The following is a 57,671-nucleotide window of genomic DNA, read 5'->3' as shown; positions in this document are numbered from 1 at the left end:
CACCACACAGCAGTGAAACGATGTGGCCCCATTGGGTAACACTGTGGCGCAAACGAAACATCAGCGAAGGAGAAGTGGCATCGCATTTCCCGCAAAGATGCACATTTCACGTCGATGCTTCCGCAACCACTTTCTATTGCCACCGACTATTGCCTACAATCTTGCGTCACCTCCCAACCAACAGTTCACGCGCATTCCGATGCTCAAAAAATTGCTATTCACAGTCACTGCGTTGACTGCGTTTCACGCATTCGCGCAAAACGCGCTGGCCACTTCGGCTGCAATACCCGCAAGCAGTGCCGAAAATGCGGATCAAATCCAACTCCATCCAGTAGTGGCCGGTATTCCCAAGAGCAGAGTTGCAATCCAATCAAACGATCAGGTCGACGTGCTCGATTTCGGTGCCGATCCACACGGAGCCCGAGACAGCTCCGCCGCGTTCGCCAATGCGATGGCCGCGCTCGGTCCAAGAGGGGGAATTGTTAATTTTCGCGGCTGGTTCCTCATTGACCGCACACTGAACATTCCGGATAACGTCGTGCTGCGCGGTGCTGGCATCTCCGCGGGGCAGCACCATGACGGTAAATATCGCCCCGAAACCGTTCCTTCGGCACTCGTTCTCAACCCAGCGCACACAATTGTCCTCAATAGTCGTGACGGCGTAATGGACACCCTCGTGATAAACGCTATGCTCGCACCTAACGGTGAGTATCCACTCCCCTTTGCCAACGCCGGTATCGCGGGAAAGGCCATCGCGGCGTTTTCCGGCACTGCGTTCACACCGACAGCGCAAAACTTCGACCAACGCCTCGAAAACCTCCTGGTTCTGGGATTCGATTATCTCTATGATGGCCGCCGTGAAACAGAATCCAACCGGCCGCTTTTCCGCCGCGTCTACGGCGACAATAAGAACGGCATTTTCGTCACCAACGTCGGCGACGTCGGACGCGGCGAAGATCTGCATATGTGGCCGTTTACAACGGCAAACCAGCCCTTCAGCGAAAGCTCGCTCTATTTGCGGCCAGGTACGGCGTTCTCGACGGGCCGCGGTTCTACTTGGATGACGTGGAAAGACGCTTTTGAGTACGGCTATCAAATCGGTCACAGCGTCGACGGTTCGCAGGATGTTCGCCAGATCGCGTGTGGAGCGGATTCACCGCCAGACCTACGTCAAGCCAATATCGGCTTCATCTGGCAAGGCTCACTCGCAAACGCAGCATGCATCGCCTGCACCGCGACGGCGCAGGGAAATACGGGTTTCCTGCTCGACACCATCGCGCAGAACCGCGTCAACGACGTCAGGCTTATCGGCCCGATTGCGCACGGCAACAATTCGGCGAACGGCTACGTCGATGTCCGTAGCGGAACATGGTCCATCTCCAGCGGCTTTTTCGACGATAACGGGCGAATCGGCCAGATCCATGTCGGCCCGGGCGCCGGCGCAGGCACCATCTCCGATACGACATTCGGCAACCTGACAAACGCCAAGCCGCTTTTCGGCGATGCCACGGCAATCAATCGCGTTCAGACTCTCAACGTGATTCTCACCGGCGTAGTGTCTCCGACTACGCCACAAAATACTCTCTCGAACCTAACTGTCAACGGAACGACCTATCTCGGTGGCACGCCGGGAAAGCCCGGCCTCAGTGTGCCTGCGATCGACGACGCGGCGAATGCGCTCGAAGTGATTGCGTCGGCGGCGAATCAGCCGCCGACGATCGCCGCAACCGGCGCCGACGCCAGCATCCCAATCAATCTCGCGCCCAAAGGCTCCGCAGCCGTGCTTGTAAACGGCGTGCCACTGCGCGCCACGCTCGCTGCAAGTAGCGGGCTCATCGGCGGCGCGCAACTCGGCGCTGGAGCATGCACGACTGAATCGGTTACAGTGCGTGGCGCAACCGCAGCGATGGTCGTGGCAGTATCGCCGACGACCTATCCCGGCGATGGCTTTTACTGGCAAGGCTATGTCGCTGCGCCCAGCACCGTCGCTATCAAGCTCTGTGCCGTGAGAGCCGGAACACCAAGGCTATCGGCCTATAACATACGCATTATCCAATAGCCAATTGCGCAGGAAACGCCGCATTCGCGAGCGGCGCGGGTGACTTATCACGCATCAGCCATCCAGCCCCGAATTGGAATCCGCGGCGTCCCGCGTCAGCCTCGCAACTGCTCCGCGGACGGCCATAGCGATACCACTGCGGGTATAGAAGTCACCGTTGATCTGAGTCTCCTGGGTCACGTAGCTCAGAAACGCGTTGTAAAGCTCCATATCCGGCGCTGTGGCATTTAGCCAGAAATCGTCAAGCGAACCGCACCAGGTTAAACCTTCCATCTTGTATATGGCATCGCCCAGCGCGATCAGCGGCCGCTTATGATGGATCGCCGATAAACCTACCGTGCTGTTGACCACCACGACACCTCGCGCCCGATCGAGCAGGGTTGGTAAGTGCCCAGCATCGATGAAGCGGATTCGCCTTCCGATATTTAGCGCCTCCGCAAGTCTCTGGGCGTATTGCCGATATTCAATTAGCCCCGTATCGAGGGGATGATTTTTGATGACCAATAGCGCATTGTCCGGTGCAGAGCACGCGAAAGAGCAAATGACTTCGCGAATCGCATTGCGAATGCCATCGAATCGCGAATGCACGATTATCTGAGCGTCGGAATTAAGCTGAAGCGGAAACAGATACCAGGGCACTTCGCCCTCAAGAAGTTCTCGCGTAACGGCCTCGGCTTCACGCGTATATATTTTTTGCCGAAATGCCCTTGATGCAAGACCCGCATATTCCAGCAAGCCGTTGCGTGGGCGATGGCTTCGATAGGAGCGAAAGATTGGTTTCAGCAACGCGTTGGCCGCACGATACGCGATATCGTGGAAAACCCTCTCATGGAGATTGTAACCGGTGGGTTGCCCCTCCTGAGCCGGCGGGATCGCATGGCGATGCGCACGATACCAACGAGCATCCTTCGGTAATCGAGATCGCCCATTGACACCATGTCTCTCAAGCGTGATCCAATTGGGTCGAACATAACCTTCCTCGAAAACGTGGACGCGCAGACCATTCGTTTGCGCGACACCATGAATCGCAAGATGGACTTCGCGGCAATCGCCGAACATAACAATATCGGAAATGGATTCGCGACGCACCAGTTCCGAATACCACTTGGCCAGGTCCGTCAGTTCACCACAATAACTCAGCTTGCGCCCCCCTCGAGCGTAGGCCCAATCGCCACCGCAAAAGTTGACGCGAAGTACGTTGTGCCCACCGGCCATCAATGCCCGTGTTAGCCGACTAAAAAACAAGGAAGCAGTGCCCTGCAAAAGGAGAAACGAGCGTGACATTGATGACTCTGGTGGCTCCAACAAGCGCAGGCGCCCCTCCAAGAAGCTGAATTCTTATAGAAAAACGTACAACGCCCCAACCTCGCGTTCGCGAAGCGTGAATATAACACTATTGCCAGCAATACACACATGCTCCCGCTACCGCCAATCAACTCTTACCCGAATACCCCCACCTGAAAAAAGTCGAGATGCATCAACACCAAACGTTTGCCCCTCGCGAAACAAAAATCCAAACGTATACATCACACAAAACGCCATCAATCACCATATCGACGCTCCTCAGACCGCCTCGGCACGCACCAAACGGCCTTCCAAACAAAATTTAGTTTCACTGTCAATCAGAAAAATCACAAAACAACAGTGGTATGGCCCAATCCTTCCATAGCTCGTGCAGAGGTTTTTGTATCGACACGACAGAGTCATAATTCATGACCCCGCGAGGAAACATACGAGTATAATGCGACCACCCTCGCACTCGTTACGTGAAGCTACATTTCTCATTCCATCATGCTGCCTCTGTAGCAAGCACTATTCAGAACAGGAAGCATCGAGGCAAGACTCTGCTGGACCGAGGGCAGTTGGTGAATTTCTGGCAAAATGAGAGGCTGAATTTGAATTGACACGAATTCGGCGCATCTAGCGAACCGCTGCATGAGCACGGTATTTCGGTTTCGATTATACGGCTGCGGCCACTATGACCGGCTACAATGTTTGAACTAGCATCAGCACAACGAATAGCCGCAACTCTTCGGGGAAATGCACGCAAGAAGATCGGCGACGTCCAGCGCTTCGGATCTTTAAATAAGCTCTTCGTAGCGACAGTACTCGTACCCACCGTGATTTCGACAACCTATTACGGCTTTGTCGCGTCCGACGTTTACGTTTCTCAGGCCAGTTTCGTTATACGCAAACCCAGCAAGGATTCCGATGCCAGCATTCCGCTGAGCAGCTTGCTGCAAAGCGCGGGTTTGAGCACCTCACAGGACGACGCATATGTCGTCAATGCCTATATCACCTCGCGCGACGCACTGGAATCCCTGAATCGCAACAATAATTTCCGCAGCGCCTATTCAGGGCAGCGCGGCGATCTGTTCAGCCGTTTCAATCCTTCAGGTTTCTTCGCCAGCAATGAGCGGCTGCTGGATTACTATCAAGACCACGTGAGTGTCTATTACGACACGACCTCGTCCATCAGTACTCTCGAAGTGCACGCCTTTACTGCGCGAGACGCGGAGCGCTTTAATGAACGGCTTCTTGAGTTGAGCGAAGAGCTCGTTAATCGCATGAATGAGCGGGCTCGCGGCGATCTAATCAAATATGCGCAGAGCGAAGTTGCGCGCGCCGAGGCACGAGTGAGAAACGCCGCAGCAGCCATGTCGTCGTTCCGCAATCGCCAAGCAGTCTTCGACCCAGACAAACAATCCGCACTGCAATTGCAGCAGGTCGCGCAAATGAAGGGCGATCTCGTCACAGCGAAGGCGAAGCTCGCGCAGGTACAGCAGGTTTCGCCACTCAATCCGCAAGTGCAATCGTTGAAAACATCGATCGCGACTATCCAGGCTGAAATCGATAGCGCGTCACGTGAAATCGCGGGCGGCACCGGTTCACTTGCGAACAAGGACTCGGCATTCCAACAGGTCGCGCTCGAACGCGAATTCGCCAACGAGCAGTTAACGACCGCACTCGCGTCGCTTGAAAGCGCACGCAATCAGGCGCAACGGCAGCAACTCTATCTCGAACGCGTCTCACAGCCCAATCTCGCGGATGAAGCCATCCTGCCCCATCGCGGCCGTAACATCCTTATCACGCTCTTACTCGGGCTCGTGAGCTGGGGCACGCTCAGCCTGCTCATCTCCAGCGTCCGCGAGCATCGCGACTAGACATCGTCATGATTGCTCCCTCTTATTCGCTCCACCGATCGTTACGTATTCAGTTGCGCGTGCTTCACGCGCTGCTGATGCGGGAGATCATTACGCGCTATGGCCGGCACAATCTCGGTTTCGCATGGCTATTCGGCGAGCCGATGCTGTTCACGCTCGGCGTGACTATTCTGTGGTCGCTCTTCCACGATATTGGCGGCGCTCATCATATGAACGCGGTCGCCTATACAGTGACCGGCTACACGACCGTACTCGCCTGGCGCAATACGATCGGCCGTTGCACGCTTGCCATCCAGCCGAATTCAGCGCTGCTATTTCACCGCAACGTTCGTGTAATCGATTTATTTCTGTCACGCATCCTTCTGGAAACGAGCGGCGCCACGCTTTCGATGATCGCGCTAATGCTTGTCTTCATGATTGTCGGGCTGATTCCTGCGCCGAACAATACGCTCATCATGATCGGCGGCTGGGCGCTCCTGCTCTGGTACTCGGCTGCGGCCGCGCTGCTGGTGGGGGCGCTCACGGAGTACAGCGAACTTGTTGAACGGCTCTGGCACCCAATTTCCTATTTCCAGTTGCCAGTATCAGGCGCCCTCGTGATGGCCAGTTGGCTGCCGCCGGGCGTAAGAAAACTCGTCCTACTGTTCCCAGCCGCAAATTGCGTCGAGATTTTTCGTCTCGGCTATTTCGGCCAATCAATAACAACCTATTTCAGCGTCACTTATACTGCCATCGTGTGCGTGGTACTCACATGGCTTGGGCTGTGGGTCGTGCGAGACGTATCGAGCAAGGTTGAGCCTCAATGATCGAGCTCAGCGACGTTTCGAAGCACTACCGAACACGTGACGGCACGCGCACAATTCTGGACCGTGTCAACCTATCCGTCCACGCTGGCGAGCGCATCGGCATTCTCGGCAAGAACGGTTCTGGAAAATCTACGCTCATCCGTCTCATTAGCGGATCCGAGTTCGCGAATGAAGGTAGCGTCACTCGAAGCATGTCGGTTTCATGGCCGCTCGCTTTCTCAGGTGGAATGCAAGGAAGCCTGACGGGGCTCGACAATCTGCGTTTCGTGTGTCGGGTATATGGCATCTCGCACGAAGGCATCATTCCGTTTGTCGAGGAATTTTCTGAATTGGGTGCCTATTTGCGCGAACCCGTAAAGAACTATTCCAACGGTATGCGCGCACGCCTCTCCTTCGCCATTTCAATGGCGATCGAGTTCGATTGTTTTTTGATCGATGAAGTAATCGCGGTCGGCGATGCCCGGTTTCACTCAAAATGCAGTTTCGAGCTTTTTGAGAAGCGTCGCGACCGGGCAATGATTCTGGTATCGCATGATGCACGGGTCGTACGTGAGCGCTGTCATCGCGCCTGCGTACTGCAGAATGGGCGGCTGCTCAACTTTGGAAGCATCAACGAAGCATTTCACTACTACGACAAGTATTGCTGAGAATACGTAAGTTACAGGAAACAACAATGGCCACACACGGGGAAAGGCTGATGCGCGCGTCGATTGCCTCGCTGATCGCGCTTCCGGGTAAAGAGTTTGTCAACCGGTGCTACGTCACGCTGCTAGGGCGTGAGATCGACACCGAGGGTTTGCTGCACTACAACGCCTTGATTGAAAAAGGCCGCGACAAGCGATCAATTCTGCGCGATATTCTGGCCTCGAGCGAATTTCGCACGCGGCACGGTAATCCGCGTTTCGCTGTCATCTACCGCCAACTCTTCGCTCTGTCAAAACTGCCGTTGCTCGGGCCGTTCGCGTCTGCGATCCGCGTCCGACAATTCGAACTCGCAGCTAGCGGCGAAAGCGCATTCTCGACATTGCATGCGGAATTGCTGGCCTCGCGCGAAATGACGAAGCAGACGTTGACTGCAATGGCTAAGCTGGAGAAAGAACTAGCCGCCCACCGCACAAGCGGCAAACTCGCCGCACCCATGTCCGCCGATGTGATCACCGCCGGGATCCGCGACGAATTGCGGGCGACGCACTCGCAGACGTCGAGCGTACGCGATGCCATCGCGAAGCTGGAAAAGGAGTTCGCTACGATTCGGACTTTGGGCCAGGGCGCGACGCATGCCATCCCTGCGCCCACTCCTTCGGGGCTGCCCATGCCGCGCGACAACCGCGTGGCGGCCGAAAGACTGCTCGCACTCATCGAGCAACAAATTCAGCGACATTAACCGGATTCCGTCGTGAACATTCAACACTATTCGCTGCGACGCGTCGCCGCCGCATTGCTCAAGCTGCTCGAACGAAATTCGAAGTCGCCGTTTTTCACGACATCGTGGTCGCCGATCGCGCGCGATCTGCTGTGCAAGATCTGGTGCGGTGAATTCACTGACAGCGATTTCAACGCCGCTGAAGCCATCAGCTCGGCCGAACTCATCGAAATCGCATATATCTGGCTGCTTAACCGCCATACCGATGCACGCACGTTCCAGCGTTTTATCGTGAATCCCGCGTCGAACGTCCAGAAAATCGAAGAAATTCGACGTGCCATTTCCGGCTCGCAGGAAGTCAAAGTTAACGGCCGCTCCACGCCCAAACTGTCATTCGGCGCACCCGCCACACACCCGACAATCTTTGTCGACGTGTCTAACACAGTGCGTACGGGGGCACGTACGGGTATTCAGCGAGTGGTCAGAGAGCTCGCATGTCGATTCGACGCGGAGAGCGTCAAACTGGTTACGTATGACAAGGGCCATCGGCATTTCGTCCCTGTTGACCTTGTCGATGACGAATTCCAGAACCCGGGGTCTCAACCCGTCGCATTTCGCAAGGGCGATGTTTATTTTGACATTGACGCCTCGTGGGGTCTTAGCATCTCGAAGTGGGATCTGTATCGCACGATGAAGACGAACGGCGTGCGCATCGTCAATATGCATTACGATGCGGTGCCGGTCCTCTACCCCGAGAGTTCCCACGAAGATACCGTGATCCGATATCTGGAGCACTTTTTCGCAGCAGTCAGCTTTTCTGATCTTTTCGTCTGTATCTCCGACGCTGTGCGTGACGATGCGATGAAGATCGTGCGGGAGATCGGTTCGCGCTGCCCGCCCATGGTCACCATTCCCCTCGGTGGAGATCTTCCAGTTCCAACGACAGTCGAACCAACGCTCGACGTAGAAACCCTAGACTACCTTTCGTCGGCGCCCTATGTCCTGTGCGTCGGAACAGTCGAACCGCGCAAGAACTACGCATTCTTTGTCGACAATCTCGAACGCATTCGTGAACTCGGCGTCAACATCGTCATCGTCGGTAAGAAGGGATGGGAACGCAATGACTTCGTTGACAGGTTGACAACGATTTCCGAGGCGGGCGACGGCATCAAATGGCTTAGCGGCATCGACGATGGAACCCTACAGTATTTGTACGAGCATTGCTTTGCCTACGCGACCTCGTCGTGGTACGAGGGATTCGGCTTGCCCGTGCTCGAAGCGCTCGCAAAAGGCTGTGCGGTGCTGTCGAGCGACCGCGGTGCACTGGTCGAAGCCGGTCAGGGCCTTAGCGTGCTTTTCAATCCGGACGATTTCGACTCCTTCGCGATCGCGCTCGAGCACCTGCTCCGCGACCGGTCGTGGTATGACGAAGTGCGAAGCCGCGCCACCTCCGTGAATCTCCCCGCCTGGGACGACGCCGCTCGCGTGCTGGACACGCACCTCTCACGCTTCCGCCAGGAGGCAACGCGCGTATCCACGGAAGGGCTGCAACTCGTCTACATCTCGACGAATCTGCACAATGTCGAGAAGTCGCTCGATAGCTTCCTCACCCACTCGTCGATCAAAGATGTCGTGCTGATGACGCGGGAAGCGCAGCGCGACGAATTCATCTCCGCCCTTTCGGATCGCAAACTTCGATACACGGTGTTGTGTGACGAGGAAGTTTTGGAGGACGCCCAGGTCGGCGTGGTCGATCACGTCGAACGTAACTTTCTCCTGCGTGAGTGTTTGTTCGCACGCCCCGAAGTCGACGAGGCATTCATTGCACTTGACGACGACTGCATCTTGCTGCGCCCGCTTCCGGACACCCACTTCATCAAGAATGGCAAATACGTGGGCAAGTATTTCTACAGCGATATGACGAGCTGGAAATCGAGCCCTTTCGGCGAGTCCAGTTATGATCGCGGCCAGTGGCATACGGGCACGGTACTGCGCGAGCATGGCTATCCGCGTCTTGCATATTCGAGTCACCAAGCGCAGTTGGTTCATAAAGCAGCGTTTGCTGAAGCAGCGCAGGAATTCCGCTACGTGCAACCACGATGTTTCGATGAATGGGGCTTCTATTTCAATATCGTTGCGCATCGCTATTCGAACATGCAGGACAGCGCACGCTGCACGACGCTGTTTTGGCCGATGAGCTATTCGTCTTGGGTGCCCGAGTGGTTTGACGATCAGATCTATTTCGAGAACTACTACGACATCAATTACCAGTCGGGCGGCGTCGCGCATGAAGCTGGCGTCGGCTTCGATGCCAGCTTCAAGCTCAAGCAGCTGGTTTGCGAAGAGGCTTACGGCAAGTACGGCGCGCAACGTATGGCAGCCGAGATGGTCAAAGCGAAAGTAGCGCTGCCTACGAGCGATAACAGCTTCGGAATCGTCGAATCCGCAGCCATTGGCGTTCCCGGGCTATGGTGCCGGCTCACTTCGTCAATGTCCTTCGCGCTTCACGACGTCGTATACGAGGTGGCCGATCGCGCCGGCCAGATCGTGATTGACGGTACCCGCAACGGCCAGTTGCTAAGCGCACGCTCGGGTCTGATGGTGCGCGTGCCGCTACGCAGCGGCTCGTATATCGTGACAATCCGGCAACGATCGGGGCTCGCGAATGCACCGGTCCATCATATGCCGCTCGTAGCCGTAGCGATCTAATTCAGGTGTGGGAATCATCGAGAAACAATGAAAAAAGCAATTATTACCGGCATCACCGGGCAGGATGGGGCTTATCTCGCGGCACTGCTGCTAGGCAAAGGCTATCAAGTGTTTGGCACCTATCGACGCACCAGTTCGACCAACTTCTGGCGTATCGAGGAACTCGGGATTGCGAATGACCCGAATCTTAATCTCGTCGAATACGATCTGACCGACCTCAGCGCGAGCATCCGACTGATTTCCAAAACGGAAGCCACGGAAATCTATAATCTGGCGGCACAGAGCTTCGTCGGCGTCTCGTTTGATCAGCCAGTCACGACGGCGGAAATCACGGGTATCGGCGTTACTAACCTGCTCGAGGCGATTCGAATCGTCAATCCAAAAATCCGCTTTTATCAGGCCAGCACGTCCGAGATGTTCGGTAAAGTGCAGGCAATTCCGCAATCGGAAGCGACACCCTTTTATCCCCGTAGCCCCTATGGCGTCGCCAAGCTCTACGGTCACTGGATCACTGTGAACTACCGCGAGAGTTACGACATCTTCGGCAGCAGCGGGATTCTGTTCAATCACGAATCACCGCTGCGCGGTCGCGAATTCGTCACGCGAAAGATCACCGACAGCATCGCAAAGATCAAGCTTGGCAAGCTCGACGTGCTTGAGCTCGGCAATCTTGACGCCAAGCGCGATTGGGGGTTTGCAAAAGATTATGTCGAAGGCATGTACCTCATGCTCCAGGCGGAAAGGCCCGACACCTATGTGCTCGCAACGAATCGAACCGAAACCGTGCGTGACTTCGTCACGATGAGCGCCGTGTCGGCAGGCTTGCAGATTGCGTGGGAAGGCGCTGGAGAGCGCGAGCAGGCCTTCGACGTCGCAACGGGCAAAGCCCTGGTTCGCATCAATCCAGCGTTCTATCGCCCGGCGGAAGTCGACCTGCTCATCGGTGATCCGGCCAAGGCGGCGCGTGAACTCGGCTGGAAGCCGCAGACCACGCTCGAACAACTGTGCGACATGATGGTTCAGGCGGATCTGCGCCGTAACATGGCTGGCGCGTCGTTCTGACATGGCAAAAGTGCTGATTACCGGTGCCGACGGGTTCACCGGTCATTATCTCTGCGCCCATCTCGAAGAGGCGGGCCATGAGGTGATCGGCGTGTCGAGGCAGCCGAAAAATTCGCGCTGGATCGCGGCCGATCTGCTGGATCGGCAGACGATCGCTCGCGTCGTCGCCGCTCACCGCCCTTCGGCAGTAGTGCATCTCGCTGCGATCCCCCACGTCGCGCACGGCGACATCGGTGAGTTGTATGCGGTCAACGTCGTGGGTACCCGTAATCTGCTAGCGGCGCTAGCGCAAGGCGATTATCGTCCTGACGCAGTGCTGCTCGCAAGCAGCGCCAACGTCTATGGCAACGCAGCGCAAGGAACGATCGACGAAAGCGTTGAACCGTTGCCCGTCAACGACTACGCAATCAGCAAACTCGCGGCTGAGCACGTCGCGCGCGTCTGGCAGGCGCATTTGCCCATTACAATCGTTCGCCCATTTAACTACACGGGCGTCGGTCAGCGCACGAGCTTTCTGCTGCCGAAGATCGTCGACCATTTCCGGCAGCGTGCGAATGAAATCGAACTCGGCAATCTGAATGTCGTTCGCGATTTTTCCGATGTGCGCGATATAACGCGGACCTATGCACACCTGCTCAAATCGGCGGTACCGGGGAAGACCTACAACGTGTGCTCCGGGACCGGACATTCGCTGCTCGATGTCATTCATCTCGTCCAGGATTTGAGTGGACACAAGCTGGAAATCAAGGTGAATCCAGCTTTCGTACGCAGCAACGAAGTCGCCAAGCTCGTAGGCTCGGCTCGTCTGCTACGTGACGATATTGGCGTAAATGGGCACACGCCGCTCAAGGAAACACTGCGTTGGATGCTCGAGAGCGAGCTATGAAGGTAGCGCTTGCAATAGATGCACTGGCACCGCCACTCACGGGGATCGGGCGCTATACGTGGGAACTTGCACAGCGTATGTACTGCTCCACGCAGTTCGACGATGTGTGTTTTTACGCTAATGGTATTTCCTACAAGGATCCTTCGAGCAAGTTGAACGAGGGAAAGCACAGTGCGCGTCTGCTGCCCGGCCGCGCCATTTCGAACTGGTGGGGTCGAAAGCAGGCGCGAGCCTGCATGCGCTCACACTTGTTTCACTCGCCCAATTACCTCCTGCCCAAGGGGGTAGAAAGCGGCGTCATCACCGTGCACGATCTCTCCGTATTCCGCTTTGCGCAATCACATCCGAAGGCGCGCGTCGAACAGTTCGAGCAGCAATTCAACTCGACGCTCGCACGCAGCCGTCACATCATCACCGATTCAGAAGCAATCCGTAGCGAGGTCGCGTCGTATTTCAACTGGCCAATTGAGCGTATCACTTCTGTGCCGCTCGGCGTTTCGCCTACCTTTCGCCAGCACGACGCAGCAGAGCTTTTGCCTGCGCTTGCCTCGCTGAGCCTGCGTGCCGGTCACTACGCTCTCTGCATTTCGACGCTTGAACCGCGCAAGCGTATCGACCGACTCATCGACGCCTACGCCGCTCTGCCGGCTCCGCTACGCTATCAATTCCCGCTGGTGATCGCGGGCGCAAGTGGTTGGCTGAGCGAAGGCATCATGGCGCGGATCCATGCGCTGAGCCCGCAAGGCTGGATCCGGTATATCGGTTTTGTTGACGAGGCGAGATTGCCAGCACTTTATGCCGGTGCGCGCGCATTCTTTTTTCCGTCGATCTATGAGGGCTTTGGCTTACCCGCAATCGAGGCGATGGCGAGCGGCGTACCAACGCTCACGACCGGCAACTCAGTTATGTCGGAAGTATGCGATGACGCCGCTTGGCTGACCAATCCCGACGATCACGATGCCCTGCGCAACGACATCGAACGGGTGCTGACCGACGATGAGTGGCGGGCGCGAGCCGTCAAGAAAGGTTTTGCGCGCGCCGCCCTTTATCACTGGGATACGTGCTTCGCTCGTACGCTCGATGTGTATCGCAGCATTCAGGACAACCCCACTACGCCCGGATACGGAAGTCTAGCGCTAAACACTGCCACGCACGACATAGTGCAGCGCTGAAACAGAGATGATGAGACGCTCCAAGCGCCCCTCCCAAGCCACCCGTACGCCGCCGCAAACAAGATCGCTCGCCGTGACACAGATTCTGCTCGATGTAACCCGATTGGCACGACGTCTTCACGAAGGACTACTGCCGACTGGCGTCGATCGTGTCGGGCTCGCTTATGTTGAGCAATACGCAGCCCGCGCACGAGCGGTATTCAGTTACGGTGGTTTTGCGGCGGTGCTCTCAGACGAAGATTCCCTGCGGATTTTCGACTTTTTGCTTACGCAACAGCGCAAGCGCTCATTCGTCGCCGCCAGCGTACTTCGTGGCTATGGAACGTCGGTTCTGCGCGAACGATTCGAGAATGCGTGTTTGTTGCATACAAGTCACAACGGCATGGAATACAGCCGTTTTTATGCGGCAATGGGCGCACGGGGTGTGCGCTCGGTATTCATGATTCACGACCTGATTCCGCTAACGCATGCGGAATACTGCCGCCCCGACGTTGACAAAGCACATCGTATCCGGATCGATACCGCCCTTGCGAATGCAGACGGGCTGATCGCCAATTCGTACGACACAGAACGCATGCTCGTGCAATACGCAGCCGAGAGAAAACTGCCGCTGCCGCCAGTCGCAGTCGCACCGCTTGCATCGGGGGTCGGCGGTCAAGCGTCGTATCCTCGTCTTTGCGACGCCCCCTATTTCGTGATGCTCGGGACAATCGAGCCTCGCAAGAATCACTGGTTCATGCTGCATATCTGGCGGCGGCTCGTCGAAGCGCACGGCAGTGCGGCGCCACGCCTCGTCATCATTGGCCGGCGCGGCTGGGAATGCGAAAACGCGATCGATATGCTCGAGCGTTGCGAAGCGTTACGTCAGCACGTCATCGAAGAAACTCATTGCGACGACGCCCGGCTACGCGCATGGCTGACACACGCCCGTGCGCTACTGTTTCCCAGTTTCGTAGAAGGTTACGGCATGCCGCTCGTGGAAGCACTAGAGATGCGGCTACCGGTCATAGCCAGCGAACTTGCAGTTTTTCGCGAGATCGCCGGTGATATTCCTGACTATCTAGATCCGTTGGATGGGCCTGGCTGGACAAGGCGTGTCCTAGACTACACGCTCGACGATTCGCCAGCCCGCGACCGGCAGATCGCGCGCATAGGTAATTTTCGTGCTCCTACCTGGTCCGAGCATTTCCTGCGCATCGATACCTTTTTGGCGACAATCGGCTGACATGCAGCAGAGGCAACAAGCCCTTCGCCCTTTCTCCACGCGTGTGACGTACGCGAATCGAGTCGGTTCGAATGCCACGGCACCCAGCCCGTTCCCTCCGCGTGGCGCGGGTCGCCCTCCACTCGCATGGTTTCGCGCATCGCTCAGGAGCAATGATGCAAGCATGATCGCTTCGACACTGCGAACAACGCTTGAGACATCGGTAAAGAAAATTGACGACGCGGAGATCGCGCGACTCATGCGCAGGACGCACGACCTCCACGCCCTTGATCCGCGCCACTGCGTGCCAAAGATCCCTCCGCAATTGCGTGCTTCGAACGGCGGTTTGCATGTACTCGTCATCGACGAACGTATAGTGCCCGGCAGATCGCGACGCGCAGGCAGAGCCTGTCGCAGTGCGTTCCGCGCCATGCTCAACACGGTCAGGCACACGCATCCCGGAGCAACGGTCTGGCTCGGCCGCTCCAATGGTGCAGTACGCGGAAGCTGGCTTTCCGAACAAGAAGCCAAATGGCTGCCAACCGGAATCGAACGTCTTGATGCCACGCATTCGCTGTGTGCGACGATCACTGCGGTCGATCACGTATATACGGTGGCGGCCCTCGAAGGTCTGCACGCACTGCTTGCCGGCGTGCCGCTCCATGTATTCGGCGGCCCTTACTATGCGGGGTGGGGACTCACGCACGACTCAAGCTCATTCCCTGATCGAACGGTGCGGCCCACCCTTGCGCAATTCTTCGCAGCCGTGTTCATGCATTGCACGGACTATATCGATCCGTTGACGCATACGCATGGCACGCTCAACTCACTGCTCGACAGCATCGCCTTGCAGCGCGATGTCGCCCACCGCTACCAGACCATCACGGAGCCGATCGGCGTGCAATTCCAGCGGTGGAAGCGGCCTTTCGCAACACCTTTTCTCGAGTCGGGGGGCGGCGCCGTGCGCTGGGATAACAGCAGTATGTCGATTGCGCCTCACGAGCAAGCAGTGTTCTGGGGCGCACGCAGCGCGCAAGGTCTAATGGGCGGCGTAACGCAGGTGCGTATCGAGGACGGCTTTCTGCATTCGTGGGGACTAGGCTCGGACATGCATGCGCCGCGGAGTCAGATCGTGGATCTGCGAGGACTGTACTTCGATCCGATGCAACCAAGCGATCTCACCGTCATTCTGAACGAGACCGATTTTGGCGACGCCGAGTTGCGCAGGGCCGCAGCATTGCGCGCGCAGATCGTCGAACTAGGACTCACGAAATACAACCTTGGCCGACGCGCACCGAATTGGCGCGCACCGGCGCACCGACGCATAGTCTTGGTGCCGGGTCAGGTCGCCGACGACGCCTCGATCCGCCTCGGCACACGCGGTATAACCACAGCGGAGGCGTTACTGCAAGCCGTGCGCGTCGCAAGACCAGATGCCTGGATCGTCTACAAGCCACACCCCGACGTGCTGTCGGGTAATCGGCGCGGGATGATCGATGCAGCCCGTTTCGCTGACGTAGTCGATATGCACGCGGATCTCATCTCGCTGATCGACGCCGCTGACGAAGTTCATACCCTCTCGTCGCTCTCAGGGTTCGAAGCCCTGCTACGCACCAAGAAGGTCTGCACCTATGGATTACCGTTCTACGCTGGCTGGGGCCTGACTGAGGACGCGCTGGCGCAACCGTGGCGCCAACGCGCCCTGACGCTCGACATGCTCGTCGCAGGAGCGTTATTGCACTACCCGCTCTACTGGGATTGGACCCTGAAGCTCTTCACTACGCCTGAGCGAATCGTGCGCGAACTCGCGCCTAGAGCAGGCCGCACTCTCATACCCGTTCGCAACGGCACAGCGAGAAGCATAGGTAAAGCCGCTCGCTGGACGCGCAACGTGCTCATGCACCTTGCGTCGCAAATCATGCACAGGTGACACATCATCAAGACACTCCTAGCGGAGTGCGCGCAAAGCGGAAATCAATGCAAACTCGACAATTAACAGGCGCTTTTTTTGGGGATAAAGACATGCAGATTCATCCAGTAGTACTTTGCGGCGGTAGCGGGACTCGCCTTTGGCCAATGTCCCGTGGTGGCTTTCCGAAACAGTATCTTCGCCTCAACGGCACGCAGACGCTCATGCAGCAGACCGTTCTGCGCCTGCGCGACGTCAAGGACGTTGCGAATCCGATCGTCATTTCGAACGCCGAGCAACGCTTTCTCGTCGCCGAACAATTGCGCGAGATTGACGTCGCGCCATCATCAATCGTGCTCGAACCCGTGGGCCGTAACACGGCACCTGCGATCGCCGTCGCCGCGATACTTGCGATCCGCCAAACTCCGGACGCGCTGCTGCTCGTGCTTCCATCTGACCACGTCATCGGAGATGAAATCGCGTTCGCCTCCGCCGTGCGCACCGCAGCGCAACTCGCTGCGGACCAGTACGTCGTTACGTTCGGCATAGAGCCGACAGAACCCAACACGGGGTATGGCTATATCCGGCGCGGTGTGCAGCTTGGCGCCGCAAACGCCTACGCGGTGGAGGCGTTTGTGGAAAAACCCGACGCGTCGACCGCACAGCGTTTTCTCAGCTCAGGCGGCTACGACTGGAACAGCGGGATGTTCATGCTGAAGGCATCGGTATATCTGGAAGAGCTGCGCATTCATGAGCCGGAAGTCGCTCAGCAAGCGGAGCTGTCGGTAGAACACGCTCAGCGCGATATCGATTTCCTTCGCCTCGACGCCGCGGCGTTTGCGGCTTGTCCGAACATCTCTGTGGACTTCGCCGTCATGGAGAAGACGAGCCGCGCAGCGGTAGTAGCGACAAGCGATCTTGGCTGGAGTGACATTGGCTCCTGGTCGGCGCTCGCGGACCTTGCGCAAACGAACGCTCAGGGCAATTCGATCATGGGCGACGTACTGACCGAATCAGTGGCCGATTCGTATATCCGCGCAGAACATCGCATGGTTGCGGCGATCGGTGTGCAGGATCTCGTCATTGTCGAAACGGCCGATGCGGTACTCGTCGCACATCGCGACAAGGCGCAAGACGTCAAGAAGATCGTCGAGCAACTGAATGCGTCCGGGCGCCACGAGTCGGTCACGCACCGCCGCGTTGTGCGTCCATGGGGCTCCTATGAAGGTATCGATCAAGGCGAGCGCTTTCAGGTCAAACGTATCGTCGTCAATCCAGGCGCGCAACTTAGCCTGCAAATGCACCACCATCGTGCAGAGCACTGGATCGTCGTCAACGGCACCGCGCTCGTGACGAACGGCGACGAGGAAATCCTGCTTTGCGAAAACCAATCGACTTACATCCCGCTTGGTATGAAGCATCGGCTGTTTAATCCCGGCAAGATCCCGCTCGAACTGATCGAAGTTCAGTCGGGTGCGTATCTCGGCGAGGACGACATCGTCCGCTTCGAAGACAACTACGGACGAGTATCGAAAGCCTGAAGGGAAACGAAAGGGCATTCAGGAAATCCGGGTGGAGGGACGCGCCGACACGGTAAACTACTGGTTTTGCGCACTGCGTCGAACCCGTAACCGCCCTTCACGCCCGTCACGTGTCCAATCCGTCTTTTGCCGACAGCTCATCGCCGCGCGCGGTCCCGTGTCTCCACGTCGCCCTCGTCTGCAACACCGCGTGGGCGATCTACACCTATCGCCGCGGTTTTCTACGTGCACTCACACAAAGCGGCGCACGCGTCAGCATCATCGCGCCGCGCGATCGCACCTTCGAGTCGCTCCAGCAAATGGGTTGTGAGTGCATCGACTTGCCGGTCGCCTCGAAAGGTACAAACCCACTGCACGATCTGCGCACGCTGCTCGCACTCTTCAAGCACTATCGCGCGCTCAAACCCAACGTCGTTTTCCACTACACAATCAAGCCGAATATCTACGGTTCGGTCGCCGCATGGCTTGCACGCGTGGCGTCGGTGGCGGTCACCACCGGTCTGGGCTACGTATTCATCCAGAAGAGCCGCGCCGCTCAGGTCGCCAAACGCCTTTACCGCTTCGCGTTCCGCTTTCCACGCGAAGTCTGGTTTCTCAATCGCGACGACGAAGCCGCCTTTCGCGAAGAGAACCTGCTCGTCCATCCCGAGCGCGCGCGCCTGTTGCATGGTGAAGGTGTCGATCTCGAAGACTTCGCCTTCACCCCGCTGGCCGAACGCAATGAGTTCGCCTTCGTGCTGATCGGCCGCTTGCTTTGGGACAAAGGCGTAGCCGAATACGTCGAAGCGGCGCGTCAGCTGCGCGCGCGCTATCCGCAGGCACGTTTCAAACTGCTCGGTCCGGTCGGCGTCGACAATCCCAGTGCGATCACCCGCGAGGAAGTCGCCGCGTGGGAGCGCGATGGCGTGATCGAGTATCTCGGCGAAACCGCCGATGTACGCCCCTTTATCGCCGACGCAGATTGCGTGGTCCTGCCCTCTTATCGCGAAGGCGTGCCGCGCACGCTGATGGAAGCCAGCGCGATGGGGCGTCCGATTGTGGCCACCAACGTGCCCGGCTGTCGCGAAGTCGTCGCCGATGGCGAAAACGGTTTGCTCTGCGAAGCGCGCGACGCGGCCTCGCTTACAGCGGCGCTCTCAAAAATGCTGGATATGCCCCCCATTGCGCGCGCGGAGATGGCCCGGCGGGGCCGAAAAAAAATCGAGAAAGAATTCGACGAACGCGTTGTGGTACAACGCTACCGGGACTTGATCCGGGAGTTGACCGGATCGACCTTCTAAATAGATCGAGAGCACACGGGAATACAGCATGGTAGCGACTCACTCCAAAGGCACGATCCTCGTCACGGGCGGCGCAGGCTTTATCGGCTCGCACACTTGCGTCGAGTTGCTCAATGGCGGCTACGACGTAGTTGTCGTCGACAATCTCGTCAACAGTCGTGAGGAGTCGCTGGCACGCGTCGAGCGGATCACGGGGAAGCCCGTCACGTTTTACAACGCCGATGTGCGCGACGCCAAGGCACTCACGCGCATCTTCGAGGCGCACAAGGTCACCGGTGTGATCCACTTCGCGGCGCTGAAGGCCGTCGGCGAGTCGGTCGCCAAGCCCATCGAGTACTACCGCAACAATCTCGACGGGCTGCTAGTCGTGCTCGATGTGATGCGCCAGCATGGCGTGAAGCAGTTCGTGTTCAGTTCGTCGGCAACGGTGTATGGCGTGCCCGAGCGCTCGCCCATCGACGAATCGTTCCCCCTTTCCGCGACCAATCCGTACGGTCAATCCAAGCTAATCGCCGAGCAGATCCTGCGCGATGTGGTGATCTCTGATCAGTCGTGGCGTATTGCCGTGCTGCGTTATTTCAATCCGGTGGGTGCGCATGAAAGCGGCCTGATCGGTGAAGATCCGGCCGGGATTCCGAACAATCTTATGCCGTTCGTCGCGCAAGTCGCAGTGGGCAAACTGGAGAAGCTGCGCGTGTTTGGCGGCGACTACCCCACGCCTGATGGTACGGGCGTGCGCGACTACATCCACGTAGTTGATCTGGCGCAGGGCCATCTGAAGGCGCTCGATGCGCTGGTCGCGCACGACGCGGGCTTCACGGTGAATCTCGGAACCGGTCGCGGCTATAGCGTACTGGAAGTCGTGAAGGCGTTCGAAGCGGCATCGGGACGTCCGGTGCCGTATGAAATCGTCGCGCGCCGCCCCGGCGATATCGCCGAGTGCTATGCGAACCCCACCACAGCTGAGAAGCTGATCGGCTGGAAGGCGCAATTCGGTATCGAGCGCATGTGCGTCGATCACTGGCGCTGGCAGGAAAACAATCCGCGGGGATTTGAATAACAGAGCGCGCAGGGAGCCTCGCAGGTCAGACTTTGAAAGGTAAGAGCCAGAGTGAAACCGTGTAGTGTCGGACAGGAGTGACATAATTTCGACATACCCAGCACCACTTAAAGGCATACCAATGAAGCGCATGAACATTCTCGTCAGTTCCACTCGTCAGTGGAACCCGGGAGATGAGTTCATCCGAAAGGGCGTCGAGAGGCTCCTGCACAGCATTCTGGGAAAAGGCCACAATTGGCTGCTCTGGAATCGCAACCCTGACCTCTTTATAGATCGTTGGGCCGATAGTCGGATGCGGACCGATTTTCTCACCAACTCTTTGCGCGATCCGGCTCTTGACGTGGTCGATCTGGTCGTCTTCGCCGGAACCCCTGAATGGCTGGGCCAGCCGGTTGAGCAGATTTACCGGCGTCTCTTGACGCAGCCGACCATTCCAGTACTGATTCTGGGAGCAGGCTCCGGCAGCACCATGCCGCAGCTTGCGCCGCACGAACTTGAAGTCCTCAACCGAAGCAACGTATTCATTAGTACGCGAAGCTTTGACCTCGCGGAATGTCTGAATGCGCAGCTCTCAACGCCGAAAGCCATCCCCCTGCCGTGCCCCGCGTTCTACAGCGCTAGCGAAAGCGACACCCAGCCTGAACGACGTCGCGTCGGCGTGATCGTCCAAAACTCGGCTGTGGTGAACCAGAGCATTGGCGAAGAACTCGTGCAGAGCCTGATCTCGGCGCTGCGGGATGCACAGGGCGAAATCGATCTCGACGTCATAAGTCTCTATATCGACGAGCATATGCGGTTCTCGCGGTTGGGTCTGACGCACCCTTGTGTCTACAGTTATGAGCCGGATCATTTGCTCGATCAGCTTGCGGGCTATTCGACCGTTATATCGACGCGACTGCATGGCGCAATTGCGGGACTCTCTGCGGGCGTCCCCTCGATTCTGCTTGCTGAAGAAGACAATTTCAGGCTGCGGAGCACGCAAAAGCTATTTGGCGACTTATTGCCAATTATTACAACCCAAGAGGCTTTCCGCGCTGTGTCCGAGATCTCCCTGGATGCAGCACGCCAACAATCGACTGCGATCCGCGCGTTCAGGACGAGCGCGTTTGAAGACATGAAACGTCGGGTAGGAGCGTTCCTCGCCGAGGCGCGCCCCGGCCGATAACAGCCTTCGCCTCCGGCAAGTTCCGCAGAGGCGGGTAATTCCGCATGGTGTTCTGAGCGAGCCAAATCGCCGAGTCGCGGCGCCCATTACGAGTTTTGCGTAATCCCCCGGCTCAACGGCGTAAGCTGGTTTGGAACATTGGATCTCCTTGCAGAAACACTTCTGCAGCAGCAAATTTGGCCCATTGCATGCGTCCAAAGGCGCCTCGCGTTTTGGCGCTTTCTCTATTACAGACACATAAGAATTATGAGCATTCTGAAGGCGATCCCCGTCGTTTCCGAATATTTCGCTTCCGATGATCAACGCAATTCTGATTCGTGGCGCTCCGGATTGCACTCCGGCAATATCGGTGACATCGTCTATGCGCTGCCGACGTGCCGCATGCTCGACATCAACCATCTGATTCTGAATGTCTGCGTTGACCCCGGGTTTGGCGGGCGAGTACTAACTGAGCAGTCGGCCAGGGCGCTTGTGCCGTTACTGTTCGCGCAAAAATTCATTCAACGCGTAACGATCATCAAATCCGGTGTCCCCTGGGAATTCGCCAACCCGGCCGACCTCGGCGTCGATTATATTCTGGACTCTTTCCGGGCCAGCTTCACCAATCCCCGACTGCACTTGCTGTATGCACATGCCACACCATTCAATCTGATGATCGATGGCGCAAAGCCGTGGATTACGACAGGCGTGGCAGCGGATGATGCAGATGCAAAGAAAAAGCCCTATATCGTCGTGGGATTAACGAGCCGCTATCGCCGGTTTGACCACTCGTACTATGAGTATCTCTTCCGCGACGTACCTGCAGATAGGGTGTTTTTCGTAGGTGTTGGGAGCGATCAAATCGAACGAAGGAACATTGGCGGGACAGTGTTTCAAACGGAAAGCTTTTTGGATCTAGCCAAACTTCTGGCGAATTCCGCTCTGTTCATCGGCAACCCATCGTTTGCCTATGCAATGGCGGAAGGACTCAAAGTCAACCGATTTGTCGAGGTGCCGGAGGAGAACAATGTTTATCCACTGGACGGCACAGGATCTCTCCTTCATATCACAGCCCCCGAAACTGTGCGTGCGAAGATTTTTGAAGCCTTGCAACTGGAGGATCACTCTCGCATTTCATGGGAAAACGCGCTACCCGATCGCCTGCTGGCAAATATGCCATCTACGCAGCTTTTCTTCGATACCGGCTCAGGATTCAACGAAATCGAATCGCTGCGCAAAACGGCATTCAGAGGCGCGCGCCGATATGTTTTCGAAGGTTTTCCACAGGACGAAGCCATTCGAGCATTTCGGTTCGATCCCATAGATGATCATACGATCGTTCGGATCAGCAGATTCCGGGTATCGAGCACAGCGGGCGACCAGGTTCTGGAAGCCACTCCGTTGAATGCCACGCATGTTGTCAATTCTGCGGAATGTTGTTTTACGCACAACGACCCGCAATTCATCGTGCAGGTGCCAAGCGAGCACCAGATCGGCCTGAAGAAAATCACAGTCGATATGGAGACTTTGGCGATCGGAGCAACCGAGGTAGTCAACCGGTTGTATCCTCAGCAATTTGAATTCTTGACGTCAGAAAGGAGCCAGCTAGTGACGGCCAGGAGCGAGATGATCCAGGAGTACGGACATCTCCTTTCGGAGCGGGATCAGTTGATGAACGACAAGGGCAAAACAGTCTCGGAGTTCCAACATTTGCTAACCAGACTGGACACGTTGATCGCTGAGCGAGAGCAACTGCGAGTCGAGCGGGATCAGTCGCTATCCGAACGTAACAGCATTTTGAAAAGCCGTTCGTGGCGCGCTACCGCCCCACTACGCCGGCTTATCCGAATATTTGCCGCCTGATGGCGCTTTTGCGCTCGTAAATCGCCGCGACGAGTCGGCGATCCGCACAGGCCTGCCCACGCCTGAACCCAGAGTCTGGCGCGGGCGATCGGCCTGCCTGACTCGATATGTTGAGCTGACAACCACAGTGCTATATTCACAGAATTTTCACGTCCAACGCTGCCATGTTCTGGTCTACCCGCACGCGGCAAGCGCTGCCGCCACAACGTCCGAGAGTCCTGTGTCATCTCAATCACTTCTATGGGCGCGCCAGTACTGAAACCGAATTCGGTTCTGCGGTCACACCGCGAGCCATTCGACACGACATCGTCCAGCGCACTATTGCCGCACTGCGAGCATTGCCCTTCGACGTCGACTTGCGCGTCTGCGGGTTCAAGGATCATGCGCTTGTACCAGTCGATATCGATCTGAGCGCGATTGGTGAACCGCAGCGCATCGTCTATGAAAGTCTCCAGCGCATGCTCGGAGTCATTGATCAATACGACTGGTTTCTCAATATCGAAGACGACATCCTGATTGAGCCCCAAACTCTCGAACGCATGATGGCGTTTGCGGCCCAGTCACCCGTCAACGAAATTCTGCTGCCTAATCGGGTTGAAACCAGTGGCACAGGGGAAATCTATTGTGTCGACCTTCTGGCCATGCCAGGTTGGAAAAGCTTGAGGAACGAGTTCGATGGCCTTGCACTCGATGTCGCTGACAACCCCCACTCTGCGCTGATGTTCCTCAGCCGGGAACAGATGCAATACGCCCGTGATCGCGTCCAGTGGACACGCCGCGACCGCATTGTTGGGGGGCTGATGGCTTCGGCTTACGCCAATGCCCACCAAGCCTTTCTTTTGTGGCGGAGCAAAGACAATATTGAGGCGCACTGCGTAATGCACCTCGACCGCTGGTCGTATTCCGACACCCTGCTGGCCGCGCAGGGCGAGACCACCGCCCGGGAGATGGCAGAAGAAGAGCAGCTTGCCCCCGCCTTCCCGAACTCAATCGCACAAGTCCATATCGACGCTGTAAGCCGTGAAGGCGCTTCAGTAATCGTCAACGGCTGGGCTGCGTTTACCGATGGACGCGGTTGCAGCGCAGTCGCCGTGGACTTTGGGACGCCACCGCAAATTTGCTCTGTGGCAATTGAGAACTTTAAACGTATCGAACGTCCGGACGTCAACGCCGCAGTGCCTGGTGTGGAAAATGACTGCGGCTTCTCGTTCGAGTTTCCGTTACTTTCGTTTGCTACCGTCGACAGTGAGACTGATCTCTCAGGCATCGACGTGCGTCTTACATTGCTTAATTACGACGGAGCTTCCGAACCCGCCATGGACGCGGTAGCCACAACCCGCCTGCGGAGCGAGCTGCGCCCGTTGCTGGCACAAATTCCGCAAATCCCGACGCGCCCTTTCATGCCGGATGTGGCGGCGGCACGGCTTGCGGAGGCGATGCGAAAAGCCAGCTGCTATCTGGAGTTTGGGACAGGTGGCACGACGGTTACAGCACGACGACTAGGCGTGGCCGAGGTTGTCGGCGTGGAAAGCGATGAACTCTGGCTGAAAACTCTGGAGCTGAAGCTCGGCCAGACACCCGCCGACGGACTGCATCTGCTGCACGTCGACATCGGTCCGACCGGTGAATGGGGATATCCGTTGTCAGAAGCTTCATGGAGACGCTATCGCGACTACCCGCTGGCGCCATGGGAATACTGCGCCAGGCGTTCGCTGTCTCCCGATCTGGTGCTGATCGACGGTCGATTCCGGCGTGCCTGCTTTCTCGCCTCGTGCCTACTGGCGAAACCTGGCACACGGATACTCTTTGACGACTATCTCGATCGCCCCCATTATCACGACGTCGAAGACTTCGTCGATCGATCGGCCGTGTTCGACCGGGTTGTAGAGTTCATCGTCCCCCTTCAGTTTTCGCGAGACGAAATGTGGATTCGTCTTACGCAGGCGCTATCAGACGTGAGCTGACGTCGCCAGATTTGCAAAACGCAGCCGCAAACCGCCATCAGAACACGGCCCCAAGTCAGGACGACCACTGAGTGGCGCTAGCTATAACGAATAGTTCGCGCCACTATCTCATCGCCCGCACTGACGTGACATCTACGCTTTGCAGCGTCGGTGCGGTTGGCGGTTGATACTCCGGTACCCAGCGGCGAAGATCCCGTCGGACCTCGTCGTCACCCGGCACGCGATGCTGCATAAGCCAAGGCAGCAATTCGTCCAGCAGATTGTCCGGCACTTCACGCGCCTTAGCCGTACGCAACTTGGCGTGCGGCGTGCGCGTGGTCGTTTCGTCGTCAGCCAGCAGTTCCTCGTAGAGCTTCTCGCCAGGCCTCAAGCCCGTGAAGACAACGCGAATTTGCTCCTCCGAGAAGCCATACAGGCGAATCAGGTCACGCGCGAGATCGACGATCTTGACCGGCTTCCCCATATCAAGAATGAAGATCTCTCCACCGCGCCCCATGCTTGAGGCCTGAAGCACGAGTTGCGACGCTTCGGGAATCGTCATGAAGAAGCGCGTGATCTCTGGGTGCGTGACCGTCACAGGTCCGCCCTTCGCGATCTGTTGCTGGAACTTCGGGATCACGCTGCCTGCGCTGCCCAATACGTTGCCAAATCGCACTGTTTCGAACTGGGTTCGCTCGCTGGTCTGCTGCAGCGCCTGGCAGGCCATCTCCGCAAGACGCTTGCTTGCACCCATCACGTTGGTCGGATTGACGGCCTTGTCGGTGGAAATGAGCACGAAATGCCGAACTTGATGCTTGATTGCAGCCCGCGCAACACGGTAGGTACCCAGCACGTTGTTGCGGATCGCCTGCCACGCATTGAGTTCCTCCATTAGCGGAACGTGCTTATAGGCCGCGGCATGGAACACGATGTGGGGCGTATAGCGTCCCATCACCTGGTCTAGCAGCAGTGCGTCTTTCGCATCACCAACGATCGGGACGACGGAAAGCTCGGGAAAGCGCTCGCGGATTTCTTCCGTCAGCCGATACATCGCATATTCGGACAGATCCAGCGCAACGAGTTGCGCTGGTGCAAAACGCAGAATTTGACGGCAAAGTTCCGATCCGATCGAGCCACCGGCGCCTGTCACCATGACTACGCGCCCACCCAAAAGCGCCTCGACGTGCGGCGTGTCGATCTTCACGGCATCGCGACCGAGCAGATCTTCGAGATCGATGTTGCGGACCTGCGAGAGGTAGCCCCGCCCCGGCATGAGTTCGGTCAAGGCAGGCAACATCAACGCCTTCACGCCCGCGCGCACGCATTGCGTGGCGGCACGTCGCTGCACCTCCGCGGAAGCAGAAGGAATGGCGATAATCGCAAACTCGCAACGCAGTATTTCCGCCCAGCGCGCGATTTCGCTGATCGGGCCAAGCACCTTGTAGCCGTAGATCTCGCGCCCTTGCTTGGCGGGATCGTCGTCAAGCAGGCCCACAAGACGCCACTCCGCCGAGCGTGACAGTTCACGCGCGAGACTCGCACCTGCGCCGCCCGCGCCAACCACGATCACCGGTTTGCCCTGCGCGACCAGACCGCCGTAGAGATAGAACTCTTTGGTCGCGCGATAGAGTGCGCGCGAACCGCCCATGACAAAGAACAAGAGGAGCGGAGAGACGATCAGCACCGAACGCGGAATGATCGGCGTCGGCTGCAACATGACGGACACGATCATGATGATCAGCGCCGCCGAAATGATCGCCTTGGAGATACGCATCAGATCGGGCAGGCTCGCGAAGACCCACATGCCGCGATACAGGCCAAAGATGCGAAACATCACGGCATAGGCAGGCAGTACCCAGACCAGTGTGCTAACGGCGCCGCGCCAGAACTCGGCGGGAACGGACGCGTTGAAACGCAGAAGATAGGCCGTCAGCCAGGCAGCGGCCACTGCGCTGACATCGAATAGAAAAGCGCTGAACGAGAGCCAGGAGGCTTTATTGCGGAGCATCAGCGTCGACCTCAGGTTGTCTGGTAATGGACTGGAAATTTCGCCAGCGCACGTCAATCGCCGCCCCCATCAAAACAAGAACGGCAGCCCAACCTGCAACGATCCCCCACTGCACGGCGATGGAACGATCCAAAGCCCAATGAGCAAGTAGTATGCCGACAAACATTACCAGATACCACTTCAATGCTGTTGCAGCATGCCCGCCCCCCCCGCGAATCATCCGCTGGTAATAATGTTCACGATGGGCTTGCCAGAACTTCTCGCCGCGCAAGAGCCGACGGAGCAGTGTGACGGAGGCGTCGCCGATGAAAGGGGAAAACACCAGCGCGGGAAACCAGATCGGCCAAGTGCCGCTGCGCCAGCCCCAATAACCGAGGGCGCCAGCCAGAAAGCCTGTGGGAATCGATCCGGCATCGCCCAGAAATATCTTCGCCGGATAAAAATTGAAAAGCAAAAATCCTGCCGCAGCGCCCGCGATCGCAGCGCTCGCCCAACCCAGGTCAGGCGTCGCGTGCGGCCCGGCGAGCGCCGCCACCGCGTAGCCCCCGAAGCCCAACAGCGCCATGCCGCCCGCAAGGCCGTCCGATCCATCCATGAAATTGTAGAGATTCACGAGCCACAACATCAAAAACGCCAGGCCCAGCACGCACCACCAGGCAACCGGGACCGGGTAGACGACAATCAGCGCGAGGACTGCAACGAAATGCGCAGCAAACCGCACGCGCGCGGGAAGCCCGCGCCGGTCGTCGATTTGCGACACCGCGGCGAGAAATACCGCACCAAGAGCAATCAGCCACAACGAAGGCGCAAGCAGCAGGATCGCGAGCGCGGCCACTGGAATCATGCCCCAACCGCCGACGCGCGGCGTCGGCCGCACATGAAGCGAGCGTTCATTAGGTACGTCGGTTGCAAGGCGCCACGCGAGTCCGCTCTTTAGCAAAAATGCGAGTACGACTGCGCACAGCGCACCGCAAATCAGCGCGATCGACGCACCGGACACCAATAACGAGTTGGGGGAAAACAACATCAACGTCTACGATCTCCACGCGTTCAATGCGTCGCACGATACCAGCTTGCAGTCGCTGCCAGCCCTTCTTCCACGGAAAATGGCGGTCGCCAATCGAGTCGCTCGCCAATGTGCGACGAGTCGACTCGTAAGCTCATCGTCAATCGCTCAATCTGGGCCACGCGGCCGGTGAGTGTACCGGCAACGCGCAGCAGGCTCGGCGCTACAGGAAACAGGCGTGCGGGCTTCGATAGATGACAGCCCAATTCGCGCAGTAACTCAGTCACCGAGAGATCTTCCCCGTCTGTGACGTGGAAGCATGAATTGGCCGCACGCGCATCGGTAGCGCAATGCATGAGTGCACTCGCCAGATTGTCATTGAAGAGGAGACTCCGTCGCACATCGACGGCACCCAACGGCAGCGGCAATCTTCGCCAGAGGACGTTCATCATCTGGAGAAAATTCGCGCCGACGCCTGGGCCGTACACGAGCGGCGGCCGAACGACCACGAGTTCCAACCCAGTCTCTTCAGCAAACCGACGTAGCCTCTCCTCTGCCTCTCGTTTCGAGCGGCCATACGCGTCCAGAGGTGCAAGTGGCGTCGATTCATCCAGCGGCATGCCACCATCAGTTTCCGCAACGGCCTTGATGCTGCTCACAAAAACGAGGCGACGCACGCCGCGAGCGTGCGCCGCTTGCGCCACACGTAAGGCACCATCGACATTGGTTGCGTTAAAGGCTGCCTGTATATCCGGTGCGTCATCGCGCATGACATGCACTCGTCCGGCAAGATGCACGACGCACTCAGGCGAATAATCTTTGGGCCATGCCTCCCGCAAGCCGGAGAAGTCGGCCACATCATGACGCCATGTGCGAACGCCGTCCGACTCGACCTCGCCTCGGCGCACCAGTCCGGTCACAACATGTCCGCGACCGCTCAATGCACGGCATACTGCATGACCGACGAATCCGTTCGCGCCCGTCACCAAAATGCTACTCAAAGCCACTTCCACCCGAATCGGTTAAAGAATTTGAACGCCGACGCAAGGAACATCCGGATATGCGCGAGCCCCTTGCGCGACGCGCCACCGCCGTGATGCAGAACGCGTACCATCGGCGCGTAGACCACGCGCGCGAACTCGTGGGCACGCAGGCTCAAATCGTAGTCCTCGAAGTAAAGGAAGTAGCGTGCGTCAAAACCATGTAGCCGCTTGAGCACGTCCGTGCGGAACAGCATAAAGCAACCGCTGACAATGGGCGGATCCCAGATAATGTCGCGCTCGTTGATCAACTCGCGCATCTCGTAACGTGCAAGTCGCGTTGCGAAGGCTTGCTTTGCGGCGGCTGGCAGAAAACCGCGCACGAACAGATCCAGGAGCGTCGGATACTGGCGGCACAGATACTGAAGCCGACCTGCATCGTCAACGATGGCCGGTGTGAGCAAGCCCGCTTCCGGATGCGCATCAAGGAAAGTCAAGGCCGCAAGCAACGCACCAGGCTCAATATCCACATCGGGATTGAGCACCAGGTGATAGCGGCTCGATGCCAGCCTGATCGCCAGATTGTGGCCAAGCCCGTAGCCTACGTTCCCTTGACCGCTGACAACCGTGTGATCGATGCCGGCCTGCGACAGTGCGTCAAGACAGCTGCGCATCTCAGGCATACCGCCGTTGTCGACCAGATACAGGTGAATCGACAGCCCCGGTCTACCTCGCGCCAACGCCGCACCGGCTTCAGCAAGACTGTCGAACGTGCGCTCGAGAAGCTGCTGATCAGGATAAAAGACGACCACCGATACGGACACCACGCCGTGGTCCATGCTAGATACCGCACTCACTGCACTCACTGTCATCTGGAAACGCGACGAAGCGGCGCAGACTCGGCGCCATCTGGTTAAACGGGGTCGGTAAAAGCCACTAGTTTGCTGAAAATGTCTGTTCCCGGCAACCCGCTTTTCCCTTTGTTACGAGGGTCAGACGTAACAATCCAGACAAGTCTCGATGCTGCAAAGTTGTCCAGGCATGTTCGCGACTGGCATCAAAGCTCCGACATGCGTGCCCCGCTGATGAGACGACGCACGCGCGACACAAGGGCGTCAACGAAAACCGGGGGCAACCTCATTCACGAGGACACTGGATCCAGACTCGCGCGGCCCGGGCTGACGCAAGGTACTCGACCTCTTTGCCATCATCGTCTTCGACGCGCTTTTTGCGTTGATGCCCTATACGAGTCTTTGACGTGCATATTGCAAATGGTTGTCATTACGCATGACCGCGGCCGGTGGGCACTTACCTTCGTAGCCGCCCTCGCCCTGTGACACCAGGGCCAGCCGCGGGACAAAGCTCGAAACGGTTTGGAGTACGGAAATGCGTCCCGGCTGATTTTATGCGATTTAGATATCCTTACAGTGCCGCATCGCCATTGCACCTGTACGGCCCGCCACAGCCGTGTTAATTGCGCAGACGCAATGGCCGCCACAGCAGGAAGGAAGGTCTCAGGTTCCAAACCGCGACGCAATCGAGATATATCACCACATCGATTCGCCGCTACCGAATGGGGTACGATGCAGACGGCATGCACTACTTCCCTGCTACCGTAATCGCCGATACCAACTGCCCAACGGCCGCATTGTCGGGACATCAGGGGGCTCAACGCCCGGAACCACGAGCAATGTCCGAGTGCCCGGTGAGATTAGGCTTGGGCTGATTCGTGTCACTTCTCAAGCGAATGCGTTCAGGATTGTCGCCCCAACTTATTAGGGCGCCTCACACGTGAAGGCGCTATCGTAACCTTTGATCACCAGCAATCCACCGCATTGCAAGGTCGCGAAAGAAATGACTCGGGAAAATTCTAAACGCCAACAATATGCAGGTAAAATTCGGCGGTTTGGCGGATGGCGTAAGACTGGCATGGGTACACGCCCAATAGACCTTTCCACGTAAATCAAGTTGCCCACTGGCCAACCATATGAGCAGCAGACCACTCGTTGTTGACCTGGATGGCACATTGATTCGATCGGATGTGCTAATCGAATCGGGATTTGCCTACCTGACATCCGCTCCGCATCGATTTTATCGCCCGCTTCTCTGGCTGGCGCGCGGCGGCAAGCCAGCCCTGAAGGCCGGCCTGGCGGAAAATACGAATGTCGATGTCACGGTCTTGCCGTATGACCCGCAGGTGCTGGACTGGCTGCGTGAAGAGCGCGAATCGGGGCGTGCGCTCGTACTCGCCACCGCCAGCCACGAGCGCTACGCACAGGCAATAGCCGACCATCTCGGCCTGTTCGAGCAGACTTTCGCGACCGCGGACGGCGTCAACCTCTCCGCGCACCGCAAGCGCGACAAGCTGGTCGCCGAATTCGGCGAAAAGAACTTCGACTACGCGGGCAACTCGCACGACGACATTGCTGTGTGGCAATCCGCAGCACGCGCCTATGTTGTCAATCCATCGAGCGGTGTCGAGCGCGCCGCACGCAAGATCGGCAACGTCGAGCGCGTGATCGAATCGCGGCCGCCGACGCTCAGGACGCTGAGCAAATCGTTGCGCCTGCATCAGTGGTTGAAGAATCTGCTGATCTTCGTGCCACTGCTCGCCGCGCATAAGCTCACTCATCCTGAACTTGTCGTGGCGGCGCTGCTCGCTTTTCTGGCATTCGGCCTTTGCGCGTCGAGCGTCTACCTGCTCAACGACCTGCTCGACCTCGAGGACGACCGACACCATCCCACCAAGCGCAGGCGCCCGCTTGCCTCCGGTGCGCTACCGCTCAGTTGGGGGATCGGACTCCTCCCGGTTCTGCTCGTCGGCGCCTTCCTGCTGACCGCGATTTTCCTTCCGTGGCGGTTCGCCGCCGTGCTGCTGGGTTACTACGCGCTCACGCTCGCGTACTCGATGTACCTCAAGCGCCAGGTGATGGTGGACGTCGTCGTGCTGGCGATGCTCTACACCATTCGCATTGTGGCGGGCACGGCCGCTATCGGCGCGCATCTTACCTTCTGGCTGCTCGCGTTCTCGATGTTTATCTTCCTGAGCCTCGCGCTGGTAAAACGCTACGCCGAGTTGCACTCGATGCAGGCACGAGGGCTCGTCAAGACTCGCGGACGCGGCTACGTATCAGGCGACCTGCCGCTCATTTCGTCGCTGGGCACGGCATCGGGCTACATTTCCGTACTCGTGCTGGCGATGTACATCCAGGACGGCAACACCGCCAAGCTTTACCGCCATGCCCAGCTCATCTGGCTCGCGTGTCCGTTGCTGCTCTACTGGGTCAGCCGGACGTGGATCATTGCGCACCGCGGCCAGATGCACGACGACCCCATCGTGTTCGCCGCGCGCGACCGCGTGAGCCTCGCCGTCGTGCTGCTCTGCGCCGTCGTGTTCTGGGCCGCGACCTGAACGATGAACACCGTGCTGTCCTGGGGACGTTATCCCGTCTATCCGCAAGAGGCACACGCGCTAGCGTGGCGTGACCGCGCGACTGCGGTGTGGCGCGATCTGCACGACGCACACGGCAGCACGCTCGCGTTCGGCAATGGTCGCAGCTATGGCGATAGCTGTCTCGCGGCCTCCGGGCACGTCTTGCACATGCTGCACCTTGACCGTCTGATCTCGGCCGACTGGACTACCGGCGTGCTACGCGCCGAACCTGGCGTAATGCTCGAACAGATTCTGGACGTGGCGATTCCGCGCGGCTGGATGCTGCCTGTCACGCCGGGAACCAAATATGCCACGCTTGGCGGCGCAATCGCCAACGACGTCCACGGCAAGAATCACCATGTGCGAGGGACGTTTGGAAGCCATATCCGCCGCTTCGGCCTCGCGCGCAGCGACGGCAGCGTGCTCGAATGCGCGCCGGATCAGCACGCCGAGTTCTATGCGGCAACGATTGGCGGACTGGGACTCACCGGCCTGATCCTGTGGGCCGAGATCCAGCTCATGCCGGTCCGCTCGAGCCAGATGGACGTCACGACGCTGCGCTTCGACAACCTCGACGAATTCTTCGAACTCTCCGAGCGTCTCGATCCGCTGCACGAATACAGCGTGGCATGGGTGGACTGCCAGAGCCGCGGATCGGCGCTCGGCCGTGGCATTTTCATGGTGGGTGATCACGCGACGGCGGGAGTGCTCGAAGTCGACCGGCGCAAAAAGCGCACAGTGCCGATGACTCTGCCAGTGCCCATCTTCAATCCGCTCACGCTGCGCGCCTTCAACGGGATGTACTACCACCGTCAGGCGCGCGGCGAAACTCGCAGCACGGTCAGCTACGATGCGTACTTTTACCCGCTCGACAGCCTGCTCGAATGGAACCGCATCTACGGTCGCCGCGGCTTTCAGCAATATCAGTGCGTCGTGCCACCCGAGGCCGCGCGCGACGCGACGCGAGAGATTCTCGACGCGATCGCGTCGAGCGGCACGGGTTCGTTTCTCGCGGTGCTCAAGCGTTGCGGCGATATCCCCTCACCCGGACTTCTATCGTTTCCGCGTGAGGGCACGTCGCTCGCGCTCGATTTTCCTCAGCGCGACGCACAGAACACCCGGCTTTTCGCACGCCTCGATGCGATCGTCGCCGCAGCACGCGGCCGACTGTATCCTGCCAAGGACGCACACATGTCCGGCAGTGATTTCCGGGCGGCTTATCCGCAATGGCAACAATTGGAAAACCTGCGAGATCCCGCGATGTTGTCGCGGTTCTGGGAGCGAACAACTCGAACATGAAGAACATTCTGATCATCGGTGCTACCTCGGCTATCGCGGCAGCGTGTGGCCGCCGCTGGGCCGCGCAAGGCGCGAATCTCTTCCTTGTCGGCCGTAACGGCGAACGCCTCCGGCAGGTCGCCGACGACCTCGTCGCACGTGGCGCCACGCGCGCCACGTGCTACGAACTCGACGTCAACGACGTCGAGCGCCACGCCGCCATGCTCGGGCAATGCAAGGTCGAGCTGGGTACGCTCGATATCGTCCTCGTCGCGCCCGGGACGCTCCCAGACCAGGCGCAGTGCCAGGCCGACGCCAACGTCGCCATGCGCGAATTCAATACCAACGTCACGTCGATTATCGGTCTCTTGACGCCGATCGCGAATCTGATCGAAGCCCAGCGGCACGGTACGATTGCGGTCATTTCGTCAGTGGCAGGCGACCGCGGACGTCCGTCGAACTATCTGTATGGAAGCGCAAAGGCCGCACTGTCGGCCTTCTGCGAAGGCCTGAACGCCCGCCTGTTCAAGGCGGGCGCTCATGTCGTGACGATCAAGCCCGGCTTCGTCGCCACGCCGATGACCGAAGGCCTGCCGCTGCCAGGTCCACTCGTCGCGACGCCCGACAAGGTCGCCGGGGACATCACACGCGCCATCGAGAAAAACAAGGACGTGCTCTACACGCCGTGGTTCTGGTCGCTGATCATGCTGATCATCCGGTCCGTGCCGAAATTCGCATTCAAACGGGCTTCACTTTAAGTGCGCCTGCGCCAGTTCACGAAGCGCATTCATATTCTCGCTATCGCATGAATCAGACTCGAATTCTTCTTCCCGGCGGCGCCGGACTGGTTGGGCAGAACCTGGTCGCCCGGCTCAAGGCACGCGGCTACTCCAATCTCGTCGTCCTCGACAAGCGCGAGTCAAACCTCGAGGTTCTGCGCAGCGTTCATCCGGACGTCACGGCGATCCACGCCGATCTCGCCGAACCGGGCGACTGGGCAAAATATTTTGACGGCGCGGACGTCGTCGTCATGCTGCAGGCACAAATCGGCGCGCCCACCCGCGAACCATTCGTGCGCAACAACATCGTCGCGACGCGCCACGTGCTCGACGCCATCAAGAAGCACCAGGTTCCCTATACGGTCCACATCAGTTCGTCCGTCGTCAATTCAGTCGCCGACGACTGGTACACGGAAACCAAGCGCGAGCAGGAAGAAATCGTGATCGCGTCCGGCATTGAATGCGTCGTGCTGCGCCCCACGCTGATGTTCGGCTGGTTCGACCGCAAGCACCTCGGCTGGCTCTCGCGTTTCATGCAACGCGTACCCGTCTTCCCGATTCCCGGCAGCGGCAAATTCATGCGCCAGCCCCTCTATGTGGGCGACTTCTGCAACGTCATCATCAGCAGCATCGAGTCGCGCATCAAGGGCCAGGCTTACAACATCAGCGGTCTCGAACGCGTCGACTACATCGACATCATTCGTCAGATCAAACGTGCGACGAAGGCACGCTGCGCAATCGTTCGCATTCCTTACGACCTGTTCTACGTGTTGCTAAAGATCTACGCGTTGTTCGACAAGAACCCGCCGTTTACGGCCGATCAGCTCAAGGCATTGACGGCCGGCGACGAATTCGAGGTGATCGACTGGGAAGGCATTTTTGGCATTCGTGCCACGCCGTTCGCCAAAGCTATGGACGAAACGTTCAACGATCCCACCTATAGCCACATCGCCCTGGAGTTCTGAGAAAGATGAGTGCAGATCGTATTGCCGTGCTGGGCGCGGGACCGATGGGGCTGGGCGCCGCCTACCAACTGGTCAAGGACGGCCGCAAGCCGATTATTTTCGAGGCCGACGACCGCGTAGGGGGGATGGCGGCCTGCTTCGACTTCGGCGGTCTGTCGATCGAACGCTACTACCACTTCCACGCGATTTCGGATCACGCCTTCTTCGAGGTACTGCGCGAACTCGGCATCGAAGACAAGATGAAGTGGTGCGAAACGAAGATGGGCTACTTCTACCAGGGCAGCGTCCAGCCTTGGGGCAACCCCGTCGCGCTCCTCAAGTTCAAGGGCCTGAGTTTCGCGGCGAAGTTCCGCTATGGCCTGCATGCGTTCCTCTCGACCAAACGCGACGACTGGAAGCCACTCGATCATATGGAGGCCACGGGCTGGATCCGCCGCTGGATCGGCGAGGAAGCCTGGGAAGTGCTGTGGCGTCGCCTGTTCGACTACAAGTTCTACAACTACGCAGACAATCTCTCCGCTGCGTGGATCTGGAGCCGCATCCGCCGGATCGGACGCTCACGCTATAGCCTCTTCCGCGAAAAGCTTGGCTATCTCGAAGGCGGCTCTGACACGCTCCTCAATGGCATGCGTCGTTATATCGAGGAAAACGGCGGCGAGTTCCGTCTGGGGACGCCGGTTCAGAAGGTCGTGATGGAGCAAGGCGCGGTCAAGGGTGTCGAGGCAGGCGGCGAATTCCATGCTTTCGACAAAGTGATCAGCACGATTCCGTTGCCCTATGTGCCGCGCGTGATGCCTGACCTGCCGGCCGACATCCTCGATGCATTTCGGAACAAGAAGAACGTCGCGGTCGTATGCGTCATCGCGAAACTGAAGAAACGCGTGACCGAGAACTTCTGGCTCAACACCAACGATCCCGAGATGGACATTCCGGGCATCGTCGAATACACGAACCTGCGCCCGCTCGACGAACACGTCGTTTATGTGCCGTTCTACGTGCCCGGTGAACACCCCAAGTATCAGGAACCGGATTCCGCGTTCATCGACAAGGTAAAGCGCTACCTCATGAAGATCAATCCCGCGCTTACGCCGGATGATTTCATCGATGTGCGGGCAAGCCGTTATCGTTTTGCACAACCGATTTGCGAACCGGGCTATCTGGATCGCCTGCCGCCGATCCAGTTGCCAGTAAAAGGACTGCTCGTGGCGGACACCTCGTATTACTACCCCGAGGACCGAGGTATCTCGGAAAGTATCGGGCTGTCGCGCAAAATGGCGAGAATGGTATGACGCAGGCGCAAGCACCCGCCAGGAACGGTTTCGTTTCGAAGAAGTTTCTGATGTTCCTGTTGACCGGCGGCTTCGCAGCCGCAGTGAACTGGGGCAGCCGTATCCTCTATAACCACTGGATGCCTTATTCGGCCGCGATCGTCGTGGCCTATATCACCGGGATGGTCACGGCCTTCGTGCTGGCGAAGATGTTTGTGTTTACTGATAGCAAGCAATCGACCCATCGCTCGGCATTCTTTTTTACGCTCGTGAACCTTGTTGCAATCGCTCAGACCTGGGCGGTGAGCGTCGGGCTCGCGTACTACCTGTTCCCGCGAATTGGCATGAACTGGCATGACCGGGATATCGCCCATCTGGTTGGGGTTATCGTGCCGGTTTTCAGCAGCTATATCGGGCACAAGAAGTTCAGTTTTCACCATTGACACTGCGAGCGGCAGGCTTTCGATGCCAGATCCGTCCCGAGGGACGGATTGTGGCTAAGACAAGTTCGCAAGCTACCCGCCTCACCCAACGCTGTCGCGCCCCTCTGCGACCCACGCAGAGGAGCGACGAAAGACGCGGTCTCGGTGCAAATGATGCCGTTGTTTTGCCGGAACAGTCATGGAGGTTTCATTGCAGCGCGCGCTAACGGTTTTTGTCACCGCAATATCCCTATTTGTCGCCATAAGCAGCATAGTCGGCTGCATCCACTTTTTTTCACCTATCCCCTTCTTTGATCAATGGGACGGATTCGTCGGTTTCTATCAGACAGTCCGAGAAGGGCACGCCCTGAGCGCATTCTGGGCTCAACATAACGAGCACCGGATCGTCGTTTCGCGCGTTCTATTCTGGATGGACATCGCGTGGTTTGGCGGCATGAATGTGTCAACGATCGGCGGCAACTGGTTGCTATGCGCAGGCATCGCCCTCGCGATCATCGTGGAAAGCCGGCGCGTATGGACTTCGCAGGTAACCCGCCTTTTCACCGCTGCATTCGCCATCGCGCTTGCTTTGTCCTGGGCACAGCGTGAGAACCTCACCTGGGGCTTCGAAAGCCAATGCTTGCTCGTTTATCTATTCGCCATACTGGCGTTTGCGAGGCTGTCGCGGGACGACCCCAAAAACATCAACCTGGCCGCTGCCCTCGTATTCAGCGTGCTTGCCACCATCAGTATGGGCAACGGGATAGCGGTCTTTGCCGTTGGCGCCATCCAGTGTTTTCTGTTAAGGCAAAGCTGGCGCAGAATATTTGCGCTTTGCGCTTCCGGCGCGCTCACGGCAGCCCTGTATTTCCACGACTACACTCGGCCAATGCTTCAGCTTCTGGGGCCCATTCCGGAGCACGCAACTCGCACCAAGATCCAGTACTTCTTCTCGTTCTTGGGCAATGCGATCTTTTACTCGATTCCGAATATCCACCTTGCCTTCGTTTTTGGGCTGGCCACATTCCTGATCGCAAGTCTTACTGTGCTCAATTTATATCGCACAGGCGAAATTACGCCATTTCGCGCTTTCCTGATTGGCTGCTATGGTTTCGTCCTGGTAACGGCGCTTGGTGCAACCCATAGCCGCTGGATGCTAGACCTCAGTTCATCGATTTCGAGCCGCTATACGACGCCTACGCTGCTCGGGATGTCCGTCCTCGGTTTTCTTTTGATCGATATCACCGAGACAACGTCAAGGCGTCGTTTTTATGTCATGTTCGCCTTGTCCGTTGTGGTGGCGGCGCTCGCTCCGTCGAGCCTGCGCGCATATGGAGACAATTCGATTCTGTTTGGGCAGAAGATGGCGGTACTCGGCCAGAAAATCGGGCTTGTGCATCCGGAATACGTCCAGTACGTCTATCCGCTAAACCAACTGGCGGCGTTCGAGAAACGGGCAACAACTGCCAACCTGTATCAGATCGGCCCTTATCGCTCCGGATGGCTGCACGACGCGGGATTGGTCAAGTTTGATGCGACCAGGATCGACCCATCGCTATGCATCGGATCGATGGACGCTATCCGACCCGATACGGCAGGACAGACGGCTGTAGGCTGGGTCGTCGCGACGCAATACGCTCAGCCGTCAACGCTCATTGTCCTGGCCGATGGGCAGGGTAATACTGTCGGATACGGTGTGACAGGTATAAAACGCCCCGACATCAGGAAACTCATTCCGGATGCGCCGCACGATTCAGGCTGGGTCGGGTTTGTTGAGAAGGACGCTCACGCTGTTCGTCCGTTTGCGTATGTCGGCGGTGAGTTTTGTCCGATTGGCAATCCGTCGAGCTAATTTAGTGCATCGAACAACCCGTCATCTCGGTGGCGCCAATTTGACTCCCGCTGTGACTTGCTAGCCCGTTACGACGCAATCGCAGCAATCCCACTCGGGACTTCACGGTCGACCCAGTGCAGTGCGTTCGGGGAGCACTGCCCCCGGACACCTGCATGGACTGTCTCGCAGATAAACAGAAACCCTCGCCGTGCGCGACCGTGATGCGGCGCGCACGACGTCGAACCGTTCCTTAGAACGAAAAACCGACCTTATTCCTTTCGATATCGGCTTTGACCATCATCGAACACAGATCTTCAAGCGACGTGGTCGCGACCCAGCCCAGCACGTCCTTCGCTTTCGCCGCATCGCCAACAAGCAGGTCCACTTCTGCGGGACGATAAAACTTCGGACTGACGCTCACGAGCGTCTTGCCGTTCGTGCTGTCGACACCGTGTTCGGATTCGCCCTGGCCACGCCATTCGACGTCCACGCCAACGGCGCGGAACGCCATGGCAACGAAATCGCGCACGGTTTCCGTACGCCCCGTTGCCAACACGAAGGTGTCGGGCTCGTCAGCCTGCAGCATCCGGTACATACCGTCGACGTATTCCTTCGCGAAACCCCAGTCACGCTTGGCATCGAGGTTGCCTAGTTCGATGCGGTCCAATTGCCCGAGGTGAATCTTTGCCACGGAGTCGGTGATCTTGCGCGTCACGAACTCGCGACCACGCAACGGCGACTCGTGATTGAACAGGATACCGCTCGAACCGAAAATGTCGTACGACTCACGGTAATTGACCGTGATCCAGTGTGCGTAAAGCTTCGCCACGCCATAGGGGCTGCGCGGATAAAACGGCGTGTCTTCCTTTTGCGGAATCGCTTGCACCTTACCGAACATCTCTGAAGTCGATGCCTGATAGAAGCGAATGCTGCGATCGACAATGCGGATTGCCTCCAGCAGATTCAACGCCCCCACGCCGGTGATTTCCGCGGTGGTTGCAGGCTGCTCGAACGACACACCAACAAAGCTTTGCGCCGCGAGGTTGTACACCTCCTGCGGCTTGGCCTTTTCCAGAATGCGGATGGTAGCGCCCAGATCGGTCAGATCGTGTTCGACAAGCTGAAGCTTGGGATGGTCGAGCACGCCCAGTTCCTGCAAACGCCAGAAATTGACCGAACTCGTTCGGCGATACGTGCCATACACGTCATAGCCTTTCTCGAGGAGCAGTTGGGTAAGATACGCACCGTCCTGGCCGGTAATCCCGGTAATCACTGCACTAGTCAACTCGAATTCCTCGCAAATTGGACACGGTCGGCCTTGCGGCTACTCCCCTGTCACTATTCATTCAAATCTGCCGGCTAGCCGGCGCTGGCGACTCTCCATCGCGCTGGTTTCTACTCGCCTATTTTTCCGACGTTGTCGCGACGCGGCCGTAGTTGTCCTGAACTCGAACAATATCGTCTTCGCCCAGATATGCACCGGACTGAACCTCGATCAACTCGAGCGGCAACTTGCCGGGATTTTCCAGACGGTGCATGGCGCCGAGCGGAATGTAGGTCGATTGATTTTCGGCGAGCAGAATCTCCTTGTCGCCGTTCACCACGCGAGCGGTGCCCTTGACGACGATCCAGTGCTCCGCCCGGTGAAAATGCATCTGCAGCGACAACGACGCGCCCGGCTTGACGATAATACGCTTGACCTGAAAGCGATCGCCCTCGTCGATACCTTCATAACTGCCCCACGGCCGGTAGACCTTCCGGTGGCTGACCGACTCGCGACGACCTGCGCCATTGAGTTGCTCGACGATTTTCTTTACATCCTGGCTCGAATCCTTGTGCGCGATCAGCACTGCGTCGGCCGTCTCCACGACAACCAGATCACTCACGCCGACTGCCGCGACTACACGATGCTCGCTGCGCAAATAGCAGTTCGATACATCGTGCACCAGCACATCGCCGATGACGTTGTTGCGCGCAGCATCGCTGGGCGTCACTTCCGAAAGGGCTTCCCACGAGCCAATGTCGCTCCAGCCCAGTTCGTTCGCCTCGACGAGCGCCGTCTTGTCAGACTTCTCCATCACGGCGAAATCGATCGAATCGGAAGGACACGCGTCGAACGCCTGCGCGTCAAGCCGCAGAAAGTCCAGATCGAGCTGGCCGGATTCGACGGCCGCACGAACCTGGGCAAGCATCTGCGGGTGATGGCGTTCAAGTTCCGCAAGATAGACATCCGCACGGAACATGAACATACCGCTGTTCCAGCTGTAATTGCCCTCTTGCAGAAAGCGCTCGGCGCGTTCGCGATCCGGCTTCTCGACGAAGCGGTCTACCGCGTAGGCAATACCATCCACATTGAGCGATTCGCCACGCCTGATATACCCGTAGCCCGTATGCGGACGATCCGGCACGATGCCGAACGTAACGAGCCGCCCCATCGCGGCCACACGCCGGCCCGTCTGCACGAGTCGTGCAAATGCATCGGCGTTCTGGACGACGTGATCGGACGGCAGCACGAGCATGATCGCGCGTTCGTCGGAGCGCTGCGCGAGCAACGCGGCGGCCGCGACGGCCGGGGCGGTGTTACGTGCAACAGGTTCCAGAACGATACGGCCGCGCTCGACACCCACCGAGCGCAGTTGCTCCGCAACCATGAAACGTTGATCCTGGTTAGCAATCAGAATCAGCGGTTCAACATTCTCGAGCGACGCCAGGCGCAGGACTGTCTGCTGAAGCAGACTCTCGTTGCCAACGAGAGAAAGAAACTGCTTGGCATAGCCGCCGCGCGAAAGCGGCCACATGCGAGTGCCACTGCCACCGCACAGCACGACCGGCGTAATGTTGGGAGTGTCGATTGCCATACCTCAGGTCATCCTTGTGTTAATTCGCACGAGCCTTACGGTTCGCTTGACGCTGCGCCGTAATTTCTTTGAGGCGCTCCCTCATACGCTCGCCTGCGCCTTCAACCGAGAGGCGAATCCGCGCATCGGCCTGAGCCTTGGCCCCAAGTTCGGCCGCTTTGGCCTGATCGTCGTACAGGCCACGCATGAGCTTTGCCGCATGCTCGACCGACGGTTCCGCCCATTGTGCTCGCGCGTCATAAGGCGGCTTGCCCGCTCCAACGTTCGTCAGAGTGTAATCCACCAAAAGGCTGTTACTGTCGTCCATGAAGTCGAGGTTGCCGGAGTAGCGCGTCGCGACCACGGGCTTGCCAAGCAGCATGGCTTCGCCCATCGTCAGCCCCAATCCTTCGCTGCGATGCAACGATACGTACGCGTCGCACGCGTCCATCAGCGAAAGTGTCTCGTCCTGCGAAAAGACCTTGTCGATGATCGTGATATCCGCGCCCTTCGCGGCTTCACGCAACTCCTGAATCTGCACCGGATGTCGATCGCCAAAAGACGTCTTCAGCACGAGAGCAGCACGCTCCGAACCAGAAAACGCCTGTTTGAATGCCTTGATCAAGCCTAGCGGATTCTTGCGCTCCATCACACTCATCATATGGAACGTGAACAGGAACGTGAATTTACCTTCGGCTTGAACACCGAAGTCCGCGAGACTGCGCTTCTTGAATGCACCAAGCCGCACGCCGGGGAAGAACGTGTGAACCGGAACGTTAAAGCGTGCCTTCAGGCCTTCCGCCACGAAGCGCGTCGCAGTCCAGAGTTCATCCACGCCTCGACCTTCCTGCAGCCACACCTCCGGAATCTGCTCCAGTTCCCAGTACCAATAGCCGACGCGATAGGTCCGCGGACCGCGTTCATGAAGGTCCGATCGTGCGTAGGCGCGCTGGAAGAACGGCTCTGGCTGCACGTGAATCAGCGTGGTGTCGAATAACTCCATACCCGCGAACGCCGCGTGATTCGGGTCGTCATTCTTGTCGGTTCGCATGTCGCGCAACGAAGTCATCACACCCGCGTGGCGTAGACCCGCTTCGAGCGCTTCGACCGAGGTGCGCAGGCCCGACGGATAGCAGAAGTGACCGATGATGTTCAGGCCATCTCCAGACAACTCCTGTGCGGTTTCTGCGACGGGGCACGAGTGCATCCACTCGCGCACGTCGTCGTCAAGACGCGCCTGAGGAGCTTTCAGCCACGAGACAAACCGCTCCGCCGCCTCGCGATCGGTGAGCACGTCCGGATGCTCCGCTTGCCAGTCTTCGCGGATCCAGTACGTCAGACGAATCTGCTGCGCCGGCGTCAGGTCGACAGGCCAGGCATACGGATCCGCCCACTGCGCGGCAATCTGATATCGCTCCGCAAACCACGTCGCGAATGCCTTACGGCCAAATACCGTCAGGCCATTGGGATACAGGGCTTGCCATGCCGGCGTGAATTGCCACGTCCGCACCAGTTCCGCGGCCGGGTTTTCCGCACCCGACAGGAAGAACCACCAGATTTCTTCAAGGCGGAGCTTGTCTTCCACGCGGCCATTGCGCGCCACCCAACGGAATAGACCGCTTCGCCCGGCCGGTGTCAAGCCCAGCGGATGTGCGGCACGCAGATCCTCGCGAGCAAGGAAGCACTGACGCACGCGTCGGCCCGGATCTTCGGCCAACGCCGCCGCGATCTGCTTGCGCGCGTTCGCCGCGAGATGCAATTCATCGCCGCCCTCGGCTTCGATCCATTTGGCGAAACGCCCCGAAGCACCAGCGGAAAGTGCATGCGGGAAGCGTTGGCGCAGATCCAGACGGCTGCGCAGCAGGTCGACACAGAAACGTACAGCCGACCATTTGTCGACGATCTGATCGTGTCGCTGCGGCGGCCAGAACAACGCAGCATGCGGCAGATCGGCGAGGGACGTGACCGCGTAGTCGTCGAATAGGTCGAGCTCGGGCCGCACGAGTTGGGTCTGGAGCAAATCGGCAGCGATACGGCGGAAACTCTCCGTCGTCGTCGGGTCGGAACCGAGACGCAAGCTGGGAATACCCAAGGTGCCGCTCAATCCCGGATGGAAATACGGATCGTCTTCGACACCCAGACGGCGGATGTCGAATGCACTGCGCCTGAGATCGTCCGTCGGGTTGCTGTGCCCCCGCGTAGCGCCCTCATGGTGTACGAGTCGTGCGAATGGTGCATACGCAGTCCGATACCCCGCTCTCCACGCCCGCAGGCACAAGGCTACATCGCTATTCGCGATGTCATAGGCCTCGTCAAACCCGGCAACGCGCGTAAATACTTCGCGGCGCACGAGCTGGCACGCTCCCATGATCGAAAGCCAGTTGCGCGGGTGACTGGGCGAACCGAAAACGCCCCACTCCGTCTCGTTGGCACTGCGGAACGCGAGCCCGCAGAGATGCATGCCGACAACGACACCTGCATGCTGGAGCTCACCGCTCGGGTACACGAGCTTGGTTCCAACCACGCCCACGCCGGGCCGCATGCCAAATCGCACGAGTTCGGAAAGCCAGTCCGGCGAGACGATTTCAATGTCGTTGTTCAGGAACAGCAGCAGATCGCCGCGCGCATACGTGGCTCCGTAATTGCAGGCAGCCGAATAGTTGAACTTCTTGTTGAAGTGAACGATGCGCACATTGGGCCGGCCTCGCCACTGTTCGTATAGCGCCAATGTCTCGGCCTCCGTGGAGCCCGTATCGACAATGACAAGTTCCCAGTTCGTATAAGCCGTGTGGTTGAAGATGCCGTCAACGCACATCTGCAACAGTTCGTGCTTGTTCTTTGTCGGGATGACGATCGATACAAGCGGCGCTTGCGCAATGTCCCACGTCGAACGCTGCGTGCCATCCGCCAGTGTCTCTACGGTCGCGTCGATCCCCTGCGTCGACCAGAATGCTTTGATGGCGCGTTCATGCGCGTGCGCGTTACCCGTTCCCGGACGCGGGCGATCCCGATCCGAATTCGACGAACGATGACACAGCACTCGAGTAACACGGCGAATCGAATCGGTACGCGATGTGACTCGCAGGTTCAGATCCCATTCGGCAGCAGCACCTGCGTCGGCAGCGATACCGCCGGCTTCGAGCACCGTGGTGCGGCGCAGCAAGGTCAGGCGGCCAAAATAGTTGAATGCATACAGCAGGTCCGGCGACCATCCCGGCTTGAAAAAGGGTTCGCCGCGCTCGCCGACTGCAGACATGACGTCCTCGTCGCCATAGAACACATCGGCAAGCGGATCGTCGATAACCACCGCGGCCAGATCGTTCAGCGCATAGGGCGCGACAACATCACCTGCGTCGATAATCGCTACAAACGTTCCATCGGCTTCGCCGACGAGGTCCGCCAGCACGCCAGCCTTGTCGCCCGCCCGAGACTCGACGCTCCGGATGCGCTCGTCGCCGTCTGCCAGTTGTTTGAGCGCGTTACGAACGCCGGCGTCCGCATCGGGGGCGAGGCCAACCAGCACGCCCCATTGCGGTAGCAGTTGCCGTCGCACGGAGTCGATACTCCGCGCGAGATCGGAAACCTGAGTAATGCTGGTAGCCGCAACCAGGAACGTCACGGCAAAACCCGCCTCCTGCGCTGCCTGCGCGCTGACGATGACGCGAGAGTCCTGCTGCTCGCGTTCTTCAATCCATTGCGCATAATCTGCCGAAGTTGCGCGCTTGATCAGCGCCGCGCCTGCCGCCGAACCCACACGAGCGGCGGCGCTGCCGCCATGCTGCGCCTCGGACAGCTTGCGCTGTTCGAGGAACCGGGCGCGCGCCCCCATCTTCCAGGGCGTCGCGGCCCAGTAGGCCGCCTTTGCTACCTTGCGTGCACGATGACGCAACGACGGCGAAATCTGCGCAGCGACACTGCGCAGCGGACGCGTCGCGCGCCAGATCGTGGAAGCCGCGATCGCGTCGCGCTGCTGCACGGCGTCGCGAGCGAGTTGCTCCGAACCGCGCAACACGGAAGTCAAACGTGCCACTTCAGCCGAAAGATTCTGCGCTTGCGCGAGTGCGTTGGCCAGGCGCTCCTCATCTTCCTGATGCGTATCGGCCTGAGTTCGAGCCTGATGGCGCTGCGCTTCAAGTGCCGCGAGTGCTTCGTTCAACGTAGCGATACGCCCATTGAGATCGGCGTTCTGCTGGGCCAATTCCGCGTACTGTGCGCCCAGATCGGAATTGAGCCGGCTGGCGTTTTCCCCCTCCGCGGCGCGCACGCGATTCAATTCAACGATATGCGCATCGCGGGCATTGAGCGCGTCGCGCAATTCCCGTTCGGTGGCGTCGAGCTGCCAGCGTTTGCCAATCGTTTCGATGGTCGTTCTCACGGCGTGAATCTTGCCGGGCTCGCGCAGCGAGCACAGCTCGTTCACATGGCGCGGCGCGTCGCGTCCCACACACAGCACACCCAGGCCGAACGAATGGAGGAATTCGAAACCGGGATACTGCTCGCAAAGCTCCGCCCAGAGTTGCCACACACCGAAGTCACGTTCGTGTACGTTCGTGTCATGGAACAGCACAATCGCACGATCGGAAAGCTTCGGCTTCCAGCTCTCGAAGTCGTGCTTCACCGCCTCGTACGTGTGCAACCCGTCGATGTGAAGAAGGTCGACCGAACCGTCTTCGAACATTTCGAGCGCGTCGTCGAAGCGGCGGCGCAATAACGTCGAAAACGAGCCGAACCGGCGATCGTGAAATCGCTGCCAATCGGTGTAGGTCGAATTGTCGTAGTGACCGGCATGCTCGTCGCCTTCCCACGTATCGATAGCGAAGCAACGGGTAGAGAGATCGAGACGTTCAATTGCCTGGCAGAACGCGGTATACGAGATGCCCGCATGAGTGCCGAGTTCGACAAACGTGCGAGGGCGCGCCGCCCAGGTCACCCAGTGCGCGAACGGAATATGACCAAACCACGCGCTTGCCCGATCGAGCCGCTCGGCTGACCAGAACAACGGCGCCAGGGCCGGCTCGGAAAGGGCTTGCACCATCGATCCGAAGACGGTTTCCTGCGACTCCGTCTCAGTCGGGGCAGGTTCCAGCGCAGTCGTGACGTCAGTAATTTTGGACAGGCTCATACGTGTCGGCGGTATCCGCTAAAAGATTCAGACAGGAATTCGGGTGACCACGAATCGTGCGGGATCAGGCCGCAGCCTGTTGTCCGGCTCGCTGTAGATCGACGCGTTGAACGTCCTTCACCTCGCCATGTTCAAGCGTGACTTTCATATTGCACAACTCATCGATGATCTTCGGATTGTGCGACGCGAGCACCATGATGCTGGCCTGACCCACAAATGTCTTCATCCGCTCTTCGGCTTTCTGGATGAAAGACGCATCGCCGACGCTCAGCCACTCGTCCATCAGGAGAACATCCGCCGGCACGCTCGTCACGATCGAGAACGCCAGACGGAGCACCATACCGCTCGAATAGGTGCGCACTGGCATGCTGAGATAATCGCCCAATTCTGAAAACTCGGCGATTTCCGGCGTGAGGCGCTTCATTTCAGCCTTCGTCGCACCGAGAATCAGGCCGCGGAGTAAAATGTTTTCATAGCCCGTGGCTTCATAGTCGAGCCCCAATGTCACGTCTAGCAGGCTCGTCACGCGACCGGCTTGCATGAAGCTGCCGAAGGTCGGTTCGTAAATACCCGCAAGCATGCGTAGCAACGTCGTTTTGCCCGCGCCGTTGTGACCCACCAAACCCACGCGATCACCCGCGTTGATGTCGAGCGTAACGTTTCGCAGTGCCTGAACCACCGTGATATGGCGGCTATTCGACGCGATGCGACCACCGGTCGCCGCCGACAGCACCATCTGCTTGAGCGAGCGATTGCCAGCCCCGTAGACGGGCAGATGCAAGCTGCAGTCATTCAAACGCAAATAAGCCATAGATCAAATCCAGAACGCCACACGCGAGCGAAAACGAATGAACAGAGGGATCGCAACCACATAAAGGCCGACCGTGACGAGGATTGCTCCCAGGTATGCCGAACTATCCGGCAAGGTCCCGTAGATCGGGCCCCGTACGAGCTCCATGAACATATAAAGCGGATTGAAGTGCGCGATGTAGGCACGCGTACCCAACGCCTCGGGCTTCCACAGGATAGGCGTGAGGAAGAACGCCAGTTGCACCACGCTGGCCACGATAGGTTGCATATCGCGAAAGCGCGTGCAGAAAATGCCCAGAATAATACCGGCGGGAAACGCCGCGACAACGATCAGCAGCAACCCCGGAATAGCCAGCAGCCATTCGAGTTTCGGCACGATCCCCGCGTACAGCATGATCGGGACGTACGCCAGGACATTGTGGAAGAAAATAATGAGGTTGCGATAAATCCCACGCAGGATATGCAACGTCAAGGGCAGCTTGACGGATCGAATGATGCCTTCCGATGCGACAAACGAAGACCCTCCTTCGAGGATCAGCGTTGAAATGAGCCCCCAGGTAATAATGCCAAGCGCGAGATACGGCACGAAGCTGCGCACATCCTGCTTGAGCAACGCGCCGTAGAGCGGCCCCATCCCGGCAATCGTCACAAGCATCGTGAGCGTGATCCAGAAAGGTCCCAAAGCCGAGCGGCGGTAGCGCTGGCGGATGTCCTGCCAGCCCAGAGCGGACCACACAGGCCACGCAGTCACACCATCAACGATATCGCGGAAGGCAATGGATGTACGACTGGCGGTTCGGCTAGCCGATACGCTTATATTCATCTGAAATCCTATGAAACTCGAAGCGTCGAAGAACGCTGATTCGCGACTTGCCTCATATGAATGAGGCAGTGACTTGATGGCCGCGCGCCCGACTCCAGCGCGTCTGCGACATGACGAGGGGGCAACAAGACCAACATGCTCCGCTCAAGCGAAACAAGAATTGTAACGTCCCCAACCTCATCTTCCAACGCCGCAGCCCTTCTCCCGACCATAGCTTTACCGTTGCTAACAAATGCTACCAAACAGAAAGACGCGTAACGATTGCAAGCACGGTTCGAAGGATTTTTCCTTACATTACGCTAACTTACCAACCCTCGGTGGCGACGCCAGTGAGAATTGCGGCTGATCGAGGCTTAGCGAAAGATTGGGGTTGTATGCAGGATCATGAGCAAGCAGCGCTCCCCAGCGCTCCTCCATCCAGCGCACCTCGGATACGAAACGTTGGTACTTGCGCGGATCCATATCCGATCCGCGGCTTGCCGACTCGTAATGATATAGATCGGCATGCGGGGTCCATGCATTTCGATAGCCAGCTTCTATTAAACGCAAACAGAAATCAACATCATTGAAAGCGACGGCCAGTTCCTCAGCGAGACCGCCGACGAGATCGTACGTTGACTTCCTTACAACGAGGCACGCAGCGGTGACAACGGAAAGATTCTGCGCCGCAACAGCCCGCCCGAAATACCCGGCATATCCGCGGCGGGCGCCGAGATGCAGATGTCCAGCAATGCCGCCCAGTCCGAGCAGCACACCCGCATGCTGTACCGTGTCATTCGGATACCAGAGCCGGGCGCCGATCGCCCCTGCGCCCGGCTGCGCCGCAAGGCCGACCATTTCGTTGAGCCAGTCGGGCGAAATCACCTCAATATCGTTGTTGAGCAGGCATAGATAAGTCCCTTTCGCGATACTCGCCGCACGATTATTCAGCGCAGAAAAATTGAAAGGGGAATCATCGCGTATCACCGTGACGTTCGGGCGTTGCGCAAGCTCGTTGAAGTACGCCAGCGTCTGCGCCTCGACGCTACCGTTGTCGACGAGAATGATCTCGTAGTTGCGGTACAACGTCTTATTGAAGATGCTTTCAATGCATTGCCGAGTGAGCTGCAAGCCATCCCGCGTCGGGATCACAATGGAAACGAGCGGTTGCGGCTGAGGCACAGCGTATCGAACGCGCAGCAAACGTGGACCGTCGGGCTGAATGTCCACCGTAGCATTGATGCCAAGGCGCTGCAGATGCTCCTGCACGGCGCGTTGCGCCGCCATGAGCGCATAAGGCTTCTCATCAGCGCTGCCCGCCGTGCTGCCCGGCACAATACGCCAGTGGTAAAGCACGTGAGGGATATGAACGACCCGATCATTGCCGCATCGCTCAAGACACCGCAACGCAAGGTCATAGTCTTGACTGCCCTCAAACCCCTTGCGAAAGCCTCCGACCTCGCGAACGAGCGCCGTTTCGAACACGCCCAGATGCGAAAAAATATTGCGCGTGAGGAACAACAACGGATTCCAGTCTGGCTTGAAAAACGGTGCGCTGCGCTCGCCTTCCGGCGTCAATTTGTCCTCGTCGCTATAGAGCATGCGCGCGTCGGGATGTAGATCAAGATAGCGCGCGACCATGTACAAGGCATGGGGTGGCAGCAAGTCGTCGTGATCGAGCAGCGCGACGTACTCGCCGCTCGCCAACGCCAGCGCACTGTTGCTGGCCTCAGAAATATGTCCATTGATGTCGCGCAGCGCTAGCTTGATCCGATCGTCGCGCGCCGCCTCTTCACGTAGAACGCGGCGCACCGATTCGTCAGTGGAAGCATCGTCGGCAATGCAAAGCTCCCAGTTCGCATAGAACTGGGCGCGCATGGAACCAATCATCTCGCGCAGCAAGCGCTCGTCGCTATTGAACGTCGGCACAAGCACCGAAATACGCGGACGACGCCGGAACTGTGCGATTGCGGCATCGATCACCGTGCGATCCGCGTCCGTGACGGTGTCGTACTGCTCGATCCAGTCCCGGTAAACGCTTTCAGGCGGCGGCGCTTCCGCAAAGCTGGCCCCGCGCCCGAGTGCTCGCAGGCGTCGAATCAAACCTTGCGCGCCCTCTCGCCGTACGAGCCCGCCATACCAGGCAATCGCCCCTGCGTAGCCTCCACGCACCTGTGCTTGCCGCGACAGCATATCGGAGACGCTTCGCACGATCGCGGCCACTCGCGAGATTTTCCGCAGCGGCGCAGTGGCTCGCCACGACCAGGATTCGCGCATTGCCGCAATCTCGACTTCGAGTTCTGCGACGCGATAGGTCAACGAGGAGACGGCCTCCGCTTCGCTGAGTGCATCGCGCAATTGAGCTTCGAGTTGAGCAATACGTGCCGCATCTGCGCCCGACTCCGTGCACTCGGTGCGTTGCGCGCCGAGTGCCTCACTCGATACCTCGGTCCGATTGTCGTCAGAATTCATAAGCCAATAGTTGATCGCCGACCACTCGATGCACGAAGTGTCGTGGCCCGACATGTCACACATCGGCGTTGTGAAATTTTATTTACCGCGCTGGCGCCCGTGCAGATCTGCGAAGGATCCAAGACGCCCGCACAGTCCGTCCCACATGCCACGAAACGCCATGCGGAGATGCTGGCTGCGCTCGGAGGGCAGGAACAGATAAATCATCAGCCGCACCGGAAACTTGACCATCTCCGTCGACTTCCACGACCACGGCACGTAAGCCCTGCCAAACAACGCCACTGCGTTGCGGAACAGGTAATAGTGGCGCAAGGGACTGTGCATGGGATACGGGCGACCGAAGATGCGCACGGGCTCGCCGCCCAGTTCGTGCGCCATGGTGATCCACGGCACGCCGAGCAGCCGGTAGCCCGCCCGCTTCGCACGAATACACCACTCGAGATCGACGAAATCGATGAACAGCGCATCGTCCATCGGACCGACGTCGGCCCAGCAGTCGAGCGCGATGCACGACCCCGACGTAATCACGAAATCCACGTCGATCGGGCTTGTCCCACTGGCGGCCACACGCTTCAGACTGAACGGACGAAAACGTACGAAGGGTGCAACGCCGCCCAGACGCGCGTCATCGTAAGCCGGGGCCACGAGCGCAACGCACTCGCCGCGAGCGAGTAGACCGGCGAGTACGATGGGGAGTTGTTCGATGAGCTGATCCTGCGGTTCGCTATCCTGATCGAACAGAAGCGCGTGCGCACAGCCCATCTCCCGCAACGCGGCGACGCCTTGATTGAGCGCCGTCGCCACGCCGACGTTTTCGCCGTTCGGCACGTAATGCACGGACGGATCCAGACCCGCCACGGCATACTGGCCCGGCGTATTGTCGATCACGACGCAACGCGTCTTCACGGCGAGCCGGTTCGCGCGTGCCACGCACGCGTCGTCAGGATGGTAGAAAACGACGATCGCGCCCGTGCGCTCCGCTTGTGCGCCGCGCGTCAAATGGCCCTCATGCAGAGATCGAGTGCGACTTCCCAGTCCGGTGCACGCAAGCCGAAGTGCTGCATCAGCTTCGCATTCGACATGCGCGAATTGGCCGGACGGCTTGCTGGCGTGGAGTACGCGCTAGCAGGAATCGGCTTCACCGTGGGCTTTTTTTCGAGTTTCGAGAGACGGAAAATCGCCTCGGCGAAGCCGTGCCACGACGTCGATCCGGACGCGCACAGGTGATAAACGCCCGAATGTTCCTGCCACCACTCGTCCTGGCCAGCCGCACCCGCGCCAATTGCCTGCGACACCACGTCGGCGCTCAGGGTAGCAATCGTATTGGACCAGGTCGGCGCGCCAATCTGATCCGCGACGACATTCAGCTCCGCTCGCTCGGCGCCCAGGCGCAGCATGGTCAGCAGAAAGTTCTTTCCGCGCGCGCCATACACCCAGCTCGTACGAAAGATCAGATGCGAGCAACCCGATGCCGCAATAGCCTGCTCGCCGGCCAGCTTGGTCTTGCCGTAAACGTTCTGCGGATCGACCGGATCGTCTTCCACATAGGCACCGTCTTTCGTGCCGGCAAAAACGTAGTCGGTCGAGTAGTGAATCATCGCCGCGCCGATGCGCTTCGCCTCTTCGGCCAGCACAGCAGGCACTTCGGCGTTCAGACGCGTGGCGCCCGCGACATCGGACTCCGCCAGATCGACGGCCGTGTAGGCGGCCGGATTCACGATCAGGCTGGGCTTCACCTCCCGCACGACATCCCGCACCTGGTCAATGCGCGACAAGTCGAGACGACTGCGATCAAGAGCGACCACCTTGCCGAGCCCCTGAAGACTGCGCTCCAGCTCGAACCCCACCTGACCGTTGATGCCGGTCAGCAAGATCGTCTTTTGTTCCGACGTTCCCATGACACCCCTCACGCGAAACACTCGGCTTCGGCGAGCTTCTTGCCCGCCGCGTCCTTGGCCGCCAGCAGCGGCTCGAAGTCGATCGGCCATTCGATACCGACGGCCGGATCGTTCCAGACGATGCTGCGCTCGTGCTCGGGATACCAGTAGTCGGTCGTCTTGTAGAGGAATTGCGCCGATTCCGACAGCACGACGAAACCGTGTGCGAAACCAGGCGGTACCCACAACTGGCGATGGTTTTCCGTCGACAAATGTACACCGACCCATTTGCCGAAGTTCGGCGAGCTTTTGCGGATGTCGACGGCGACGTCGAACACTTCGCCTTCCACCACGCGCACGAGCTTGCCCTGCGCGTGCTGGATCTGATAGTGCAGACCGCGCAGCACGCCCTTCGCCGAACGCGAATGGTTGTCCTGAACGAATTCGACGCCCGGCGCCACCAACTCGGCGAACTCGCGACCGTTGAAGCTTTCGTAAAAGTAGCCGCGCGCGTCGCCGAACACCTTCGGCTCGATGATCTTGACTTCCGGCAGTGCCGTTGCCGTTACCGTGATGGCCATGCGACCTGATCCGTAAGAAGGTTCAACAAATACTTGCCGTAGCCGTTCTTCGAGAGCGGTGCTGCAAGCTTCTGGAGTTGCTCTGCGTCAATCCATTGCTGGCGATACGCAATCTCTTCCGGGCACGCGACCACGAGACCTTGACGCTTCTGCAACGTTGCAATAAACGTCGCCGCCTCGATCAGCGAATCGTGCGTGCCGGTGTCGAGCCACGCATAGCCACGGCCCATGATCTCGACATTGAGCGCGCCATCGGCGAGATAGCGCGAGTTCACGTCGGTGATCTCCAGCTCGCCGCGCGGCGACGGCTTGATGTCCGCCGCGATGTCGCACACGCGGTTGTCGTAGAAATACAGCCCCGTGACCGCGTAGTTCGAGCGCGGCTGGGCAGGCTTCTCCTCGATCGACAGCGCGCGGAAGCCCTTGTCGAACTCGACCACGCCGTAACGCTCGGGATCCTGCACGTGATAGGCGAACACCGTCGCGCCCGACTCCTGCGCGGTGGCGCGCTCGAGCTGCTTCGCCAGATCGTGACCGTAAAAAATGTTGTCGCCGAGAATCAGCGCCGACGGATCGTTGCCGACGAATTCCTTGCCGATGATGAACGCCTGCGCGAGGCCATCCGGGGACGGCTGCACCGCATACTGGATGTTCATGCCCCACTGGCTGCCGTCGCCGAGCATCGACTCGAAGCGCGGCGTGTCCTGCGGCGTCGAGATGATGAGCACGTCGCGAATGCCCGCGATCATCAGCGTCGACAGCGGGTAGTAAATCATCGGCTTGTCGTAGACCGGCAGCAACTGCTTCGACACCGCATGGGTGATCGGATAGAGCCGCGTGCCGGATCCGCCGGCGAGAATAATGCCTTTGCGTGCCATTTGATCCGCCCTTACGTGCGCTGCGCGTAGTTCGTGTCGACCCACTTGAGATAGTCGCCCGAGGCGACTTCGTCGGCCCACGCCTGGTTGTCGAGGTACCAGCGCACCGTCTTCGCGAGACCGGTTTCGAAGGTTTCTGCAGGCTTCCAGCCGAGTTCGCGTTCGAGCTTGCGTGCGTCGATCGCGTAGCGACGGTCGTGGCCGGGGCGATCCGTCACGTAAGTGATCTGGTCGCGGTACGAGCCTGCGGCCTTCGGTCGCTGTGCGTCGAGCAGGTCGCACAGCGTATGCACGACTTCGAGGTTCTTCTTCTCGTTCCAGCCGCCAACGTTATACGTTTCACCGTTCTGGCCGCGCGCGAGCACTTCGCGGATCGCGCTGCAGTGGTCGCCCACGTAGAGCCAGTCGCGCACGTTTTGCCCATCGCCGTAGACCGGCAGCGGCTTGCCCGCGAGCGCATTCGCAATCATCAGCGGGATAAGCTTTTCGGGGAACTGGTACGGACCGTAGTTGTTCGAGCAGTTCGTCGTGAGCGTCGGCAGACCGTAGGTATGGTGGTACGCGCGCACGAGATGATCGGAACCGGCCTTGGTCGCTGAGTACGGGCTGTTGGGCGCGTAGGGCGTGGTTTCCGAGAATTGCGGATCGGTCGCGGACAGCGAGCCGAACACTTCATCGGTGGAGACGTGCAGGAAGCGGAAGGCGGTTTTCTCGGCCTCCGGCAAGGTGTTCCAGAACTGGCGCGCCGCTTCGAGCAACGTGAAGGTGCCGACCACATTAGTCTGAACAAAGTCTGCCGGACCGTGGATCGAGCGATCGACGTGGCTTTCGGCCGCGAAGTGCAGCACCGCGCGCGGCTTGTGTTCGGCAAAGAGGGCGTCGAGGGCTGCGCGATCGCAGATATCGACGCGCGCGAACACGTGCTTCGGATTGTCCTTCAGGGATTGCAAGGTCCCAAGATTGCCCGCGTAGGTCAGCTTGTCTACGTTCAGAATAGCTTCGTCGGAGTGACGAAACCAGTCAAGCACAAAGTTGGCGCCGATAAAACCGGCGCCGCCCGTTACCAGAATCATGAGGTTCCTTTTTCAGGTACTGCCGCAGGAAAGTACGCCAGCGTTTGATGTTCTTTGTCTGACACGGCAAGAATCACCCGGATTCCCCCTCCGCCGACGAATGATTTAATCGGTAGCAGGAATTATAAAGCGGCGCCAGGCAAATACCAGCCTGCTCACAACCTGCAACATAACGAGACAAGATAACTCGCAATTATGCGAATTCCATAAAATCTTTCTGATTGTGTACGCCATCCCACAGATTCTTTGTTGGTGGGCATTGCCTCTCGCAAACGAGAAAGCCTCCCCCCAGATCCGCCCCCAAGATAGCTGGCACCGCGCTCGCAGCACGGCTCCCCCATTCACAAGCAATTCCCCAAAAGCGGGTAACATGGCTCGCTTGTCCTAGTACCGCCCTGTCCATGCGCGCCGTTGCGGCCGCGCCGAATCGTAATGAAAGACAACGTCTCAACACGCCTCGTCCCGCTCGCTTTCGGCGACCTGCAGGGTTGCCACACCCAATTCCGCGAATTGCTCATCAAGGCGGCCCCGCCGGCCGGCACGCCGCTCTGGTTTGCTGGCGATCTGGTCAACCGCGGTGCCGACTCGCTCGCCACCTTGCGCGACGTCATGTCGATGGGGGAATCCGCGGTGCCCGTGCTGGGCAATCACGACCTGCATCTGCTCGCGGTGTCCGCTGGCATCCGCAGTTCCAAGAAAGGCGACACGATTGGCCAGATTCTCGATGCGCCTGACGCCGAAGATCTGCTGCATTGGGTGCGCCACCAGCCGCTCGCGCATTACGAAAACGGTATGTTGATGGTGCATGCGGGCGTGCTGCCGCAGTGGGACGTGCACCTCGTGCTCGAACTCGCTGACGAGCTTCAGCGCGCGTTGCGCGCGCCGAACTGGAAGGAAACGCTCGCCGGACTCTACGGCAATCAGCCTAATCGTTGGTCTAACCGACTCAAGGGCATCGAGCGACTACGCGTCACGTGCAGCGCGCTCACGCGTATCCGCTTCTGCAATGCGCAGGGCGAAATGGACTTCTCGACGAGCGGTGGCCTCGGCTCGGCGCCTGCGGGTCAGATGCCGTGGTTCGACGTGCCGGATCGCAAGACCCGCGACATCACGGTGGTGTTTGGCCACTGGGCGTCGCTCGGCCTTACGCTGCGCGACAATTTGATCGGACTCGACTCGGGCTGCGTCTGGGGCGAGCGCCTTTCCGCTGTGCGTCTCGCCGCTTCATCCGCCGAGCGCACGCTCACCCAGGTCGATTGCACCACCTGCCGGGTCAGCAACTGAGCGACCCACTGCGCTGAACGCGCAGTGGTATTCAGTTACGCTCAGCCGCATCCAGACTCGGGCCAAGGCCCAGCATCCAGCGCACCGTATCGTCGAACGGAATCGGTTGCGCCTCGGGAACCTTGGCCAGCAACCGCGCCGGCGAACCAACCAGCGTCTTCACATCGGTCTTGCGCACGAACGCGGGATTCACCTCGACGCGAATCTCGTGGCCGGTCAACTCGCCACACAGCGCGAGGATCTGCGCCAGCGAATACGGCTGCCCCGTGCAGACGTTGAACGTTTCACCGGCCACCTCCGATTCGAGCAACGCGCCATAGACTTGCGCGACAAAGCGCACGTCCGAGAAATCGCGCGCCACGTCGATATTGCCAAGCGAAATGACCGGCTCACGCCGCAGGAAGTGGGACACGATCTTCGGCACGAGGAAACGCTCCGACTGCCCGACACCCGTATAGTTGAACGGCCGCGTGATAACGATCGGCAAACGCTCGAACCACGTGCGCACCATCGCCTCCATCGCCATCTTGCTTGCCGCATAGTGGTTGACGGGCGTGAGCGGAAAGCTTTCGTCGATCGCGTCGGATTCCACGTTGCCGTAGACGTTCGCACTGCTGGCGATGAGGATCTTGCGCGGCGTGTGGCCCACGTCCTCGCACGCCTGAAGCAGATTGAGCGTGCCGAGCACGTTCACATGGTAGAACTCGAGATCGTTGGCGTGGCCGACGAAACTGATCGCGGCAAGATGCACGATGTAATCGGGCCGAACTTCCTCGATCACGCGCCGACATTGTTCG

At 58.8% G+C, this 57,671-nt stretch carries 42 protein-coding genes (1 of these 42 running past the window's edge); 25 read left to right on the top strand and 17 right to left on the bottom strand.

What is annotated here, in order from left to right; genetic code table 11:
* Positions 1–43: 43 nt before the first annotated feature.
* Positions 44–2,059: a glycosyl hydrolase family 28-related protein gene (locus U5782_RS05455; protein ID WP_322042804.1), complete on the top strand. Its 2,016-nt coding sequence runs from the start codon at positions 44–46 to the stop codon at positions 2,057–2,059.
* Positions 2,060–2,113: 54 nt separating this feature from the next.
* Here the strand turns inward: U5782_RS05455 and U5782_RS05450 are convergent, their stop codons facing one another.
* The gene (locus U5782_RS05450) at positions 2,114–3,343 is read right to left on the bottom strand and encodes a capsular biosynthesis protein (RefSeq protein WP_322042803.1); all 1,230 of its coding nucleotides are present in this window, start codon (positions 3,341–3,343) and stop codon (positions 2,114–2,116) included.
* A gap of 707 nt (positions 3,344–4,050) precedes the next feature.
* Here U5782_RS05450 and U5782_RS05445 point away from each other — a divergent pair.
* From U5782_RS05445 to U5782_RS05370, 16 genes are all read left to right on the top strand, one after another.
* Positions 4,051–5,223 (top strand): hypothetical protein, encoded by a 1,173-nt coding sequence (locus U5782_RS05445; RefSeq protein ID WP_322042802.1) that lies wholly within the window; start codon positions 4,051–4,053, stop codon positions 5,221–5,223.
* Positions 5,224–5,231: 8 nt separating this feature from the next.
* On the top strand, positions 5,232–6,029 hold the full coding sequence (locus U5782_RS05440; protein ID WP_322042801.1) for an ABC transporter permease: 798 nt from the start codon (positions 5,232–5,234) through the stop codon (positions 6,027–6,029).
* Positions 6,026–6,676: an ABC transporter ATP-binding protein gene (locus tag U5782_RS05435; protein ID WP_322042800.1), complete on the top strand. Its 651-nt coding sequence runs from the start codon at positions 6,026–6,028 to the stop codon at positions 6,674–6,676. Before U5782_RS05440 ends, U5782_RS05435 begins: the two co-directional genes overlap by 4 nt.
* Positions 6,677–6,726: 50 nt before the next feature.
* Entirely contained in the window at positions 6,727–7,413 is a 687-nt protein-coding gene (locus U5782_RS05430) for a DUF4214 domain-containing protein (RefSeq protein WP_322042799.1), read from the top strand.
* A gap of 12 nt (positions 7,414–7,425) precedes the next feature.
* Positions 7,426–10,101 (top strand): glycosyltransferase family 1 protein, encoded by a 2,676-nt coding sequence (locus tag U5782_RS05425; protein ID WP_322042798.1) that lies wholly within the window; start codon positions 7,426–7,428, stop codon positions 10,099–10,101.
* A gap of 27 nt (positions 10,102–10,128) precedes the next feature.
* Complete coding sequence (gene gmd, locus U5782_RS05420; RefSeq protein WP_322042797.1) at positions 10,129–11,163, top strand: GDP-mannose 4,6-dehydratase; 1,035 nt, start codon at positions 10,129–10,131, stop codon at positions 11,161–11,163.
* Position 11,164: 1 nt separating this feature from the next.
* Entirely contained in the window at positions 11,165–12,049 is an 885-nt protein-coding gene (locus tag U5782_RS05415) for an NAD-dependent epimerase/dehydratase family protein (protein WP_322042796.1), read from the top strand.
* Positions 12,046–13,221, top strand: coding sequence for a glycosyltransferase family 1 protein (locus tag U5782_RS05410; protein WP_322042795.1), 1,176 nt, complete (start codon positions 12,046–12,048; stop codon positions 13,219–13,221). The genes U5782_RS05415 and U5782_RS05410 overlap by 4 nt, the downstream gene beginning before the upstream one ends.
* Before the next feature lie 73 nt (positions 13,222–13,294).
* A complete protein-coding gene (locus tag U5782_RS05405; protein ID WP_322042794.1) occupies positions 13,295–14,446 on the top strand; it encodes a glycosyltransferase family 1 protein in 1,152 nt (383 codons plus the stop codon).
* A 163-nt stretch (positions 14,447–14,609) separates the two neighbouring features.
* Positions 14,610–16,355, top strand: coding sequence for a capsular biosynthesis protein (locus U5782_RS05400; protein ID WP_322042793.1), 1,746 nt, complete (start codon positions 14,610–14,612; stop codon positions 16,353–16,355).
* A gap of 92 nt (positions 16,356–16,447) precedes the next feature.
* Positions 16,448–17,875 (top strand): mannose-1-phosphate guanylyltransferase/mannose-6-phosphate isomerase, encoded by a 1,428-nt coding sequence (locus U5782_RS05395; RefSeq protein ID WP_322042792.1) that lies wholly within the window; start codon positions 16,448–16,450, stop codon positions 17,873–17,875.
* A 110-nt stretch (positions 17,876–17,985) separates the two neighbouring features.
* Positions 17,986–19,155, top strand: a complete 1,170-nt coding sequence (locus tag U5782_RS05390) for a glycosyltransferase family 4 protein (protein WP_322042791.1) — start codon at positions 17,986–17,988, stop codon at positions 19,153–19,155.
* A 28-nt stretch (positions 19,156–19,183) separates the two neighbouring features.
* On the top strand, positions 19,184–20,215 hold the full coding sequence (galE, locus tag U5782_RS05385) for a UDP-glucose 4-epimerase GalE (RefSeq protein WP_322042790.1): 1,032 nt from the start codon (positions 19,184–19,186) through the stop codon (positions 20,213–20,215).
* A gap of 130 nt (positions 20,216–20,345) precedes the next feature.
* Complete coding sequence (locus U5782_RS05380) at positions 20,346–21,380, top strand: polysaccharide pyruvyl transferase family protein (RefSeq protein WP_322042789.1); 1,035 nt, start codon at positions 20,346–20,348, stop codon at positions 21,378–21,380.
* Between the two features lie 246 nt (positions 21,381–21,626).
* The gene (locus tag U5782_RS05375; protein WP_322042788.1) at positions 21,627–23,222 is read left to right on the top strand and encodes a hypothetical protein; all 1,596 of its coding nucleotides are present in this window, start codon (positions 21,627–21,629) and stop codon (positions 23,220–23,222) included.
* A 164-nt stretch (positions 23,223–23,386) separates the two neighbouring features.
* The gene (locus tag U5782_RS05370) at positions 23,387–25,186 is read left to right on the top strand and encodes a hypothetical protein (protein ID WP_322042787.1); all 1,800 of its coding nucleotides are present in this window, start codon (positions 23,387–23,389) and stop codon (positions 25,184–25,186) included.
* Positions 25,187–25,289: 103 nt separating this feature from the next.
* Here U5782_RS05370 and U5782_RS05365 read toward each other — a convergent pair whose 3' ends face one another.
* The 4 genes from U5782_RS05365 to U5782_RS05350 are packed head-to-tail and all read right to left on the bottom strand — an operon-like array spanning position 25,290 to position 29,998.
* A complete protein-coding gene (locus tag U5782_RS05365) occupies positions 25,290–27,173 on the bottom strand; it encodes a nucleoside-diphosphate sugar epimerase/dehydratase (RefSeq protein ID WP_322042786.1) in 1,884 nt (627 codons plus the stop codon).
* Positions 27,160–28,200: a glycosyltransferase family 4 protein gene (locus U5782_RS05360; protein ID WP_322042785.1), complete on the bottom strand. Its 1,041-nt coding sequence runs from the start codon at positions 28,198–28,200 to the stop codon at positions 27,160–27,162. Before U5782_RS05360 ends, U5782_RS05365 begins: the two co-directional genes overlap by 14 nt.
* Before the next feature lie 23 nt (positions 28,201–28,223).
* Entirely contained in the window at positions 28,224–29,180 is a 957-nt protein-coding gene (locus U5782_RS05355; protein WP_322042784.1) for an NAD-dependent epimerase/dehydratase family protein, read from the bottom strand.
* On the bottom strand, positions 29,177–29,998 hold the full coding sequence (locus tag U5782_RS05350) for a glycosyltransferase family 2 protein (RefSeq protein WP_322042783.1): 822 nt from the start codon (positions 29,996–29,998) through the stop codon (positions 29,177–29,179). The genes U5782_RS05355 and U5782_RS05350 overlap by 4 nt, the downstream gene beginning before the upstream one ends.
* Before the next feature lie 1,148 nt (positions 29,999–31,146).
* Between U5782_RS05350 and U5782_RS05345 the strand changes: the two genes are divergently transcribed.
* The 7 genes from U5782_RS05345 (at position 31,147) to U5782_RS05315 (ending at position 39,156) form a co-directional block, all read left to right on the top strand.
* A complete protein-coding gene (locus U5782_RS05345) occupies positions 31,147–32,571 on the top strand; it encodes a UbiA family prenyltransferase (protein ID WP_322042782.1) in 1,425 nt (474 codons plus the stop codon).
* Between the two features lie 3 nt (positions 32,572–32,574).
* Positions 32,575–33,891 carry an FAD-binding oxidoreductase gene (locus U5782_RS05340; protein WP_322042781.1) on the top strand — a complete coding sequence of 439 codons (1,317 nt, stop codon included), beginning with the start codon at positions 32,575–32,577 and terminating at the stop codon, positions 33,889–33,891.
* The gene (locus tag U5782_RS05335; RefSeq protein WP_322042780.1) at positions 33,888–34,628 is read left to right on the top strand and encodes an SDR family oxidoreductase; all 741 of its coding nucleotides are present in this window, start codon (positions 33,888–33,890) and stop codon (positions 34,626–34,628) included. The genes U5782_RS05340 and U5782_RS05335 overlap by 4 nt, the downstream gene beginning before the upstream one ends.
* A gap of 47 nt (positions 34,629–34,675) precedes the next feature.
* Positions 34,676–35,614, top strand: coding sequence for an NAD-dependent epimerase/dehydratase family protein (locus U5782_RS05330; protein ID WP_322042779.1), 939 nt, complete (start codon positions 34,676–34,678; stop codon positions 35,612–35,614).
* 5 nt (positions 35,615–35,619) lie between these two features.
* Positions 35,620–36,903: an NAD(P)/FAD-dependent oxidoreductase gene (locus U5782_RS05325; RefSeq protein WP_322042778.1), complete on the top strand. Its 1,284-nt coding sequence runs from the start codon at positions 35,620–35,622 to the stop codon at positions 36,901–36,903.
* Positions 36,900–37,325 carry a GtrA family protein gene (locus tag U5782_RS05320; protein WP_322042777.1) on the top strand — a complete coding sequence of 142 codons (426 nt, stop codon included), beginning with the start codon at positions 36,900–36,902 and terminating at the stop codon, positions 37,323–37,325. Before U5782_RS05325 ends, U5782_RS05320 begins: the two co-directional genes overlap by 4 nt.
* Before the next feature lie 178 nt (positions 37,326–37,503).
* Positions 37,504–39,156 (top strand): glycosyltransferase family 87 protein, encoded by a 1,653-nt coding sequence (locus U5782_RS05315; protein WP_322042776.1) that lies wholly within the window; start codon positions 37,504–37,506, stop codon positions 39,154–39,156.
* A gap of 232 nt (positions 39,157–39,388) precedes the next feature.
* Here the strand turns inward: U5782_RS05315 and gmd (U5782_RS05310) are convergent, their stop codons facing one another.
* The 11 genes from gmd (U5782_RS05310) to rfbB form a co-directional block, all read right to left on the bottom strand.
* Positions 39,389–40,423, bottom strand: a complete 1,035-nt coding sequence (gmd, locus tag U5782_RS05310; protein WP_322042775.1) for a GDP-mannose 4,6-dehydratase — start codon at positions 40,421–40,423, stop codon at positions 39,389–39,391.
* A 118-nt stretch (positions 40,424–40,541) separates the two neighbouring features.
* Positions 40,542–41,996 (bottom strand): mannose-1-phosphate guanylyltransferase/mannose-6-phosphate isomerase, encoded by a 1,455-nt coding sequence (locus U5782_RS05305; RefSeq protein WP_322042774.1) that lies wholly within the window; start codon positions 41,994–41,996, stop codon positions 40,542–40,544.
* A gap of 19 nt (positions 41,997–42,015) precedes the next feature.
* Positions 42,016–47,010 (bottom strand): glycosyltransferase, encoded by a 4,995-nt coding sequence (locus U5782_RS05300; RefSeq protein WP_322042773.1) that lies wholly within the window; start codon positions 47,008–47,010, stop codon positions 42,016–42,018.
* A 151-nt stretch (positions 47,011–47,161) separates the two neighbouring features.
* Positions 47,162–47,908 (bottom strand): ABC transporter ATP-binding protein, encoded by a 747-nt coding sequence (locus U5782_RS05295; RefSeq protein ID WP_322042772.1) that lies wholly within the window; start codon positions 47,906–47,908, stop codon positions 47,162–47,164.
* A gap of 3 nt (positions 47,909–47,911) precedes the next feature.
* Positions 47,912–48,730, bottom strand: coding sequence for an ABC transporter permease (locus U5782_RS05290; protein WP_322042771.1), 819 nt, complete (start codon positions 48,728–48,730; stop codon positions 47,912–47,914).
* A 294-nt stretch (positions 48,731–49,024) separates the two neighbouring features.
* Positions 49,025–50,902, bottom strand: coding sequence for a glycosyltransferase family 2 protein (locus tag U5782_RS05285; protein WP_322043079.1), 1,878 nt, complete (start codon positions 50,900–50,902; stop codon positions 49,025–49,027).
* Between the two features lie 357 nt (positions 50,903–51,259).
* A complete protein-coding gene (locus U5782_RS05280; protein ID WP_415914261.1) occupies positions 51,260–52,195 on the bottom strand; it encodes a glycosyltransferase family 2 protein in 936 nt (311 codons plus the stop codon).
* Positions 52,177–53,079, bottom strand: coding sequence for a dTDP-4-dehydrorhamnose reductase (rfbD, locus tag U5782_RS05275; protein WP_322042769.1), 903 nt, complete (start codon positions 53,077–53,079; stop codon positions 52,177–52,179). Before rfbD ends, U5782_RS05280 begins: the two co-directional genes overlap by 19 nt.
* Positions 53,080–53,087: 8 nt before the next feature.
* Positions 53,088–53,639, bottom strand: a complete 552-nt coding sequence (gene rfbC / locus U5782_RS05270) for a dTDP-4-dehydrorhamnose 3,5-epimerase (protein WP_322042768.1) — start codon at positions 53,637–53,639, stop codon at positions 53,088–53,090.
* Complete coding sequence (gene rfbA / locus U5782_RS05265) at positions 53,624–54,517, bottom strand: glucose-1-phosphate thymidylyltransferase RfbA (protein ID WP_322042767.1); 894 nt, start codon at positions 54,515–54,517, stop codon at positions 53,624–53,626. The genes rfbC and rfbA overlap by 16 nt, the downstream gene beginning before the upstream one ends.
* 11 nt (positions 54,518–54,528) lie before the next feature.
* Positions 54,529–55,590 carry a dTDP-glucose 4,6-dehydratase gene (rfbB, locus tag U5782_RS05260; RefSeq protein ID WP_322042766.1) on the bottom strand — a complete coding sequence of 354 codons (1,062 nt, stop codon included), beginning with the start codon at positions 55,588–55,590 and terminating at the stop codon, positions 54,529–54,531.
* A gap of 432 nt (positions 55,591–56,022) precedes the next feature.
* On the opposite strand from rfbB, the gene U5782_RS05255 reads away from it, so the two are divergent.
* Positions 56,023–56,874 (top strand): symmetrical bis(5'-nucleosyl)-tetraphosphatase, encoded by an 852-nt coding sequence (locus U5782_RS05255; protein ID WP_322042765.1) that lies wholly within the window; start codon positions 56,023–56,025, stop codon positions 56,872–56,874.
* A gap of 31 nt (positions 56,875–56,905) precedes the next feature.
* On the opposite strand, the gene U5782_RS05250 is transcribed toward U5782_RS05255, so the two are convergent.
* Positions 56,906–57,671, bottom strand: the 3' portion of a protein-coding gene (locus tag U5782_RS05250) for a GDP-mannose 4,6-dehydratase (protein ID WP_322042764.1). It continues 173 nt past the right edge of the window; only the last 766 of its 939 coding nucleotides appear in the window; the start codon falls outside the window, past its right edge; it ends in the stop codon at positions 56,906–56,908.

Origin of the sequence: Paraburkholderia sp. J67, from assembly GCF_905220265.1 — a bacterium.
GTDB lineage: Bacteria > Pseudomonadota > Gammaproteobacteria > Burkholderiales > Burkholderiaceae > Paraburkholderia.
This window is presented reverse-complemented; position numbering and strand designations above follow the sequence as displayed.

Excerpts from the sequence above, each read along its gene's own strand:
- galE (WP_322042790.1), top strand. The coding sequence starts at position 19,184 with ATGGTAGCGACTCACTCCAAAGGCACGATCCTCGTCACGGGCGGCGCA.
- rfbB (WP_322042766.1), bottom strand. The coding sequence starts at position 55,590 with ATGATTCTGGTAACGGGCGGCGCCGGTTTTATCGGCGCCAACTTTGTG.
- U5782_RS05325 (WP_322042778.1), top strand. The coding sequence starts at position 35,620 with ATGAGTGCAGATCGTATTGCCGTGCTGGGCGCGGGACCGATGGGGCTG.
- U5782_RS05445 (WP_322042802.1), top strand. The coding sequence starts at position 4,051 with ATGTTTGAACTAGCATCAGCACAACGAATAGCCGCAACTCTTCGGGGA.
- U5782_RS05435 (WP_322042800.1), top strand. The coding sequence starts at position 6,026 with ATGATCGAGCTCAGCGACGTTTCGAAGCACTACCGAACACGTGACGGC.
- U5782_RS05365 (WP_322042786.1), bottom strand. The coding sequence starts at position 27,173 with ATGCTCCGCAATAAAGCCTCCTGGCTCTCGTTCAGCGCTTTTCTATTC.
- U5782_RS05400 (WP_322042793.1), top strand. The coding sequence starts at position 14,610 with ATGATCGCTTCGACACTGCGAACAACGCTTGAGACATCGGTAAAGAAA.
- U5782_RS05350 (WP_322042783.1), bottom strand. The coding sequence starts at position 29,998 with ATGGACCACGGCGTGGTGTCCGTATCGGTGGTCGTCTTTTATCCTGAT.
- U5782_RS05320 (WP_322042777.1), top strand. The coding sequence starts at position 36,900 with ATGACGCAGGCGCAAGCACCCGCCAGGAACGGTTTCGTTTCGAAGAAG.
- U5782_RS05430 (WP_322042799.1), top strand. The coding sequence starts at position 6,727 with ATGCGCGCGTCGATTGCCTCGCTGATCGCGCTTCCGGGTAAAGAGTTT.
- U5782_RS05380 (WP_322042789.1), top strand. The coding sequence starts at position 20,346 with ATGAACATTCTCGTCAGTTCCACTCGTCAGTGGAACCCGGGAGATGAG.
- U5782_RS05335 (WP_322042780.1), top strand. The coding sequence starts at position 33,888 with ATGAAGAACATTCTGATCATCGGTGCTACCTCGGCTATCGCGGCAGCG.
- U5782_RS05315 (WP_322042776.1), top strand. The coding sequence starts at position 37,504 with ATGGAGGTTTCATTGCAGCGCGCGCTAACGGTTTTTGTCACCGCAATA.
- rfbD (WP_322042769.1), bottom strand. The coding sequence starts at position 53,079 with ATGGGAACGTCGGAACAAAAGACGATCTTGCTGACCGGCATCAACGGT.
- U5782_RS05330 (WP_322042779.1), top strand. The coding sequence starts at position 34,676 with ATGAATCAGACTCGAATTCTTCTTCCCGGCGGCGCCGGACTGGTTGGG.
- U5782_RS05300 (WP_322042773.1), bottom strand. The coding sequence starts at position 47,010 with ATGGTGCAAGCCCTTTCCGAGCCGGCCCTGGCGCCGTTGTTCTGGTCA.
- U5782_RS05450 (WP_322042803.1), bottom strand. The coding sequence starts at position 3,343 with ATGTCACGCTCGTTTCTCCTTTTGCAGGGCACTGCTTCCTTGTTTTTT.
- U5782_RS05305 (WP_322042774.1), bottom strand. The coding sequence starts at position 41,996 with ATGGCAATCGACACTCCCAACATTACGCCGGTCGTGCTGTGCGGTGGC.
- U5782_RS05345 (WP_322042782.1), top strand. The coding sequence starts at position 31,147 with ATGAGCAGCAGACCACTCGTTGTTGACCTGGATGGCACATTGATTCGA.
- U5782_RS05375 (WP_322042788.1), top strand. The coding sequence starts at position 21,627 with ATGAGCATTCTGAAGGCGATCCCCGTCGTTTCCGAATATTTCGCTTCC.
- U5782_RS05360 (WP_322042785.1), bottom strand. The coding sequence starts at position 28,200 with ATGTTGTTTTCCCCCAACTCGTTATTGGTGTCCGGTGCGTCGATCGCG.
- U5782_RS05295 (WP_322042772.1), bottom strand. The coding sequence starts at position 47,908 with ATGGCTTATTTGCGTTTGAATGACTGCAGCTTGCATCTGCCCGTCTAC.
- gmd (WP_322042797.1), top strand. The coding sequence starts at position 10,129 with ATGAAAAAAGCAATTATTACCGGCATCACCGGGCAGGATGGGGCTTAT.
- rfbA (WP_322042767.1), bottom strand. The coding sequence starts at position 54,517 with ATGGCACGCAAAGGCATTATTCTCGCCGGCGGATCCGGCACGCGGCTC.
- U5782_RS05370 (WP_322042787.1), top strand. The coding sequence starts at position 23,387 with ATGTTCTGGTCTACCCGCACGCGGCAAGCGCTGCCGCCACAACGTCCG.
- U5782_RS05440 (WP_322042801.1), top strand. The coding sequence starts at position 5,232 with ATGATTGCTCCCTCTTATTCGCTCCACCGATCGTTACGTATTCAGTTG.
- U5782_RS05410 (WP_322042795.1), top strand. The coding sequence starts at position 12,046 with ATGAAGGTAGCGCTTGCAATAGATGCACTGGCACCGCCACTCACGGGG.
- rfbC (WP_322042768.1), bottom strand. The coding sequence starts at position 53,639 with ATGGCCATCACGGTAACGGCAACGGCACTGCCGGAAGTCAAGATCATC.
- U5782_RS05285 (WP_322043079.1), bottom strand. The coding sequence starts at position 50,902 with ATGCTGTCGCGGCAAGCACAGGTGCGTGGAGGCTACGCAGGGGCGATT.
- U5782_RS05290 (WP_322042771.1), bottom strand. The coding sequence starts at position 48,730 with ATGAATATAAGCGTATCGGCTAGCCGAACCGCCAGTCGTACATCCATT.
- U5782_RS05415 (WP_322042796.1), top strand. The coding sequence starts at position 11,165 with ATGGCAAAAGTGCTGATTACCGGTGCCGACGGGTTCACCGGTCATTAT.
- U5782_RS05340 (WP_322042781.1), top strand. The coding sequence starts at position 32,575 with ATGAACACCGTGCTGTCCTGGGGACGTTATCCCGTCTATCCGCAAGAG.
- U5782_RS05395 (WP_322042792.1), top strand. The coding sequence starts at position 16,448 with ATGCAGATTCATCCAGTAGTACTTTGCGGCGGTAGCGGGACTCGCCTT.
- U5782_RS05255 (WP_322042765.1), top strand. The coding sequence starts at position 56,023 with ATGAAAGACAACGTCTCAACACGCCTCGTCCCGCTCGCTTTCGGCGAC.